Origin of the sequence: Streptomyces sp. CA-146814 (genome assembly GCF_050942385.1) — a bacterium.
In the GTDB taxonomy this organism is placed as follows: Bacteria; Actinomycetota; Actinomycetes; order Streptomycetales; family Streptomycetaceae; genus Streptomyces.
The window spans coordinates 4,632,595-4,687,976 of sequence record NZ_CP192068.1 but is presented as its reverse complement, the minus strand read 5'-3'; the positions used below and the strand labels follow the sequence as shown (position 1 = coordinate 4,687,976).

The window sequence follows — 55,382 nt, the reverse complement described above, 5'->3', positions numbered from 1 at the left end:
TCCTCCTCGGTGTTGTCCGCGCCCTCCACGTAGATGGCGTCCGCCGGACACGCCCAGGCGCACAGCTCGCAGCCGACGCACTTCTCCAGGCCGTCCGGGTGGCGGTTGAGCTGGTGGCGGCCGTGGAAGCGGGGCGCCGTCACCTTCGGCGTCTCGGGATACTGCTCGGTCAGCCGCTTCTTGAACATGGCCTTGAAGGTCACGCCGAAGCCGGCCACGGGGTTCTGGAACTTCTCCCCCGCCGCTCCCGATTCGCCCGAGGACCCAGCGGATCCCGATGAGCCCGTGAGCTCTGGTTTCTCAGACACCGCCGGCCTCCTTTCCGTCACTCGCGTTTCCGTCACTCTGAGTATCGGGCCCACCACTGACAACGAGCTCCCGCTCGCGCCTCGGTACGCGCCTGGGCACCGGCGGCAGGGTCTGTCCGGGCAGCGGTGGCACCGGGAATCCGCCCGCCATCGGGTCGAACGCGGGCTCCGGTCCGGCCTCCGCCTCCTGGGCCCTGACCCGGCGGTCCCGGAACATGTCCACGACCAGCGAGATCAGCAGGATGGCGAGCACCGCCCCGCCGACGTACAGCACGATCCGGGAGAAGTCGTAGCCCTCGTTCCGCAGCGCGCGGACGGTGGCGACGAGCATCAGCCAGCCGACCGAGACCGGGATCAGGACCTTCCAGCCGAGCTTCATCAGCTGGTCGTAGCGGACGCGTGGCAGCGTGCCGCGCAGCCAGATGAAGAAGAAGATCAGCGCCTGGAGCTTCAGGAAGAACCAGAGCATCGGCCACCAGCCGTGGTTCGCCCCCTCCCAGAACGCGGAGATCGGGTACGGGGCCCGCCAGCCGCCGAGGAACAGCGTCACCGCGATCATCGACACGGTCACCATGTGGATGTACTCGGCGAGCATGAACATCGCGAACTTGATGGAGCTGTACTCGGTGTTGAAGCCGCCGACCAGGTCGCCCTCGGACTCCGGCATGTCGAACGGGGCCCGGCTGGCCTCGCCGACCATCGTCACCATGTAGATGAGGAAGGACATCGGCAGCAGGATGATGTACCACCGGTCGCCCTGCGCCTCCACGATCGTCGAGGTCGACATCGACCCGGAGTAGAGGAAGACCGAGGCGAACGCGGCGCCCATGGCGATCTCGTACGAAATCATCTGGGCGCACGAGCGGATCCCGCCGAGCAGCGGGTACGTCGAGCCCGAGGACCAGCCGCCGAGAACGAATCCGTACACGCCGACCGCGCCGACCGCGAGGATGTAGAGCGCGGCGATCGGCAGGTCGGTGAGCTGCATCGTCGTACGGGTGCCGAAGATCGAGACCTCGTTGCCCGCCGGACCGAACGGGATGACCGCGACCGCCATGAAGGCGGGGATCGCCGCGAGGATCGGCGCGAGGACGTAGACCGCCTTGTCCGCCCGCTTGACGATGACGTCTTCCTTCAGCATCAGCTTGACGCCGTCGGCGAGCGACTGGAGCAGCCCCCAGGGGCCGTGCCGGTTGGGGCCGATGCGCAGCTGCATCCAGGCGACGACCTTGCGCTCCCACACGATGGAGAAGAGCACGATCAGCATCAGGAACGCGAAGCAGAAGACCGCCTTGACCAGCACCAGCCACCAGGGGTCGGTGCCGAACATCGAGAGGTCCTCGGCGGCGATGACGGCACCCTGGGGTGCCGTGGTGAGTGCGGTGAGGCCCATCACGCTCGTACCTCCGACGGTTCTACGGGAGCGCCCGGTACGGCGGCGGGGCCGATTCGGACCAGGCCACCGGGGTTGGCGCCGGTGTCGGCGGGGATGCCGCGTCCCACCGAGTTCAGCGGCACCCAGACCACGCGGTCCGGCATGTCGGTGACCTGGAGCGGGAGTTCGACGGTGCCGGAGGGGCCGGTGACGGCGAGCAGGTCGCCGTCCTTGACGCCGGTCTCGGCAGCGGTGGTGGCGGAGAGCCGGGCGAGCGCCGCGTGCCGGGTTCCGGCGAGCGCGGTGTCGCCCTCCTGGAGCCGGCCGAGGTCGAGCAGCATGCGGTGGCCCGCGAGGACCGCCTCGCCGTCGCCGGGCCGGGGCAGCGGCTGCGCCGGTTCGCGCGGGTCGTCCGCGTGGCCGCCCTCCCAGCCGCCGAGCCGGTCCAGCTCGCGGCGAGCGGCGGTCAGGTCCGGCAGCGCGAAGTGCACGTCCATGGCGTCGGCCAACATGTGCAGGACACGGGAGTCGACCGGCGAGAGCGTACGGGGCATCTGCTCCGGCTTCAGCGCCGCCTGGAACATCCGGACCCGGCCCTCCCAGTTGAGGAAGGTGCCGGACTTCTCCGCGACGGCGGCGACCGGGAAGACCACATCGGCCCGGGCGGTCACCTCGCTCGGCCGCAGCTCCAGCGAGACCAGGAACCCGACCTCGTCCAGGGCCGTCAGCGCCCGCGCCGGGTCCGGCAGGTCCTCCACGCCGACGCCTGCGACGAGCAGCGCGCCCAGCTCACCGGTGGCCGCGGCCTCGATGATCTGGCCGGTGTCGCGGCCGTGGCGGGTGGGCAGTTCGGCGACGCGCCAGACGGCGGCCACCTCGTCCCGGGCCCGCGGGTCGGTGGCCGGGCGGCCGCCGGGGAGCAGGGTGGGGAGCGCGCCCGTCTCCACCGCGCCCCGGTCGCCCGCCCGGCGCGGAATCCACACCAGGCGTGCGCCGGTCGCGGTGGCGGTACGAATAGCAGCGGAAAGCGCGCCGGGCACACCCGCGAGCCGCTCGCCGACGATGATCAGGGAGTGCTCACCGCGCAACGCCTCGGCGGCGGCCGCCCCTTCGGCCTCCAGGCCGACCCCGCCCGCGAGCGCGTCCAGCCACTCGGTCTCGGTGCCGGGGGCGGCGGGCAGCAGCGTGCCGCCCGCCTTCACCAGGCCGCGCGTGGCGTGCGAGGCGAGGGCGAAGGTCTTCTGGCCGCTCTTGCGGTGGGCCTTGCGGAGCCTCAGGAAGACGCCGGGGGCCTCCTCCTCGGACTCGAACCCGACAAGCAGGACCGCGGGGGCCTTCTCCAGCGCGGTGTACGTGACCCCCTCGCCGTCCAGGTCCCGGCCGCGTCCGGCGACGCGGGCGGCCAGGAAGTCGGCCTCCTCGGCGCTGTGGACCCGGGAGCGGAAGTCGATGTCGTTGGTGTCGAGGGCGACCCGGGCGAACTTGCTGTACGCGTAGGAGTCCTCGACTGTCAGCCGGCCGCCGGTCAGGACGCCGGTACGGCCCCGGGCGGCGAGGAGTCCGGCCGCCGCGACCTCCAGCGCCTCGGGCCAGCTCGCCGGCTCCAGGACACCGTCGGCGTTGCGGACCAGCGGGGTGGTGAGGCGGTCGCGCTGCTGGGCGTAGCGGAAGCCGAACCTCCCCTTGTCGCAGATCCACTCCTCGTTGACCTCGGGCTCGTTGGCCGCGAGGCGCCGCATGACCTTGCCGCGCCGGTGGTCGGTGCGCATCCCGCAGCCGCCGGAGCACTGCTCGCACACCGAGGGGGTGGAGACCAGGTCGAAGGGGCGGGAGCGGAAGCGGTACGCCGCCGAGGTCAGCGCGCCGACCGGGCAGATCTGGATGGTGTTGCCGGAGAAGTACGACTCGAAGGGGTCGCCCTCGCCGGTGCCGACCTGCTGGAGGGCGCCGCGCTCGATCAGCTCGATCATCGGGTCGCCCGCCACCTGGTTGGAGAACCGGGTGCAGCGCGCGCAGAGCACGCACCGCTCACGGTCCAGCAGCACCTGGGTGGAGATCGGGACGGGCTTCTCGAAGGTCCGCTTCTTCCCGTCGAACCGGGAGTCGGCGTCGCCGTGCGACATCGCCTGGTTCTGCAGCGGACACTCGCCGCCCTTGTCGCAGACCGGGCAGTCCAGCGGGTGGTTGATCAGCAGCAGCTCCATCACGCCCTTCTGCGCCTTCTCGGCGACAGGAGAGGTGATCTGCGACTTGACGACCATGCCGTCGGTGCAGGTGATGGTGCAGGAGGCCATCGGCTTGCGCTGGCCCTCCACCTCGACGATGCACTGCCGGCAGGCGCCGGCCGGGTCGAGGAGCGGATGGTCGCAGAAGCGCGGGATCTCGATGCCGAGGAGTTCGGCGGCCCGGATGACCAGGGTCCCCTTGGGGACGCTGATCTCGATGCCGTCGATGGTCAGCGTGACCAGGTCCTCGGGCGGGATGGCCGCCTCGCCGCCCCCGGAGGGCGCACTCGTGGTGACTGTCATGCGTTCACCCCCCGGTGAGCGTTCTTGCCGTCGGTGTTCTTGTCGTCGGCCCAGGCCGTGGATTTCGCCGAGTCGAAGGGGCAGCCCTTGCCGGTGATGTGCTGCTCGTACTCCTCGCGGAAGTACTTGAGCGAGGAGAAGATCGGTGAGGCGGCGCCGTCGCCGAGCGCGCAGAACGACTTGCCGTTGATGTTGTCGGCGATGTCGTTGAGCTTGTCCAGGTCGGCCATCTGGCCCTTGCCCGCCTCGATGTCGCGGAGCAACTGGACCAGCCAGTACGTCCCTTCGCGGCACGGCGTGCACTTGCCGCAGGACTCGTGGGCGTAGAACTCGGTCCAGCGGGTGACGGCCCGCACCACGCAGGTCGTCTCGTCGAAGCACTGGAGCGCCTTGGTGCCGAGCATGGACCCGGCGGCGCCGACACCTTCGTAGTCGAGGGGTACGTCGAGGTGCTCGTCGGTGAACATCGGGGTGGAGGAGCCGCCCGGGGTCCAGAACTTGAGGCGGTGACCGGCCCGCATCCCGCCGCTCATGTCGAGGAGCTGGCGGAGCGTGATGCCGAGCGGGGCCTCGTACTGGCCGGGGCTGGTGACGTGGCCGCTGAGCGAGTAGAGCGTGAAGCCCGGGGACTTCTCGCTGCCCATCGACTTGAACCAGTCCTTGCCCCGGTTCAGGATCGCGGGAACCGAGGCGATGGACTCGACGTTGTTCACCACAGTGGGGCAGGCGTACAGACCGGCGACCGCGGGGAAAGGAGGTCGCAGCCGGGGCTGGCCACGCCGTCCTTCGAGAGAGTCGAGCAGCGCGGTTTCCTCACCACAGATGTACGCGCCGGCACCTGCGTGCACCGTGAGTTCCAGATCGAGCCCTGAGTCCAGGATGTTCGTCCCCAGATAGCCCGCCTCGTACGCCTCTCGTACGGCCTCGTGCAGTCGTCGCAGCACGGGGACGACCTCACCGCGCAGGTAGATGAATGCGTGCGACGAACGGATCGCGTAACAGGCGATCACGATGCCCTCGATGAGGCTATGCGGGTTCGCGAAGAGGAGCGGGATGTCCTTACAGGTCCCCGGCTCCGATTCGTCGGCGTTGACAACTAGATAGTGCGGTTTCCCATCGCCCTGCGGGATGAACTGCCACTTCATCCCGGTGGGGAAGCCGGCGCCGCCGCGTCCGCGCAGACCGGAGTCCTTGACGTACGCGATGAGGTCGTCGGGGTCCATGGCGAGGGCCTTGCGCAGTCCCTCGTACCCCTCGTGGCGGCGGTAGGTCTCCAGGGTCCAGGACTCGGGCTGGTCCCAGAAGGAGGAGAGGACGGGGGCGAGCAGCTTCTCGGGGCTCGTCCCGTTGTGGTCGATCTCGGCGGCCAAGGTCATCACTCCCCCTCCTCGGCTGCGGGCCCGGCCGGGAACTCCGGGTCGGAGGCCGAGGTCTGCTGCGGTGCGTCGTGCGAGCTGAGGCGCTCGGTGGGCGACGGATCGTGGACCTGTGCGTCGTGCGGCTGCGCGTCGTGCGACGGTGCGTCCTCGCGCTGCCCGCCTCCCGGCTGTCCGTCGCGCGGGGCGACGACCCGGGCCTTCGGCAGCGCCTCGCCCTTGGCAAGCTTGAGCCCGATGAGGGAGGCGGGGCCGGCGCCGCCGGTGGCCTCGACGGCACCGGGGCGCTCGTCGGGGAAGCCGGCCAGGATGCGGGCGGTCTCCTTGTAGGAGCAGAGCGGGGCGCCCCGGGTGGGCTCGACGGTCCGCCCGGCGATCAGGTCGTCGACGAGCTGCGTGGCGCTCTCGGGCGTCTGGTTGTCGAAGAACTCCCAGTTCACCATCACGACGGGCGCGAAGTCGCAGGCCGCGTTGCACTCGATGTGTTCGAGGGTGACCTTGCCGTCCTCGGTCGTCTCGTTGTTACCGACGCCGAGGTGCTCCTTGAGCGTGTCGAAGATGGCGTCGCCTCCCATGACCGCGCACAGGGTGTTGGTGCAGACCCCTACCTGGTAATCACCACTGGGCTTGCGGCGGTACATGGAGTAGAAGGTGGCGACGGCCGTGACCTCGGCGGTGGTGAGGCCGAGGGTCTCGGCGCAGAAGGCCATCCCCGTACGGGAGACGTATCCCTCCTCGGACTGGACGAGGTGGAGCAGCGGCAGCAGTGCGGAGCGGCTTCCCGGGTAGCGGGCGATCACCTCCTTCGCGTCCGCGTCGAGCCGGGCGCGCACGTCGGCCGGGTAGGCGGGGGCGGGGAGCTGCGGCATCCCCAGACTGACCTCTTGGTTTGCGGTCACCGGTCGACGCCTCCCATCACGGGGTCGATGGACGCGACGGCGACGATCACGTCGGCGACCTGGCCGCCCTCGCACATCGCCGCCATGGCTTGCAGATTGGTGAAGGACGGGTCGCGGAAGTGGACCCGGTAGGGGCGGGTTCCGCCGTCGGAGACGACGTGCACGCCGAGTTCGCCCTTGGGGGACTCGACGGCGGTGTACGTCTGCCCGGCGGGGACCCGGAAGCCTTCGGTCACCAGCTTGAAGTGGTGGATGAGGGCTTCCATGGAGGTGCCCATGATGTTCCTGATGTGGTCGAGCGAGTTGCCGAGTCCGTCCGGACCGAGGGCGAGCTGGGCGGGCCAGGCGATCTTCTTGTCCGCGACCATGACCGGGCCCGGCTCCAGGCGCTCCAGGCACTGCTCGATGATCCGGAGCGACTCGCGCATCTCGTCCATGCGGATCAGGAAGCGTCCGTAGGAGTCGCAGGTGTCGGTGGTCGGCACCTCGAAGTCGTAGGTCTCGTAGCCGCAGTAGGGGTCGCTCTTGCGCAGGTCGTGCGGAAGCCCGGCGGAGCGCAGGACCGGGCCGGTGGCGCCGAGCGCCATGCAGCCGGTGAGGTCGAGGTAGCCGACGTCCTTCATGCGGGCCTTGAAGATGGGGTTGCCGGTGGCGAGCTTGTCGTACTCCGGCAGGTTCTTCTTCATGGTCCTGATGAACTCGCGCAGTGCGTCGACCGCGCCCGGGGGCAGGTCCTGGGCGAGGCCGCCGGGGCGGACGAACGCGTGGTTCATCCGGAGGCCGGTGATCAGCTCGAAGAGGTCGAGGACCAGTTCGCGGTCGCGGAAGCCGTAGATCATGATCGTGGTCGCGCCCAGCTCCATACCGCCGGTGGCGATGCAGACCAGGTGCGAGGAGATCCGGTTGAGCTCCATCAGGAGCACGCGCAGGACCGTGGCCCGGTCGGGGATCTGGTCCTCGATGCCGAGGAGCTTCTCGACGCCCAGGCAGTACGCCGTCTCGTTGAAGAACGGCGTCAGGTAGTCCATGCGCGTGACGAACGTGGTGCCCTGGGTCCAGCTGCGGAATTCGAGGTTCTTCTCGATGCCGGTGTGGAGGTAGCCGATGCCGCAGCGGGCTTCGGTGACGGTCTCGCCGTCGATCTCCAGGATCAGCCGCAGCACGCCGTGCGTGGACGGGTGCTGGGGGCCCATGTTGACGATGATGCGTTCGTCGTCGGACTTGGCGGCGGATTCGACGACCTCGTCCCAGTCGCCGCCGGTGACCGTATATACGGTCCCTTCGGTCGTGGCACGGGGTGTCGCATGGGGAGTGGTCATCAGGAGTACGACCTCCGCTGGTCCGGAGCCGGGATCTGGGCGCCCTTGTACTCGACGGCGATGCCGCCGAGCGGGTAGTCCTTGCGCTGCGGGAAGCCCTGCCAGTCGTCCGGCATCATGATCCGGGTCAGGGCAGGGTGCCCGTCGAAGACGATGCCGAAGAAGTCGTACGCCTCGCGCTCGTGCCAGTCGTTGGTCGGGTAGACCTCGACGAGGGACGGGATGTGCGGGTCGCTGTCCGGGGCGGAGACCTCCAGTCGGATGATCCGGCCGTGGGTGAGGGACCGCAGGTGGTAGACGGCGTGCAGCTCGCGGCCCTTGTCCCCGAGGAAGTGGACGCCGCTGACGCCCGTACAGAGCTCGAAGCGCAGGGCGGCATCGTCGCGCAGGGTGCGGGCGACCTGGACCAGGTGCTCGCGGGCGATGTGGAAGGTCAGCTCGTCGCGGTCGACGACGGTGCGCTCGATGGCGTTCCCGGGGAGCAGGTCCTGCTCCTCCAGGGCACCTTCGAGCTCGTCGGCCACCTCGTCGAACCACCCGCCGTACGGCCGGGAGGAGGCTCCCGGCAGGGTGATCGTGCGGATGAGGCCGCCGTAACCGGAGGTGTCGCCGCCGTTGTTGGCGCCGAACATCCCCCTGCGTACGCGGATGACCTCGCCGCCGGTGTCGCGCGGGGCGGGTACGGAGTTGCCGTTCTGCCCCTCGCCGTGGGTGTCGTCGCTCACCGCAGGAGCCCCTTCATCTCGATCAGGGGCAGCGCCTTGAGGGCCGCTTCCTCCGCCTCACGGGCGGCTTCCTCGGCGTTGACCCCGAGCTTGCCGTCCTGGATCTTCTGGTGGAGCTTGAGGATGGCGTCCAGCAGCATTTCCGGACGCGGCGGGCATCCCGGGAGATAGATGTCGACCGGGACGATGTGATCAACACCCTGCACAATGGCGTAATTGTTGAACATTCCACCTGATGATGCGCAAACCCCCATGGAGATGACCCACTTGGGGTTCGGCATCTGGTCGTAGACCTGCCGCAGGACGGGCGCCATCTTCTGGCTCACCCGCCCCGCGACGATCATCAGGTCCGCCTGGCGCGGCGATCCGCGGAAGACCTCCATCCCGAACCGGGCCAGGTCGTAGCGGCCCGCACCGGTCGTCATCATCTCGATGGCGCAGCAGGCGAGGCCGAACGTGGCCGGGAAGACGGAGGACTTCCGCACCCAGCCGGCGGCCTGTTCGACCGTGGTCAGTACAAAGCCGCTAGGCAGCTTCTCTTCGAGTCCCATGTGTGCCCCTCAGCCCCTCAGTCCCATTCCAGGCCGCCGCGACGCCAGACATACGCATAGGCGACGAAGACGGTGAGCACGAAGAGCAGCATCTCCACGAGCCCGAAGATCCCCAGGGCGTCGAAGGAGACCGCCCAGGGATAGAGGAAGATGATCTCGATGTCGAAGACGATGAAAAGCATCGCCGTCAGGTAGTACTTGATGGGGAAGCGGCCGCCTCCGGCCGGTGTCGGCGTGGGTTCGATACCGCACTCGTACGCTTCGAGCTTTGCCCGGTTGTACCGCTTGGGGCCGATAAGCGTGGCCATGACCACGGAGAAGATCGCAAACCCTGCCCCGAGGGCGCCGAGCACGAGGATGGGCGCGTAGGCATTCACGCTCCTCGCTCCTTCCAGTCGTCCTTGACCGTTGGACCGCATCGGGCAACCGGCTCGCCACCTCACCAAGATCGTGCACATGTGAGGCAGTTCACAAGCCCGACTGCCCCGCATCCTATGCCCGTCGCCCTGTGATCTGCGACACGGGGTACGTCACCGTCTTTGTGATCTCCACCACCTGACGAAGGATCATGAAGTCGTATGAGCGGTGATCTTCGTACGCGAAGCGCCGAAGTGATCACGAGACGTGACATTCCCTGGTGTTACCGCTGGTCAAAGGCGTGCACCGCTATCAATGGACAGCCACTACAAGCAAATTGGCGATGGATGACGGTGGAGTGATAAGAGCACCGCGTGCCACCCGTCGTCGCCACCCCTCACCCCGACGAGGGGTGGCGGGGACCGAAGAGGACATGTGCACGCATTCACGAACTTCCGGATCACGAGCGCGCGGAGCCCGCCCGGACCCCCTGAAGGGGTCGAAGGAGCGGCCACCGTCGGAGCGGAGCGGACCCGGCCGCGCGCGCGAGGGTTGCCTGCCGCCGAGATCGCCACGCTGTGACCTGCGCCACATGGGCAACCGCTCAGGAAAACCGGGCTTGGCCATCGGTGTGAACGGATGGTAAGCGGCGGGCAATTCGGGCGTATTACCGAAAGACTGAGATCACGACCCTGATCACCCGTGCCCGTTTTGCCCGTTACGGCGTCAATAAAGGCGTACGGAAAGCGGATTCACAGATTCCGAACGTAACTGTGTCGCAACACACGTTTCTTGATGGGACCCCTACAGCCCTGATAGCGCTAGTACCCATGTCCCACACCGCTCACATACCCAGCCACCGGAAGCCCCGCCAGCGCGCCTCGAAGTCGGCGCTGCGAGCCGGAGTTGCCGGTGGCGTCCTCAGCACCATCGCGGTCGCGGGTGCCGCGGGTCCGGCCCAGGCCGAACCGGTGACCCAGACGATCGAGATGCCCACCATCACCGCCGGGCTCTCCACGGCCGTCGCCGCTTCCGCTCAGGCCACGCAGCAGGTCGCCCTCGACCTGGAGGCGCAGGCCCAGGAAGACGCCGCGGCCGAGAGCGCCGCGAAGAAGGCCAAGAAGGCCAAGGCCGAGGCCGTCCGCGAGGCCGAGGCCAAGAAGAAGGCCGAAGCCGCCGCCAAGGCCCGGGCCGAGGCGGAGGCCGAGGAGCGCGCCGAGCGCGCCTCCCGTACGGCCGAGCGCACGACGCTCAGCGCCCCCTCCAGCTCCTCCACGGGCGACTCGGCCTCCGCGTCCGACTCCTCGCCGGCCCCGTCCTCCTCGTCAAACGCCACGGGCTCCGCCGGCGCGATCGTCGCGTTCGCCAAGGCGCAGGTCGGCGACGCGTACATCGGCGGCGGCACCGGCCCCAACGCGTGGGACTGCTCGGGCCTGGTCCAGGCCGCGTACCGCTCGGTGGGCATCGACCTCCCGCGCGTCTCGCAGGACCAGTCGACCGCCGGCACCCAGGTCTCGCTGGACAACCTCCAGCCCGGCGACATCCTGTACTGGGGCGGCGCGGGCAGCGCGTACCACGTGGCGATCTACGTGGGCGGCGGCGAGTTCGTCGGCGCGCAGAACTCCAGCACCGGCACGGTGCAGCGCTCCATGGACTACGACCGGCCGTCCGGCGCGGTCCGCGTTCTCTGATTCACAAGCGGTCCGGGTACACCGGATCGCGCACGGCTGAGGGCCGCCGCTCCCCCGCTCGGGAGCGGCGGCCCTCAGCCGTCGTCAGGGTGCGGTCAGTCCGGCAGCCGGTCCAGCAGCCAGGTGCACAGCTCATCGGTGATGGTCGTATGCCCGGTGGTCGCGGACGAGCAGAGGAAGTCGTCCAGCTCGCTCTCGTCCGGTGCCAGTTCGTCGATGTTCATGTACAGGTCCTCGGGCCGGTCGAGGTCCCGGACCGAGACCGCGCTGACGGTCGGGACGAAGCAGACGTCCGCGTGGCACAGGTCCACCGTCGCGCCGGCCTTCTCCAGCGCGGAGGCGAGGATCTCGTACGAGCCGAGCGTGCCGCCCGGGGCGCCGTCGAGCGCCGGGAACCCGCTCGTCGTGACTGTCTTCTCGACCGCCGGGAGGAGCCGCTTCGGCTCCGCGACCACGACGTCGTGCCCCTCGGCCTGGGTCAGCAGCTTCGTACCCGGGTAGACCCGGTCGCCGGTGGAGGCCAGCGCGGTCTGGCCGGGCGGCATGTTCGGCCCCTGCCCGTCGCCCCGGCCGTTGGCCACGCCCAGCAGGCGGGGGATCCGCGGCCGGTCGCCGGCCTCGCGCAGCGCCGCCAGGAACTTCTCGCGCTCCGGAGCCACCCCGATGGAGCCGTCCTCGCTGTTGCAGTGGCGCCACAGCATCTGCCGGACGGCGGTGCTGTTCATCTGCTTCGCGAAGTCGTTGGGGACCGGGATGAAGTGCGCGAACGACTGGAGCCCGATCGGGATGACGGCGCCCCGGTGTGGGCTGTCGTAGGAGAAGTAGACCGCGGTCCGGTGGTCCAGCCGGTCGCTCTCCATCTTCGCCAGCGCGTAGCGGGTGACGATGCCGCCCATGCTGAAGCCGCCGACCATCAGACGCGTGTTGCCCAGCCGGGAGGCGATGGCGCGATGGATCGCGGCGGTCGCGGTCTGCGCGTTGTCCAGGATCGAGGCGCTGCGCTCCTCGTATCCGATCAGGACCACATCGCGGCCCCGCTCCTTCAGCCGGCTGATGAGCCGGAAGCCGGCCTCCAGCCCCGATAGAGCGCGTCCAGGTCGCTCCGGCCGAGGTTGAAGCCGTCCGCCATGAGCACCGGCCGTACGAGGCCCCGGTTGCCGCTCCCGTAGACCCGGGCGAAGCCGCCCGGCAGCACCCACTCCTCGTCGGCGGCCGGGACGGTGATCCCGCCGACCGCCGCGGCCTGGGGCGAACCCGCAAGCGTGAACGCGCCGATCGCCTGCTCCGCGCTCTCGCTCTGCTGTCCTGACACTGTGTCGCTCCTCCGCCCGCGCACAGGCCGCAGCGGCCCGACGGACACGGGCTCGGAGACTGCGGAGGAGTGCGAAGACCCGCACATCATGGCGGCGCCGTAGGCGGCCATATGCGCTTACATCCTGCCAAGTCACCCTCTCGGGTGGAAAGGCACGCCGGTACGTTTGACCTGCGGTGGGGCGGGGTTGGCCGGTCTCTTTCGGTACGTGTCCGGCTCGCCGCGCCCGGCCCTCCACGGGCCGAGGCGCCCGGTGTCGGGGGGGTCAGCGGCGGCGCTGGCGACGGTTGGTGCGCTCCGGCTCGCGCGCGGAAGTGGTGGGCGCGGGCAGCGCGTCGTACGAGGCGTCCAGCTCGTCGTCGTCCTCGTCCGGGGAGGTCAGGCCGGCGGCGAACTGCGGTTCCAGGAAGAGGCCGTGGTGCTGGAGCGGCGCGGTCTTCTCGGCGGCCGGTTCCGGGCGTGAGGACTTCCGGGGCAGGGATGCGGTGGTCATGGCTGTCTGTCCTTGGGGTCGAGCAGCGCTGTATCGGCTTGTTCCGTACCCCGCTGGCCTGCGTTCGATGTGAGCGCGCGTCATGAGGATGCGTACGCACCGCGGGTCGCCGCCGATGCGAGGGCGGGCACCAGCCGGTCCGGGACTGCCGATGACCGGGGGTGGCGCGCAAATCATCGCACACGATCACGTGGAGGGCCGAGGATTAAGCCGGGGCCCGCGCCCGGCGGCAGCCGCACCCGGGCACGGCTCAGAGCACCACGCGGAAGTGTGTGGTCAGCCGCCGGTCCTCGCCCAGGACGTGGAACGCGAGGCCCGGCGGCTGGTCGCGGTCGGCCGGCTGGTCCCCCTCCCACGGCATGCGCAGCGTCCACGTCACGGCGGGCCCGACGATGAGCGGGCGGCCGGCGAAGGTGGAGGCGGCCGCCGTGTGGGCGTGGCCGGTGAGGACGGCGACGACCTGAGGGTGGGCGTCCAGGAGGGCGGCGAGGTGCTCCGGCGCCTCCAGCCGGTGGGCGTCGGGCAGCGGGTGGTGGAGTGCGACGGGCGGCTGGTGGAAGGCGATCAGCGCGGGAACGCCGTCCGGGAGCGCGCCGAGCGTGGTGTCGATCCAGCCGAGCGTCTCGGTGTCGAGGCGGCCCTCGTCGCGGCCGGGGACGGTGGAGTCGCACATCAGGATCGCGGCTCCGGCGATGTGGTGGACCCGGTTGACGGGCGCGGTGTCCGGGGCCTCGCGGAGGAAGGCCTTGCGATAGGCGGGACGCGCGTCGTGGTTGCCGGGGCAGGTCAGTACGGGGAAGGGCGCGGCCAGGATGCGGGCCGCCTCCTCGTACTCGGCCACCGCCGCGTGGTCGGCGATGTCCCCGGTGACCAGCAGCGCGTCGACCGGGCGGGGCAGGGCCCGCAGGTACTCCATGGTGCGGGCGGCCCTGCGGGTCGCGCGTTCACTGCCGTCCAGGTGGAGATCGCTGATCTGAGCGAGCAACATGTCCGACCATCCCCGTCTAACGTTAATTTTTTGTTTTCCCATTAGGACTCTAGAGTGGGGGACGGACAGAGTTCAAGAACAGGGCGGCGAAGGAGGGACCGGACCGGTGACACAGCGGCCCGTCATGGAACTGGTGAGCTCCATCCGCCACGACGGAGACGGCGGCGTCGTCGACGACCTGAAGACGGTTCAGGGGGCGACGCGGTGGCTCCAGCAGCAGCCCGCCGGGAGCCTTGCCCCTCGGGAGCTCGTCGTGGACGAGGAGCTGCGGGAGGCGATCGTCGGCGTACGGCAGTCCGTCCGGGCCCTGTTCGCGCGCGCGGTCAGCCCCGCCCGGCCCAGCCCGGCCGACGCCCACCGCCTGATGCCCGCCGCCGAGGCCCTGGCCCACCTCAACGCGGCCGCCGCCCGTGAGCTCGTCGCCCCGCAGCTGGAGTGGCCCGCCGAAGGGCCCCCGGTGGCCCGGCTGTTGTCGGCCGAGGACGACCCGCGCGTACGGCTGGTCGCGGCGCTGGCGCGCGATGCCGTCGACTTCCTGGGCGGACCGGAGCGCGAACAGCTGCGGGCCTGCCACGCGCCGCGCTGCGTGCGGTACTTCATCAGGAGCCACGGCCGCCAGGAGTGGTGCAAGCCGTCCTGCGGCAACCGCGCCCGGGTGGCCCGCCACTACGAACGTACGCGGGGGACGGCGACGGGTGAGGGGTGAGGGGTCCGGCGGGCGGTGAGGTGGGGGCGGTTGAACGGTGGGGACGTCACCCCCGGAGAGCCGGACACCTGAGACCTCAATCCCGCCGGGTGTAGGACCACAGGTGGTCCACCTCGACGAACCCGGCCGACTCGTACAGCCGGTTGGCCGCCGTCCGGTCGCGTTCGCCGCCCGGCGGCTCGTCGTCGTCCACGTACAGGACCACCTGCGTGGCGCCGAGTCCACCGAGCGCGTCGAGGGCGGAGCCCAGCAGGGCGCGGCCGGTGCCGCGCCCCCGGGCCTCCTCGTCGACCTCGATCCACCACAGGACGCCGACCCCCTGCACCGGCCGGCCGATCACCGCCTCGGCCACGCTCCGCCCGTCCCGTACGACCTCCAGCCGCTGCGAGGCCCCCCGGTCCCGTGCGGGGCCCACCCGTACGCCCTCGGCGCGGGGCAGACCAGGGCGGGGCAGGTCGGCGCGCATATAGCGCCAGAGGCGCTCACCGGCGTAGCCGGCGCGCTCCAACGCCGCGTGGGTCACGGGGCGTCGGCCGATCGGCAGGCCTTCGAGGCCCTGGGTGAGCGCGGTGGCGAACGGGAACGCGTCGACCGACTCCGCCGACGACAGGGCCGCCGCGGCATGGGCGAGCAGGGCCTCCGCCACCACCGGGTCCTCGCGGCAGTGCAGCCACGGGATCAGCCCGGCCCCGTCCTTCGTACGCCGTGCACAGGCGACGGCCCCGACGATCGCACCGCCGGAGCCGACCGCCACCTGAACGTCCGGCGGCTCGTACGCACCCCACCAGGGGGCGTCCGCCTCGGTACACCCTCTCGACGCCTCCGCGAACAACTCGGGCGTGGCGCCAGGCTGGCCGGGGAGCCTGTCCCCGTCGAGCAGCGCCAGGACCGCCGGGAGGTCGGCGGGGGCGTAGGGGCGGAGTGTGGGGTGCGAAGGAGATGACACGGGTCCCACCATCGTCACCGCTCCCCTCCTCTGTCCAGAACGGGCCGTGTCCGGCGTTGGGAATGCGCCGATCTCCACCTCTGCTGCGGAAGCCCCCGGCCGGCCGGATCAGCCGCCACCGTCCCCCCACGCGGTGCCGCGCCCGTGTCCGACGGCTCGGCGCCGTCGGACAGCAGGTGGATCACCTGCTCGACCCGCTTCCGCAGCCGCGCGGCGTCATGGTGTTCGGCGACGATCGCCCGCAGGTCCCTGAGGTCGGCAGCGATCCGGCCCGCCAGCCGGAGAAGATCACACCGTCGCTGCCGGTCCGGGACCGTAAGCATCTCGCCGAGGAGGGCGAATTCCGTGCCGCGTCCACCGCCCCCGTCATTCAGCTTCCGCTCGCTCCCACCCTCCCCGTTCTCCGGGGCAGAGTTCTCCGGGGCAGATTCTTCCGCGCTTCTTTCCTTCTGCACCTTGAGCCAGAGATCGACCAAGATTCCGCCAGCACACAGAACCTCGTCGCTGCGCTGCGCAAATTCCTGGCTCGGCCACCTCTCGGCCTTCTCGACCTTCGAAACCGTGGACCCGCTGTGCATCACGCAAAGACCGAGTTCCGCCTGCGACATGCCGCACTGTCTTCTCAGTCGGCGCAGCTCGGCACCGAACTGGTGCCGAGCCGATACGTACGGAGTCAGCTCTCGTAATGGTCGCCCCATATCGATGTCCCCCAACCACACACATGGATCAGGCCGGCACATGCACCTGATTCACAGGACAGGTCCCGATCAAGGTAACTCAGAGGACCGCAGCCACTCTTGAGACGTGGGTCACATCCATCTCGGATGAGTAATCATCGGCCAGCACATCATGTACGCCGAGAGCAATATTCCAGCGACCCGATACGGCCCCCTGAACACGGCCCGAGACGGGTGGTGACAGATGCCCGACCGCCTCCCCCACCGCTTTACCCGCCATCGTGCAACGGTGTCGGCCACCGGAGGCCCGCGCACGGTCGGCCTGAATTCGCCGCTCACCACAGCACCCGGACCTGGCCCTGTCCGCAAACTGTCCGAATGGCCGCACCCCGGACACCATTTCCTCGTGATAAAGGGCAGCCGCCCCGCGTATCGTACAGATCTTTCGTCCAATTCCCTCTGTTGCCCCAAGCACGATCGGCGGGATCTCATGGATACCGAAGCGAGCGGCAATTACTCGTGCCGCTCCTCTTCCTGTCCAAGGGGATTACCTCTCCCCATTCTCGTCCGACCGAAGGGGAAAGCAATGTCGAAGAAGAGCAAGCCGGGCGACGGTATCCGCGGCAAGGGCGTGCGCGGCCGCTTCATCGCGGAAGTCGAGTCCACCGAGAGCACCGGCCCCATCCGCGCCACTCTCGCCAGCCTTTCCGAGACGCTGGACCGCGGCGCCCGCAAGTAGCAAGAGGAAGGTGACAGCATGCCGCCCGAGCGGATATCCCGGAGCAGGCTGGCCTTGTGGTTGACCTGGCCGGCGATCAGAGGGGAATTCGGTCCCATCCACCCTTTCGAGGGTGGGCCGCCCATGGCCGTGGAAGCCCCATGGCCCGCAGGTGACCCTCGCGTCCGCGATCTGCGGGCGGATTTCCTCGCTTCTCTGCGGCGTGCTGTCGGCGACAGCGAGGGGGTCGCGGTCGCCACCTCCGGTGGCCTCGACTCCCTCGCCGTCCTGTCCAACACCGTGCTCGAACAAGGGGATCAGCGCAGAGTCACGGCGGTCGCGATAGAGATGACCGACGACCGCGGGCAGTCCAACATCCCCTATGTCCGCCGGCTGCTCGAAGGCCTCGGCCCACGGTGCGACCTGCGGATCGTCCCTTTCTCGCAGCGGCCGGCCGGGGCTCCGGAGTGGCACCCTGAGGGCCCCCGCCTGGACGCGCTTCCCGAGGCGAACCGGCTCCTGGTCGAAGTCGCCCACGAAGCGGGGGCGACCGTGCTCCTCACCGGCGACGGGGCCGACGAACTCCTGGGCAGCGGACAGTACTTGACCTCGGCCGTCCTGCGGAGCCGCGGGCCCCGCGCCCTGGGCGCCTACTGGCGCGACCACCGGGGTGAACACCACCGTACGGCCAAGCTGGAAGCGGTCGGCCTGCTGGCCGGGCTCGTCGGCCGACGACGGCGCGCTATGACCTACCTCGCGTGCTCATGGCCGGAGTTGTGCCGCAACCCCCCGCACGACTTCCTCGCCGCGCCGTACCGCGACATCGCCGACAGCTGGACGAACAGCTGGATCCGTTCCCTGGTGGAGCTGCACGAGCAGCACCACACCTCGCTGGCCGCCATGGAGGCCTGGAGCGATCTCTACCCGCACCAGCGGCTGCGCACCGCCGGTCTGATGCGCAACGAGGACCCGTTCCTGGACCGGGAGTTCTCCGAGCGTGCGAAACGGCTGCCCCTGCACCGCCGCTACGACCCGAGCCACCCCCACGCGTACTGGCGGATGAAGTCCCAGGTGATCAGGTTGATGCCGCCCGGCACACTGGCCGTCCTGCCCACCGCCAAACAGATCTTCAGCCGGGCGATCGTCGACCGGGTCGATCCGGCCGAGCTGGAGGCCAAGACCTTGCTGGACCACGGGATACTCAGCCACAGCGCCCTTCGTGGGGGCCTGGACCCGATGGTCGCCACCCGTATCGTCGAGGTCGAGCAGTGGCTGTCCACGGCCGTCGAACGCGGGTACGACCTCGTCGACTGAGCTGCCCGTCCCCTGGCGCACACGGACACGGGGTACCGAATCGCGCGGGGCGTACGGAAACGCGCGGCCTGTGCCGCATTCCATCGGATCAGGACCGTTGCGGAGCTATGGACGAAGAACTGAAGGCCGGCCGCGTCACCTTCCGGCAGCTGTGGACGTGGACGCGGGGCAGCCGTCGCATGCTGCTCGTCGCCCTCCTCTGCGCCCTCGCCGGAGCCGGGCTCGGGCTGGCCCAGCCGCTGATCGTCAACCGGACCATCGAGGCGGCAACGGACGGCCGCTCCGTGGTCGGGCTGCTGTGCCTCCTCGCCGCCCTCTTCTCCGGGCAGGCCCTGCTCCAGGCCTGGTCCACGTACCGGCTGGACCGGGCCGGCGAGGGCATCGTCCGGCGTCTGCGGCAGGCGCTGATCGACCAGCTGCTGCGGCTGCGCATGGCGGTGTACGACCGGCAGCGGGTCGGCGACCTCATCTCCCGTACGACGACGGACACCACGCTCCTGCGCGACGTCCTGGCGACGGACGTCGCGAACGCGGTCGTGAACAGCATCGTCGTCGCCGGTGGGGTCACCATGATGGTCTGGCTGGACCCCCTGCTCGCCGCCGTGGTCATGGCGGTCACCCTGGGCTCGGGACTGGTCGTGGCCGTGGTCCTCAAGGGGATCCGCCGGGAGACGGTCGCGGCGCAGGATGCCACCGGGGCACTCGCCGCCGACCTGGAGCGCGTGCTCAGCGCCATCAGAACCGTACGCGTCAACCGCGCGGAGTCGCGGGAGTCCGCCGCCCTCGCGGAGCGGAACGGCGCGGTCCACACGCACAACGTGCGGGCCGCCCGCCTCTCCGCCGTGGTGTCGCCGGCCATCGACCTCGCCGTACAGGGTTCGCTGATCGTGGTCATCGTGGTGGGCCTGTCCCGGGTCTCCTCGGGGGCCATGACCGTGGGCGAACTGGTGGCGTTCCTGCTGTACGTGAACTACCTGGCCGCGCCGATGTCCGGCCTGTTCGACATCGCTCCGGCGCTTCAGACGGGGCTCGCGGCACTGGAGCGGACCCAGGAAGTGCTGGAGCTGCCGGTCGAGACCGAGCACGAGAGCCGTACGACGGTGGCTCCGGCGGTCCCTGTGGCCTCGGTGGCCACAGCAGCCCCCACGGCCCCAGCGGCCTCCGGCTCGGGCCTCGTGCTGCGGGATCTGCGGTTCCGCTACACCGATCGGGAGATCCTGCGAGGCACCTCGTTCCGTGTGCCGCGCAACAGCTGCACGGCGGTGGCGGGGGCGTCAGGAGCGGGCAAGAGCACCCTGTTCAGCCTTCTCGGGCGGTTCTACGAGCCGGACGGCGGCAGCATCACCTTCGACGGACGTGACGTCCACACCGGGCACTCCATCGCCGAGTGGCGGGCCCGCATCGGCCTGGTCGAACAGCACTCGCCGCTGATGTACGGCACGCTGCGGGACAACATCACCTACGCGGCACCGGACGCCGAGGAGCCGTGGCTCCGCCAGGTCGTGGAGATGGCGGGCCTGACGGCTCTGGTCAGCCGGCTGCCGTCCGGTCTGGACACCGAGGTCGGCGAGCACGGTTCGTCGTTGTCCGGCGGCGAACAACAGCGCGTGGCGATCGCCCGCGCGCTGCTGGCCCGCCCGGAGATCCTCCTGCTGGACGAGCCGACCTCGCACCTCGACGCCGCCAACGAACACCTGCTGGCGCGGACGCTGCACCGCGTCTCCGCCGAGTGCACGCTCCTGGTGATCGCCCACCGCCTGTCCACGATCCGGTCCGCGGACCAGGTGGTCGTCCTCGGTGCCGGACAGGTCCTCGCCTCCGGCAGCTACGACGACGTACGCGACCACCTGCCCCTGCACCAGGTGAACGCCTGACCGGGAGCCGGCCGAAGGTCTGAGGGCCTCAAGCCTTCAGACCCTCAGACCCTCAGACCTCAAGCCCTCAGACCTCAGGCCTTCGGCGCCACCTTCGACAGCCCGTTGATGATGCGGTCCATCGCGTCGCCGCCCTGCGGGTCGGTGAGGTTGGCCAGCATCTTGAGCGTGAACTTCATCAGCAGCGGGTGGGTCAGGCCGCGCTGCGTGGCGACCTTCATGACCTTCGGGTTGCCGATCAGCTTCACGAAGGCGCGGCCCATCGTGTAGTAGCCGCCGTAGGTCTCCTTGAGCACCTTCGGGTAGTTGTTCAGGGCCAGTTCGCGCTGGGCCGGGGTGGCGCGGGCGTGGGCCTGGACGATGACGTCGGCCGCGATCTGGCCCGACTCCATGGCGTACGCGATGCCTTCGCCGTTGAACGGGTTGACCATGCCGCCCGCGTCGCCGACGAGGAGGAGGCCCTTGGTGTAGTGCGGCTGGCGGTTGAAGGCCATCGGGAGGGCGGCGCCCCGGATCGGGATCGTCATGTTCTCCGGGGTGTAGCCCCACTCCTCGGGCATCGACGCGCACCAGGCCTTGAGCACCTCGCGCCAGTCCAGCTCCTTGAAGGCGGAGGAGGAGTTGAGGATGCCGAGGCCCACGTTGGAGGTGCCGTCGCCCATGCCGAAGATCCAGCCGTAGCCGGGCAGCAGCCGGTCCTCGGCGCCGCGGCGGTCCCACAGCTCCAGCCAGGACTCCAGGTAGTCGTCGTCGTGGCGGGGCGAGGTGAAGTACGTGCGGACGGCGACGCCCATCGGGCGGTCCTCGCGGCGGTGCAGGCCCATCGCGAGGGAGAGGCGCGTGGAGTTGCCGTCGGCGGCGACGACGAGCGGGGCGTGGAAGGTGATCGGGGTCTTCTCCTCGCCGACCTTCGCCTCGACGCCGGTGATGCGGCCGGTGCGCTCGTCGCGGATCGGGGCGCCGACGTTGCAGCGCTCGTACAGCCGGGCGCCGGCCTTCTGCGCCTGCCGGGCCAGCTGCTCGTCGAAGTCGTCGCGCTTGCGGACCAGTCCGTAGTCCGGGTAGGAGGCGAGTTCCGGCCAGTCCAGCTGGAGCCGTACGCCGCCGCCGATGATGCGCAGGCCCTTGTTGCGCAGCCAGCCGGCCTCCTCGGAGATGTCGATCCCCATGGAGACGAGCTGTTTCGTGGCGCGCGGCGTGAGGCCGTCGCCGCACACCTTCTCGCGCGGGAACGCCGTCTTTTCCAGCAGCAGGACGTCGAGTCCGGCCTTGGCGAGGTAGTACGCGGTCGTCGAGCCGGCTGGGCCCGCTCCGACGACGATGACGTCCGCGCTGTGCTCGGAGAGGGGCTCGGTCACGGTCGGATCTCCCGAAGACTCGAATTCGCGTGCCGCGCGGCACATGTCCCGTGCAGTCTATGGGGGCCTGCTGAACAACCCTCCGAAGGGCTCCCTCATGTCGATAGCACCTGTTCCGCCGCCCACCGCTCCGACTCCGTCCCCGGCTCCGGCCCCCGCCGTACGCCTGCGCGTCCCGACCGACGAGGACGCGCTGATCTGGCACCGGGTCTTCGACGACCCGGAGGTGATGGAGTTCTTCGGCGGCCGGAGAGCGGACTTCTCCGTGTACGAGGAGCTCACCGCCCGTCAGCGCCGCCACGACGCGGAGCTCGGCTACTGCCTGTGGACCGTCACCGACGAGGACGGCGCCGTGCTCGGCTTCACCGGGGCGCAGCCGTGGCCGCACGCCCACTACGGGCCGGTCGGCGCCATAGAGATCGGCTGGCGGCTGGCGCGTACGGCCTGGGGGCGCGGTTACGCCACCGCCGCCGCCCGCACCACGCTGGAGCGGCTGCGGGCGGCCGGGGTGCCGGACGTGGTCGCGATGATCGACTCCCGTAACGCCCGGTCCGTCGCGGTGGCGGAACGGCTCGGGATGCGGCTCGCGGAGACCTTCACCACCCCGCGCCCCGGGCAGGAGGCGCACTGCTACCGGCTGGAGCTCTGAGGCCCCGTACAGCTGAGACCTCGTACGGGTGAGGACCCGTACGGCTGAGGCCTCGTACGGAGGTCAGGCGCGGGTGGCCCGGTGCAGGGCCACCACGCCGCCGGTGAGGTTGCGCCACGCCACCTTCGACCAGCCCGCCTTCTGAAGGAGTGCGGCGAGGCCGGGCTGGTCGGGCCAGGCGCGGATGGACTCGGCGAGATAGACGTACGCGTCCGGGTTGGAGGAGACCGCCCGGGCCGTGGGCGGCAGCGCGCGCATCAGGTACTCGGTGTAGACCGTGCGGAACGGGGCCCAGGTCGGCTGCGAGAACTCGCAGATCACGACCCGGCCGCCCGGCTTCGTCACCCGGTACAGCTCGCGCAGCGCGGTCTCGGTGTCGTGGATGTTGCGCAGCCCGAAGGAGATCGTGACGGTGTCGAAGACCTCGTCCTTGAACGGCAGCTTCATCCCGTCACCGGCCGTGAACGGCATCCACGGGTGGCGGCGCTTGCCGACCTCCAGCATGCCGAGCGAGAAGTCGCACGGTACGACGTAGGCGCCGACCTGCGCGAAGGGCTGCGAGGAGGTCGCGGTGCCGGCCGCCAGGTCGAGGATCTTCTGCGCCGGGCGGGCGTCGACCGCCGCCGCGACCGCCTTGCGCCACTGCCGGGCCTGGCCCAGCGAGATCACGTCGTTGGTCAGGTCGTAGTTGGCCGCCACACCGTCGAACATCGAGGCGACTTCGTGCGGCTGCTTGTCCAGGGAGGCTCGGGTCACCTCTCCATTCAAGCAGCCGCGCCTCCGGGATCAGTGGGGGCGGTCCCCCGCGATCGCGACCCGCTCGGCGACCCGGCGGTGCGGGGCGTAGTCGTTGACGGCGTAGTGCTGGGTGGCCCGGTTGTCCCAGAACGCGACATCGCCCGCCCGCCAGCGGTACCGCACCTGGAACTCCGGCGCGTGCGCCTGCTGGAAGAGCAGCCGCAGCAGCCGGTCGCTCTCCTCCTGCGCGAACCCCACGATCCGGGTGGTGAAGGACGCGTTCACGAAGATCGTCCGGCGGCCGGTCACCGGATGGCGCCGCACCACCGGGTGCTCGACCGGCGGGAACCGGTCCTGGTGCGGAGCCAGCCGCTCCGGCGGGGAGAAGCGCGAGAACCCGGGGATGAAGTCGTGCACCGCCCGCGCCCCCTCGATGCGCTCCTTCACCTCCTCGGGCAGGTTGTCGTACGCGGCTGCCATGTCGGCCCACATCGTGTCCCCGCCCACCGGCGGCACCTCGCGCAGCTGGAGGACCGCGCCGAGCGCCGGGCGCTCGCGGAAGGTGACGTCGGCGTGCCAGACGTTCTCGAAGGTGGGGACCGTGGAGCGGTCGAGCCGGGCCACCTCCGGGTCGTCACCGGTCGCGAGCAGCGGGTTGGTCTCCAGCTCGCCCCAGTGCCCGGCGAAGGCGCGCTGCTGCCCCGAGGTGAGGTGCTGCTCCCGGAAGAACAGCACCTTCCACTCCAGCAGCGCCCGGTCCAGCTCTCCCCTCAGCTCGGGGCCGAGCGGCCGGGACAGGTCGACGCCGTGGATCTCCGCGCCGATGACCGGGCCGCGCGGCACCAGCTCGAAGAGCTCGTACGGCCGGTCCGTCCAGCCCTCCGGCACGCGGCGCAGCACGCGCGGGCCCTCGTAGAGGCCGTCGGCGGGAATGCGGTGGTCGCGGAGGGCGGGGGGTGTGGTGGTGGTCATGGTTCCTCCTGGAGGTGCGGTACGTCGGTACGGAGGTGCGGTACGTCGGTACGTCAGCGGGCCGCGTCGCGTACCGCCGTACCGATCTCGGCGCGCAGCGCGGCGTACTCCGGCAGCCCGCGCAGCTCGTCGGGGCCCGTGCCGGTGCGCGGCAGGCCGATCGGGATGTCCAGCGCGACCCGGCCCGGCCGGGCGCTGAGCACGACCGTGCGGGTGCCGAGGAAGACCGCCTCGTCCACGCTGTGGGTGACGAAGACGGACGTGGTCCCGGTCTCGGCGGAGACCGTGCGCAGGTCCTCCTGGAGCCGCTCCCGGGTCAGCGCGTCGAGCGCGGCGAACGGTTCGTCGAGCAGCAGCAGCCGCTTGCCGCCCGCCAGCGCGCGGGCGATGGCCACCCGCTGCTGCTGGCCGCCGGAGATCTGCCAGATGCGGCGGCCGGCGGTGTCCGCGAGGCCCACGCGCTCCAGCAAATCGGCGGTGCGCTCAGCTCGTTCGGCCCGGGGCACGCCCGCGTACTTCAGCGCCAGGCCGACGTTGTCGCCGACCGTGCGCCACGGGAAGAGGCGGGGCTGCTGGAAGACGATGCCCGCCTGGTTGCCGGGCTCGGGGCGCTCGCCGAACACCTCGACCTCGCCGGAGGAGGCCCGCTCGAAGCCCGCGATGAGGCGGAGGAGGGTGCTCTTGCCGCAGCCGGAGGGGCCGACGAGGACCAGGAACTCCCCGGCCGGGATCTCCAGGGAGACCGGCCCGAGAGCCGTCACGCTGTCCGTGCCCCGGCTGCCGCCGTAGCTGTGCTCGACGCCGCGTACGGAGACGACGGACCTGGTCGTACGTCGCTCGGGTGCGGGAGCCTGGTCCGTGTCAGGGAGAGACGGCATCGGTGAGCCCTTCCACGTGGATGGACTTCCGCAGCTTCTCCAGGTCGGGCGCCGCGTCGATCTGCTTCTGGTCGACCAGGAACTGCGCCGCGCTGTGCAGGTTGTCCGCGAGACCGCCGACCTTGCCCGGGGTTCCGAGCCACTTGGCGTCGGCCTGTTCGGCCGGCTTGAGGAAGATGCCCTGCTGGAGCTGGGCGCCGGCCTCGGCCGGGCTGATGCCGAGCTGCTTGCCGACGGCGGCGGAGGCCGCGTCGGGGTCGTCGTGGATCAGGTCGAGCGCCTGGGCCTGTGCCGTGCGCCAGGCGGGCAGTACGTCGGGGTGGGCCTTGAGGAAGCTGGTGGAGGCGACGCCGAGGTCGAGGGTCGGCTTGCCGGCGGCGGCCAGCTCACGGCTGGAGACCAGCACCTTGCCGGTCTTCTTCAGCTCCTCCAGCGTCGGCAGCCAGACGTACGTGGCGTCGATGTCGCCGCGCGTCCAGGCGGCCAGGATGTCCTGCGGCTCCAGGTCGAGCAGCTGCACCTTCGACGCGTCCACCCCGGCCTGGTCGAGCGCGGCGAGCAGGCTGTAGTGCGAGGTGGAGCTGAACGGGGTGGCGACCTTCTTGCCCTCCAGGTCCTTCACGGAGGAGACCTTGGAGCCGTTCCGGGCGACGAGCGCCTCGTTCTCCCCGGCCACGTCGAGTACCCAGGTGACCTCGTACGGGATGTTCAGCGGCTCGGAGAGACCCCGGGCGACCGGGCTGGAGCCGATGGCCGCGAGGTCCACGGAACCGGCCACGAAGGCGGTGTTGATGCTGGCGCCCGAGTCGAACTTCGTCCACTTGATGTCGTAGCCCGGCAGCGCCTTCTCCAGCCAGCCCTTCTCCTTGACGATCAGGTCGCCGCTGGGAAAGGCCTGGTAGGCGATGCGTATGGTCTTGCCGCCGTCCTTGCCCCCGTCGCCGGAACCGCCCTCACCGCAGGCCGTCACCACCAGCAGGGCTCCGAGAGCGGCGGCGATCGAGGAGAGGCGGAGCCAACCGCGTGTTCCGGCCATGTGTGTTTCCTTCGTACGGGAGGGGATGAGGGGGAAGGGAGAGCGGGTGGGCTTACGCATGGCGTCGCCACGGGGCGAGCCGGTCCGACAGCACCCGTAGCCCGGCGTCGATGAGCAGGCCGGAGACGCCGATGGCGAAGAGGCCGAGGACGACCGTGTCCGACTGGTTGTAGCGCTGGGCGTCCCGGATCAGGCCGCCGATGCCCGGCAGCCCGTTGACCGTCTCGGCGGCGACCACCGAGGAGTACGCGATGCCGCAGGCGAGGCGGACGCCGACGAGGATCTCGGGCAGCGCGGAGGGCAGCACGACCGACGTGACGACCTGCCCGCGCCTGGCCCCGATCGCCCGGGCCGCCTCGACCAGGGCGGTCGGCGCGGACGCCACGGCGGAGGCGGTGGCCACGGCGACCGGCGGCATCGCGGCGATGGCGAGCAGCCAGAGCTTGGGCGCCTCGTCGATGCCGAACCAGATGATCAGCAGGCTGAAGTAGGCAAGCGGCGGCAGGGTGCGCAGGAACGCCACGGCGGGCTCCAGCACCACCCGTACCCACGGCAGCGTCCCCATCAGCACACCGACGACGAGCCCCGCGACCACCCCCGCACCGGCCCCGATGAAGATGCGGCGCAGGCTGATGCCGAGGTGCTCGATCAGGGTGTGGCCCTGGTAGCCGCGCACGCCGTCGTGCGTACCGGAGGTCTCCAGCAGCGCACGCCACACGGCGGCCGGCGAGGGGACCAGCACCGGCGACCAGAGCTGGAGTACGATCACCAGCTGCCAGAGCGCGAGGAGCGCGGCGAGGGCGACGAGGCGGAGCCCGACGCGGCGCAGGCGCGCACCGCGCTCCGGCCGCCGGCGTCCGGCGGGCGCTGGGTCGGGGACGGGGGCGGGGGCGTCGGCGGCCCGTTTCCGTACGGAAGTGGGCGTGGTCATGGAGGGCTCCGGGGACAAGGGCAGGGCAGACCAACGGGCTTGGCGACAAGCCGGGCGCGGGTGACCGCCGGGAGGCAAGGAGAGTGGGCCCGCCGAAAGGCCGGCCGACGGGTGTGCACACAGAAAAAGAGCGAGCGCGAGAACGTCAGCGCGTCACGATGTCAACGTGTCAGGGCATCACTGAGGATGCCGCGAGCAGGGCTTCAACAGCAGGAAGCGCTGGACACACGGCAGAGATCGATGTGGAGGCACTCCACCAGAAAACGATCGACTGTCACGGCAGTTGTTCTAGCACAGGCGCTCCGCGCTCCACCAGGTTCGTACCGCGGAGTGAGACGTTCCGTCCCGCCGGTCGGGCTCGCGAAGCGGTCTCGAACCGGTCGCGAATCGGTCGCGAATCGGTCGCGAATCGGTGGTGATTCGCCTTCAACCTTTTCCGCGCGCGCGAACTCTATAAGGGGTGAGCGAGGAGAAGGAGGGCGGATGCCGGCAGGGGCGGAGGCCAGAGAGGTGGCGGGCGTCAACCTCCGCGTCACACCGCTCACACCGCTCACACCGCTCACACCGCTCGCGCCGCTCGGCGAACTCCCGCCCAGGGCCAGGGCGATGGCCGTCCCCCGGTACGCGGCGGCGGGCTCGGAGGCACGGGCTCGCGGTGGCGGGCGCCTTCGTCGCGGTGACCGCCGTGACGCTCGGGCCGGCCCTGCTGGGACCCTTGGTGCGGCAGACACCCGACACCGAACCCGCCGCCCCTCCTCCCGGCCCACGCCGGGGCCCTCGCCCACGCCGGAGCCCTTACCCACTCCGGCCCCCTCGCTCGCCCGGCCCGCGCCGGACCTCTCCCCCGACTCCCCCGACCCGACGGAGCCCGTAACCGGCATGCCGATACCCGCCTCCCCGCCCACGCCGGCCGGCCCTCACCGGCCCACGCCTCCGGCCACGCCCTGGCCCACCTCGCCCGACGCTCCTCCGGCCACGCCCGAACCGGCCCGCGACACCGAGACGTTCCGGCTGCGCGTCCTGCCGGGAGACCGGAACGGGTCGGGCGGCCCGGGGCGCGTACCGGGGAGCCGGTCCGCGAGCAGGTCGCTCTCCCGCTCCCGTGAGCGGCGAAGACGCCGGAACCGGCGCCGGACGGCGGGCCTGGCCGTGTTCCTCCTGGCGGCCGTGGCCCTGGTGGCCGTCCTCGTCGACCGGCCCTGGCGGAACGGGGGCCCGTCCGTCACCGCCGACGCGGGCACGGAGACGGGCGCCGACAACGCCGAGACCCCGATCGCCCCGCTGCCGCCGCCACCGACCGCCGCCCCGAAGCCGAAGTCCACTCCCACGCCCACCACTTCAGCCGGGCACGACCTCCCGGTCCGGCCCTCCGACGTGCCCGCCTCCGGCCCCGGCACGTTCACCGTCGCCCGTGCGGGCGTCACGAAGTCCGGCCAGGGCGAGCCCTACCGGGTCGAGGTGGAGGACGGCATCGGCGTCGACCCCGACCGGGCCGCCGAGGAGATCGCGGCAATCCTGGCCCACCCGCGCGGCTGGAGCCACGGCGGCGAGCGCTCGTTCCGCCAAGTCACGGACAGGTCGGCCGGGTTGGTGGTCAAGATAGGCACCGCTGCCACCACGGACCGGCTCTGCGGTGCGTACGGGCTGAAGACCCGCGGCGAGGTGAACTGCCGGGGCGGCGAGCAGGTGATGGTCAACCTCAAGCGCTGGCAGCTCGGTTCACCGCAGTTCGACGGGCCCGTCGCCGAGTACCGGGCCCTGATCATCAACCACGAGGTCGGCCACTGGCTGGGCCGCGGCCATGAGACCTGCCCGGGGAAGGGACGGCCCGCGCCCGCGATGATGCAGCAGATCGACGGGCTGAAGGGGTGCGTGGCCAACGCCTGGCCGTACGACGCCAAGGGGCGCTATCTGGGCGGGCCGAAGGTTCCGTAGGCCGCTGCGGAGTCGGCTCAGCGGGCGCGGTGCACGAGCCGCCCCGCGAGCACCGTCGCCACGCAGTGCCGGGCCCCGCCCGCGCGCAGCGCCGCCTCGTCGGCCACGTCGAAGACGGCGAGGTCCGCGCGGCCGCCCACGGTCAGCGGGCCATGGGCGGTGGCGGCCAGGTCACCGCCCGAAACCGCGAAAGGATCCAGGTCCGGCGGGCCCGCGGCGTTTCCGGGCGCCTGGACCTGGACCAGCCCCGACCGGGCGAGCGCCGTCCGCAGCGCCGGGTCCTCCGCCCCGAACGGCCCCACCACCTGCGTGGTCCCGTGCCGCAGCATCCGCTGGAGCCCGCGCCGTACGCTGCCCGCCCGCCGGGCCGCGTCCACCGTCGCCGCGAGCCGCTCGAACTCCTCGCCCCACAGCGGCAGTTCACCCAGCTCGTCGGCCTCGCGCGGGTCCGGGTGGTAGCAGCGGGTGAGCAGCTCGCGGGCCCGGTCCTGGCGGAGTCCGGGCGTGAGGAGACCGGGCCAGCGGCGGACCCGGGCCGCCGGGTGCGCGGCGACGACCTCCTCGTACGGACCGATGGCGGCGATCCGGTCGCCGTCCACGACCACCGCGCCGCCACCGGCACCCTCCCCAACGGCCGCCGCGCCGACCGGAAGGACCAGCGGCGCGGCGTGAATCGTCAGCATGAATACGTCAGTTGGCGTTGAGGAGCTTCAGCTCCGGGTGGGCCGTGCCGCCCGCGATCGCGGTGGAGGAGATGTGCGAGACCACGCGCTCGTCGACCGGGTCGTTCGCCGGGTCGTCGTGCACGACGAGGTGCTCGTACGTGGTGGCGCGCTGCGCCGGGACCCGGTCCGCCTTGCGGATCAGGTCGATGATCTCCAGCCGGTTGGACCGGTGCTTGGCGCCGGCCGAGGAGACCACGTTCTCCTCCAGCATGATCGAGCCGAGGTCGTCCGCGCCGTAGTGCAGCGACAGCTGGCCGACCTCCTTGCCGGTGGTCAGCCAGGAGCCCTGGATGTGGGCCACGTTGTCGAGGAAGAGCCGGGCGATGGAGATCATCCGCAGGTACTCGAAGAGCGTGGCCTGCGTGCGACCCTTCAGCTTGTTGTTCTCCGGCTGATAGGTGTACGGGATGAAGGCGCGGAAGCCGCCCGTACGGTCCTGGACGTCCCGGATCATCCGCAGGTGCTCGATCCGCTCGGCGTTGGTCTCGCCGGTGCCCATCAGCATGGTGGAGGTGGACTCGACGCCGACGCCGTGCGCGATCTCCATGATCTCCAGCCACCGCTCACCGGACTCCTTGAGCGGCGCGATGGCGGTACGCGGCCGGGCCGGCAGCAGCTCGGCGCCCGCGCCCGCGAAGGAGTCGAGACCGGCGGCGTGGATCCGGCTGATGGCCTCCTCGGCGGAGACCTTCGAGATCCGGGCCATGTGCTCGATCTCGGAGGCGCCGAGGGAGTGGATCACCAGCTGCGGGAACGCCTTCTTGATCGCGGAGAAGTGCTCCTCGTAGTACTCGACGCCGAAGTCCGGGTGGTGGCCGCCCTGGAACATGATCTGCGTCCCGCCGAGCTCGACGGTCTCCGCGCAGCGGCGCAGGATGTCCTCGATGTCCCGGGTCCAGCCCTTGGCCTTGTCCTTCGGCGGCGCGTAGAAGGCGCAGAACTTGCAGGCCGTCACACACACGTTGGTGTAGTTGATGTTGCGCTCGATGATGTACGTCGCGATGTGCTCCGTACCGGCGTAACGGCGACGGCGTACGGCGTCGGCGGCCGCCCCCAGCGCGTGCAGCGGCGCCGAGCGGTAGAGGTCGAGCGCCTCCTCCGGAGTGATCCGACCGCCCTCGGCGGCTCGGTCGAGGACGGGCTGGAGATCGGCCTTCTCGGTCACCGGGCTGTCACCTTTCGGCGGTTTTTTGAGGATCCTCGGACCGATCCAGCGTACGCCAGCCCCGTGCGCCGTCAGCCGCCGGACCGGGTGAGGTCGCCGTACGGGAGGCCCGCGCCGCGCTCCTCGGAGCGGTAGCCGAGCGTTCCGTCGGCGGCGAGGCGGAAGACCAGGTCGGCCTCGGTGGTGGTGCACAGGCCCGGGGTGCTGGGGCGGTCCGGGTCGGTGCGCTCGCGGACCTTGAGCTCGCGCGCGGTGCCGGAGGTGAGGGTGCCGACGCTGTTGCAGGTGACGGTGATGCCGAGCTGGGAGATCGTGGTGGACATCCGGACGACCTGGGTGCCCTTCCCGCCCTCGGTGAAGACCGCGGTGAGCGTGCCGTGCGGCTGGCCGCTCGTCTGCTCGGTGAGCGGGCCCTCCCAGGTGCCGACGAACGCCTCCGGCACCTCGCTCACGGCGGGCTCCTCCTCATCGGCGGGGCCGGAGGTGGCCGGGGCCGGGTCCTGGGAGGCCGTGGCGGGGGCGGACGGCGACGGGGTGCCGGCCGCGGTGTCGCTTCCCTTCCGCCCGTCCGCGTCGCCGCCCGGGAAGAAGCCGTCGAGCAGGCCCGAGCCGAGAGCGACGACCACGAACGAGCCGGCCACGGCCAGCGCCACGGTGCAGCTCACCCGGCGGCTCCGGCGCGCGCCGGAGCCTGCGCCGGTGCCGGTACCTCCGCCCGTGCCTGCGCCCGTGCTCGTCCGTGCGTCGGCGCTGACGGTGACGGAGAACCTGGGGTCATGCGGCCGCTGCCCGGGAAGCCCGACGCTGGGCGGCACGCCGGGCGGGGGCGGGGTGTCGGGTGCGTGGACGAGCGGCGGACCGAAGACCCCCAGGAGGCCGGATCCTGTGGAGCTGTCGGGGCCGGTACGGGGATCGGCGCCGGATCCCGTACGCGAGTCGGAGCCCGATCCCGTACGCGGGTCGGAGCCCGATCCTGTACGAGGGTCGGCGCCGGATCCCGTACGCGGGTCGGAGCCCGATCCCGTACGGGAATCGCGTCCCGGGCCCTCGTGCTGGTCCGCGCCCGGCCCTCCGCCGAACCCCGCCCCCAGCGACGCGCTGCTGAACGGCACCGGGCCCGAGCCCGTCGGCGCGTCCTGCGGTTCCAGGTCCAGCAGCGCCACCGCCGACCGGCTGACCTCGCCCACCAGCCGGCCCGGCAGCCACCCCGCCGCCACCATCGCCGCCGCCCCGTCCGGAGCCAGCGTGCGGGCGAGGTCGGCCGGGGCGGGCCGCGCGTCCGGGTCCTTGGACAGGCACCCGGCGACCACCTCGCGCAGCTCGCCCTCCAGGTCGCCCAGCTCCGGCTCCTCGTGGACCACCTTGTAGAGGAGCACGGCGGAGGAGTCGCCGGAGAAGGGGGCCGCGCCGGTCGCCGCGTACGCCAGGACCGCGCCCAGCGAGAAGACGTCCGCCGCACCGGAGACGTCCCGGCCGCGGATCTGCTCGGGCGCCATGTAGCCGGGTGAGCCGACGGAGACACCGGTGGAGGTGAGCGAGACCGTGGCGCCGAGGGCCCGGGCGATGCCGAAGTCGATGAGGCGGGGGCCGTCCAGGGCGAGCAGCACGTTGGAGGGCTTCACATCGCGGTGGACGATGCCCTGGCCGTGGACGACGTGGAGGGCTTCGGCGAGACCGGCGCCCAGGGTGCGGACCGCGTGCTCGGGCAGCGGCCCGTGCTCGGTGATCGCCTGGGAGAGCGGCGGCCCGGCGACGTAACCGGTGGCGACCCACGGCACCGGAGCGTCCGGGTCCGCGTCCAGGACCGGCGCGGTCCACTGCGCGCCGATGCGCCGCGCGGACTCCACCTCACGCCGGAACCGGGCGCGGAACTGCTCGTCGAGCGCGAAGTGCGGGTGGACCACCTTGACCGCGACCGTGCGGCCGCCGGCGCTGCGCCCGAGGTAGACCCGGCCCATGCCGCCCGCCCCGAGCCTGCCGAGCAGCCGGTAGGCACCGATGGTGTGCGGTTCGCCCGCTTCCAGCGGCTGCATATGCGCTCCCCCTGAGAACCGTGTGGCTGGGAGTCCTGCGGTCGGTCCGGACTCGGACCGAAGCCTAGGGGGCGCCACCGGCGCGGTCACCGGGAAACGGCCGGACCATTCCCCCTTCTCCGGGCAGGAGGGGATGATTTCGCCCCGGGGAAAGGCGCGAATGCGTTGTTCGGCAGACCCTCCCCCAATTCCCCTGCCCCGGAACCGGAAAGGGAATTCGCCCATTCAGCCGCCGAGCAGCTCCACGCGTACATCCGCCGGGTACCCGGTGTCCGCGCCGGTCCGGCGGGCGAACTCGCGGACGCCGGCCAGCTGGTCCGGCCCGAAGCGGAAGTCCAGGGTCGTGAAGTACCGCTCCAGCACCTCCGCGTCGAAGGCCTCCCAGCGGGCCGCCTGCTCCGCGACCTTGGCGACCTCCTCCAGCGAGAGGTCCCGGGAGGCGAGGAACGCCTCGTGCACCTTGGCGGCCGTCTCGGGGTGCGCGGCCAGGAAGTCCTTGCGGGCCGCCCAGACGGCGAAGACGAACGGCAGCCCCGTCCACTCCTTCCACATCTGGCCCAGGTCGTGGACCTGGAGCCCGAGGCGCGGCGCGTCGTGCAGGTTGGCGCGCAGGGCCGCGTCGCCGATCAGGACGGCCGCGTCCGCCTCCTGCATCATCAGCCCGAGGTCGGGCGGGCAGGTGTAGTAGTCGGGCCGAACCCCGTAGCGCTCGGCGAGCAGCAGCTGCGCCAGGCGTACGGAGGTGCGCGAGGTGGAGCCGAGCGCGACCCGGGCCCGGTCGAGCTGCTCCAGCGGGAGCTGCGAGACGATCACGCAGGACATGACCGGCCCGTCGCAGCCGACCGCGATGTCCGGGAAGGCCACCAGGTCGTCGGCGTTGCGCAGGTACTCCACGAGGGTGACCGGCCCGATGTCCAGGTCACCCCGGACCAGCTGCTCGCTGAGCCGCTCCGGGGTGTCCTTCGAGAGCTCCAAATCGAGCAGGGTTCCCGTACGCGCCAGGCCCCAGTAGAGCGGCAGGCAGTTCAGGAACTGGATGTGGCCGACGCGGGGCCGGCTGCGACGGTCGTCGCCTTCGCGGGGGGAGACGGTTGAATTGTCCACATCGCGAGGCTAGACCCGCATCCGGCCACGAGCACCACCGGGGCCCGCGCAGCCCCCTTTTCACACGCCTCTCGCCGTCGCCCGGCGGGTCGATCAAACCTTCGGGTGAAGTGATCTTTCCCTCTACCGCTCCCCGGAGACCGCGTGCTAGGCTCGCCCGCAAGTTGCAGTTTGGTTTCCCTTGCAGTACAGAGCCTGCGGAGCATGTAACCCGCAGGCTTTTGTAGTTTTCAGACTTGTTTGCAGGTTCTGGAGCAGGGCAACCCTTTGGCCCAAGGAGGGCTTATGGCTACCGGAACCGTCAAGTGGTTCAACGCTGAAAAGGGCTTCGGCTTCATCGCCCAGGACGGCGGCGGCCCGGATGTCTTCGTTCACTACTCCGCGATCAACGCGTCCGGGTTCCGCTCCCTCGAGGAGAACCAGGTCGTGAACTTCGACGTCACTCAGGGACCCAAGGGTCCGCAGGCTGAGAACGTCACCCCGGCCTAGTTGCCCGGGTCGGCCGATCGCGGCCGCACATAGCAGTACCCAAGGAGCCCCGCTCCCCCGTCTCGGCGGAGGAACGGGGCTCCTGCCTGTTTCCGGGCCGCGCGGACCGTACGCCTTGACCTTCACCCCGTGTGAAGGCGTGCAGTGGGAGCCATCATGTTCACCATCGGAGACTTCGCCCGGTACGGGCGGGTGTCGCGGCGGATGCTGCGCCACTACGACGCCATCGGGCTGCTGCGCCCGGACCGTACCGACCCCGCCACCGGCTACCGCTTCTACGGAGCCGCCCAGCTCGCCCGCCTCAACCGGATCATCGCGCTGAAGGACCTCGGCTTCACGCTCCAGCAGGTGCGGGCCGTCCTGGACGAGCAGGTGGACCCGGAGGAGCTGCGCGGGATGCTGCGGCTGCGCCGGGCGGAGCTGGCGGAGGCGGTGGCGGCCGCGACCGCGCGGCTGGCCCAGGTCGAGGTGAGGCTCCGGTCGATCGAGAGCGAGGGGCACATGCCTGCTGATGACGTCGTGTTCAAGACCGTTCCGGCGGTCCGGGTGGCCGAGCTGACCGGGACGGCGGCCGGCTATGAGCCGCAGGACATCGGGCCGGTGATCGGGCCGCTGTACGAGGAGCTCTTCCCGCTCCTGGAGGGCGCCGGCGTCCGGCCGACCGGTCCCGGGATCGCCTGGTACGAGGACGCCCCGCACGGCTCTGCCGACGGCGGCGGCGCGATCGTCGTGCACGCGGGGGTGACGGTGTCGGCGCCGGTGGGTCCGGTCGCCGGTACCGGCGTACGGGTCGTGGAGCTGCCCGCGTTCGAGGCGGCGACGATCGTGCACCGGGGCGCGATGGACGACGTACTGCCGACCGCGCAGACCCTGGCCCGCTGGCTGGACGCCCATGGCTACCGCTCCACGGGGTACGCCCGCGAGGTCACCCTGGAGTGCCCGCCGGAGCGGAGCGGGTGGGTGACGGAGCTGCAGGAGCCGGTGGCGAAGGGCTGACGCCCGTCGGCACGTCGGCCCGTCGGTACAGGGAGGGGCACCCCTCCCCGTACACACGTGCCCTCTACGCCCCCGCCCAGAGCCCGTCCTCCGTCAGCCCCAGCAGCTCGATCGCGTTGCCGCGCACGATCCGGTCCACGACGTCCGGCGCCAGGTGGCCCATCTGCGCCTCGCCGACCTCGCGGGACTTGGGCCAGGTGGAGTCGGAGTGCGGGTAGTCCGTCTCGTACAGGACGTTCCCCACGCCGATCGCGTCCAGGTTCTTCAGGCCGAAGGCGTCGTCGAAGAAGCAGCCGTAGACGTGCTCCGCGAACAGTTCGGACGGCGGGCGGTGGACCTTGTCGGCGACGCCGCCCCAGGCGCGGTTCTCCTCCCAGACGACGTCGGCGCGTTCCAGGATGTACGGGATCCAGCCGATCTGGCCCTCCGCGTACATGATCTTCAACCCCGGGAAGCGCTCGAACTTGCCGCTCATCAGCCAGTCGACCATCGAGAAGCAGCAGTTGGCGAAGGTGATGGTGGAGCCGACGGCGGGCGGGGCATCGGCGGAGGTGGACGGCATCTTCGACGAGGAGCCGATGTGCATGGCGATGACGGTCCCGGTCTCGTCGCAGGCGGCGAGAAACGGATCCCACTCGTCCGTATGTATGGACGGAAGTCCGAGATGAGGAGGTATCTCGGAGAACGCCACCGCGCGCACGCCCCGCGCCGCGTTGCGCCGGACCTCGGCGGCGGCCAGCTCCGCGTCCCAGAGCGGGACGAGGGTGAGCGGGATGAGGCGGCCGTGCGCCTCGGGGCCGCACCACTCCTCCACCATCCAGTCGTTGTACGCGCGCACTCCGAGCAGCCCCAGCTCGCGGTCGTTCGCCTCGGTGAACGTCTGGCCGCAGAAGCGCGGGAAGGTCGGGAAGCAGAGCGCGGACTGGACGTGGTTGACGTCCATGTCGGCGAGGCGCTCCGGGACCGAGAAGGAGCCGGGACGCATCTGCTCGTAGGTGATGATCTCCAGCTTGATCTCGTCCCTGGCGTAGCCGACGGCGGTGTCCAGGCGGGTGAGCGGCCGGTGCAGGTCCTCGTAGACCCACCAGTCGCCCACCGGCCCGTCGTCGCCCTTCGCGCCCATCACGGGCGCGAACTTTCCGCCCATGAAGGTCATTTCCTTCAGCGGTGCGCGGACGATGCGCGGGCCGGAGTCCGCGTACTTGGACGGGAGCCGGTCCCGCCAGACATGAGCGGGCTCCACCGTGTGGTCGTCCACCGAGATGATCTTCGGGAAGGTCTCCATGCGTTCCACGGTAGCGCCGATCTGACGAACCGTCAGCTAGCGTGCACGGAAGCATGCACTGAAGCGTGCGCGGAAGCGTGCACGGATGGGACGCGGCCACGGTTCCCGAATCGTTGTCGAGGGCTTGTGCAGAGCGTCACCCACTGCTGACGCGCCCGCCCGCGACAAGGCAGACTGTTGAGCGCGATACCAGCGGTACCGAGCAATCCGGATGTACACCGCACGTCGACGGACTCGCGGGCGGACCGACGCGCAGGCGGACGACCGGGCACGAACGGGCGGGGCATCCGGAGACGGGCACCACCGGCAGGCCCCGCTGACGAGGCCGGGCCGGCAGGCGAGCAGGACAGGGGGCATCAATGGACCGTGACCACGGGCCACGCGTGCGCGTACCGGAGCAGCGCGCTCCGGAGGAACCGGGGGCCGCCGACTCCCTCAGGTTCACCGTCCTGGGTCCCGTACGGGCATGGCGCGGCGCCGAGGCGCTCCCTTCCGGCTCACCGCAGCAGCGCGCGCTGCTCGCCGCCCTGCTCCTGCGCGAGGGCCGGACGGCCACGGCGGGCGAGCTGATCGACGCGTTCTGGGGCGAGGACCCGCCCTCGCAGGCGAAGGCCACGATCCGTACGTACGCCTCACGGCTCCGCAAGATCCTGGGCCAGGAGACCCTGGTGAGCGAGTCCGGCGGGTACGCGCTCCGGACCGGGCGCGGGGCGCTCGACCTCACGCTGGCGCAGGATCTGGCGGTCGAGGCCGAGAAGGCGCGCGCCGGCGGGAACCGGCTCCAGGCGCGCACGCTGATCAACAAGGTGCTGGGCCTGTGGGACGGCGAGGCGCTGGCGTCCGTGCCGGGGCCGTACGCGGAGAACCAGCGCACCCGGCTGGAGGAGTGGCGCCTCCAGCTCACCGAGGCGCGGCTCGACCTGGACCTGGAGGTGGGCAGCCACGCGGAGGCCGTCTCCGAGCTGACCGCGCTCACCGCCGCCCACCCGCTGCGGGAGCGCCTGCGCGAGCTGCTGATGGTGGCGCTGTACCGCAGCGGCCGGCAGGCGGAGGCGCTGGCGGTGTACGCGGACACCCGCCGGCTCCTCGCCGAGGAGCTGGGTGTCGACCCGCGCCCCGAACTGGCCCAGCTCCAGCAGCGGATCCTGCGGGCCGACGAGGAGCTGGCCCGTCCGGCGGACGAACCGGCGCCGGCGCCCGCGCCGTTGAAGCCCGCGCAACTTCCGGCGACCGTGCCGGACTTCACCGGCCGGGACTCCTTCGTACGGGATCTGGGCGAGCAGCTCGCCACCGCCGAGGGGTCGGTGATGGCGGTCTCCGCGCTGGCCGGGATCGGCGGCGTCGGCAAGACGACGCTCGCCGTCCATGTGGCGCACCAGGCCCGCCCGCACTTCCCGGACGGACAGCTCTACGTCGACCTCCAGGGCGCGGGCGCGCGGGCGGCGGAGCCGGAGACGGTGCTCGGCTCGTTCCTGCGGGCGCTCGGCACGGCGGACTCGGCGATCCCGGACACGCTGGACGAGCGGGCCGCGCTCTTCCGCTCGACGCTGGACGGCCGCCGGGTCCTCGTCCTCCTGGACAACGCCCACGACGCCGCCCAGATCCGCCCGCTGCTGCCCGGGACGCCGGGGTGCGCGGCCCTGGTGACGAGCCGGGTGCGGATGGTCGACCTGGCCGGGGCGCATCTGGTGGACCTGGATGTGATGTCGCCGGACGAGGCGCTCCAGCTCTTCACCCGGATCGTCGGCGCGGAGCGGGTCGGCGCGGAGCGGGAGGCGGCGCTCGACGTGGTGGCCGCGTGCGGGTTCCTGCCGCTGGCCATCCGCATCGCCGCCTCGCGGCTGGCCGCCCGCCGCACCTGGACGGTCTCCGTCCTCGCCGCCAAGCTGGCGGACGAGCGCCGCCGGCTGGACGAGCTCCAGGCGGGCGACCTCGCGGTGAAGGCCACCTTCGAACTCGGCTACGGCCAGCTGGAGCCGGCCCAGGCCCGCGCCTTCCGCCTGCTCGGCCTCGCCGACGGCCCCGACATCTCGCTGGCCGCCGCGGCCGCGCTGCTCAACCTGGAGCCGCACACGGCGGAGGACCTGCTGGAGGCGCTGGTCGACACCTCGCTCCTGGAGTCGGCCGCACCGGGCCGCTACCGCTACCACGACCTCGTACGCCTCTACGCGCGTGCGTGCGCCGAGCGCGACGAACAGCCGCCGGTGGAGCGCGAGTCGGCGCTCTCGCGGCTGCTGGACTTCTACCTGGCCACGGCGGCGGGGGTGTACGCGCTGGAGCGGCCGGGCGAGCGGGTCCTGGACCACTTCACCCGGACCGAGTACCCGGGCTTGGTGTTCCCTCTCCGGGAGACCGCTCTCGACTGGCTGTTCACCGAGTCGAGCGGACTCCTGGCCTGCGCCCGCCAGTCGGCCGCCATCGGGATGCCCAAGCGCGCCTCGGACCTCCTCATGGCCGTGGTCGACCTCGGGGAGTCCGGTGCGAACTCGCATCAGTTCGCCACCGCCGCCAAGGCCGTGAGCGATGCGGCCTGCGCCGCCGGTGAGGCGCAGGCCGAGGCCAGGGCCCGTACGATGCTGTCGCACGTGCACAGCGTCTCGGGGCGGTTCGCCGAGGCCGACGAGGAGGCCAGCCGGGCCCTCGCCCTGGGGCAGCTGGCCGACGACGCGGTCTCGCTGGGCCAGGCCCCCAATCAGCGGGGCATCATCGCCCTGTACGAGAACCGGCACGATGACGCCGAGGCCCATCTGACCCAGGCCATGGCCGCGTTCCGCGCCGACGGGAACAAGCCCGGAGAAGCGGCCGCCCTGTGCAACCTCTCCCGGGTGCACCTGGCCACCGGCCGGACCACCAGTGCCGTGCACCTCGCTCAGCAGGGCGTCGCCATCTACGAGGGTGACGCCACCGACCTGGCTCTGCGGCTGGCCAACGGGAAGTACGCGCTCGGGCTGGCGCTCATCGGCAGCGAGCAGATGTCCCGGGCCCGCGACGCCCTCCTGGAGGCGCTGCAGATCTTCCGGGAGAGCCGGCAGCAGCTCTGGCACGGGATGACCCTCTTCCGGCTGGCGGAGCTCCACCTCGCCGAGCAGGACGGGGCTCAGGCCGCGGCCCACGCCGAACAGGCACTGGCCGTACTCCGCGGCATCGGCGGGGACTGGCGCCGCGCCAACGTCCTGGCCGTGCTCGGCCGCAGCCTGACGGCCATAGGGCAGACGGATCGGGCGCAGGTCTGCTGGGGCGAAGCTCTGGCGATCTTCGACGAGTTGCGATCGCCCGAGGCGGCCTCGGTACGCGCCCTGCTGAACCCGGCGGGTGTGAACTGAGGCCGCGGGCCACGTTCATCATTCGTTTATCGCCGACCGACAGTCTCTGACTCATCGATCCGTCGCGTCGGGGGGCAGACGGATCGGCTTGCGGCCTCACCACTAGGGTGAACGGCCCTGGAGGGCCTGCCCGGCAGTCCACGGGGGAACAGCCGGGCAGGCCCCGCCCGATCATCACGTCACCAATTTCAGGAGTTGACTGACATGGCCGCCAACAAGGACAACCTCAAGCCCAACGGGGACGCGCACGCCACGGGCGAGGACATCACCACGCAGGACGCACACGCCACGACCAAGCCGGTGACGAAGCTCGGCGACGCCCACGCGACCGGCGGGCCGCTGGGCAAGCTGGGCGACGCCCACGCCACGGGCGAGCCGGTCAAGTAGACCTTCACCACGGGTCCGGGGGGACACGGGGGACGTACGGGGGTACGTACGGGGGAGCGGCCACGGTGGCGTGGAGGGGGAGCCGTCGCGGCCGTCGTACGCAGAGGGGCCCGAGCCTGGGGATGGGCTCGGGCCCCTCGGGCATGTGCGGGGTGGGCGCGGCTACAGGGCTCGGACCTGCACCCGGGGCGCGCACAGTTTGGTCAGGTCGTCGGCGTCGGAGGTGAAGACGACGGCGGGGCCCCGCTGCCGGTTCGCGATCGCGGCAAGGATCGCGCCCATGGCGTACTTGTGGCCGTGCAGGCCCGTCTCCCGCAGAAGCAGAATCGCCTCCTCCGCGATCCCCTTGGTGACGGGTTCGACGACCACACCGGACATCGCCCAGTCCCACACCGGGCGCCGGATCTTGCTGTGACAGGCCTCGACCAGGGTCGTCGAGCTGGTCACCACACGGATACCCGCCCCGTGGGCGTCCTTGAGGCGGCTCTTCATGTCCGCCGTGCCGAGGGCCGCCCGTGAGAGGGCCTCGCAGTCCAGTACGTACGAGATCTCCGGCATCAGGCAGCCGCCGCGTTCCGGCGCTCGGCCCCGGCCGGTGCCCGGTCGGCCGCCTGGTCCGCGAACCACTGCTCGATCTCACGCCGCTCGGCCTCGGCGGCGGCCAGGTCCGCGTCGGTGACAGGGCCGTACTCGCCCTCCAGGCGCTCCACCAGCTCCCCCAGCCGGTCATGCTCACGCTGGCGCTCCACGGCCCGCGTGACATACGCGCTGAAGGCGCCCGGGCCGACCTCCGCCCGGATCTCCTCCGCCAGCTCCTCCGGCAGGGTGACCGTGTATTTCTTGGTTGCCATACTTACGACCATACTGCCGCGTCGCGGCGACGGCCCCCGCCCGTTCACCCCATCCGGTGAAGCCGAACGAACATCCCACAGCCCCTATCCCCTCCCCCGCAGCTCCCCCTTCACCACCTTGCCGCTCGCGTTGCGCGGGAGTTCCGGGACGAACTCCACCGCCCTCGGCACCTTGAAGTTCGCCATCTCGCGGCGGGACCAGGCGATCAGGTCGTCCGCCGTCACCGTGGCGCCCCGGCGGCGGACCGCGTACGCCTTGCCGACCTCGCCGAGGCGTGGGTCGGGGACGCCGACGACCGCCACGTCGGCGATGTCCGGGTGGAGGCCGAGGAGCTGTTCGATCTCGGCCGGGTAGGCGTTGAAGCCGCCCACGATGAACATGTCCTTGATCCGGTCCGTGATCCGCAGGTTGCCCGTCTGGTCCAGGACGCCGACGTCGCCGGTGCGGAGCCAGCCGTCCGGGGTGATGGTGGCGGCCGTGGTGTCGGGGTCCTCGAAGTAGCCGGTCATCACGTTGAAGCCCCGGACCTGGATCTCGCCGGGCTCTCCGGGGCCGGCCAGGACGCGGACCTCGGTGCCGGGGATCGCGCGGCCGGACGTGGTGGCCACGGTCTCCGCCGGATCGCCCCGGCGGCACATGGTGACGATGCCGCTCGCCTCGGAGAGGCCGTACGCCGTGAGGACCGTGGGGACGTGGAGTTCGGTGCGCAGGCGTTCCACCAGGCGGAGCGGGACGACCGCCGCACCCGTGACCACCAGGCGCAGGGCGGTCAGGTCGTGGGCGTCACGGGCCGGGTGGTCCAGGAGGGACTGGTGGAGCGTGGGCGGGCCGGGCAGGACGGAGATGCGTTCCGCCGCGATGTTCGCCAGCACCGTGTCCACGCTGAACACCGGCTGCGGGACCATCGTGGCCCCGCGCATCAGGCAGGCGATGATCCCCGCCTTGTAGCCGAAGGTGTGGAAGAACGGGTTGACGATGAGATAGCGGTCGCCTTCGCGCAGGCCCGCCAGCTCGCTCCAGATCGCGTACGCGCGCAGCGTCTGCGCATGCGTGATCACCGCACCCTTCGGGGCGCCCGTGGTGCCCGAGGTGTAGATGATGTCGGAGGGGTCCGAGGGGCGGAGGGCGTCGGCCCGTTCCCGTACGGCCTCGGCCGGTACGTCCTCGCCCGCCGCCAGGAACTCCGGCCAGCTCGTGTAGTCCTCCGGGGCCGCGTCCGCCAGCACCACCACCCGCTCCAGGTCCGGCAGCTTCACCTCGGCCCGGCGCAGGGACGCCACGTACGAGGTGCCCAGGAACGTGCCGGTGACGAAGAGCAGCCTGGCCCGGCTGCGGCGCACGATGTGCGCCGCCTCCGTGCCCTTGAACCGGGTGTTCAGCGGGACCAGCACCGCGCCCGCGCTCACCGCGCCGAGCGCGGAGACGATCCAGTCCAGCGTGTTCGGCGCCCAGATCGCGACCCGGTCGCCCGGCTCCACCCCGGCGGCCATGCACGCGGCGGCGGCGCGCTCCACCCGGGCGCCGAGTCCGGCGTACGTGAGGCGGGTGCGGCCTTCGACCACCGCTTCCGCCGATCCGTACCGCCGCGCCGCCTCCCGTACCAGCCCCGGAATGGAGTCCCACTCCTCGTCGCCCCACTCCTCGTCCCCTCGCATCACGCGCCCGCCTTCCTGCCGCCGCCGCACTAGCTGACTATCCGTCAGATTAGCGGTAGCCTCTGCCGCTGTCAGCAGGCGCGGGAGTGCGGGAGGTTGGCGGATGGCGACGCTCAAGGACGCGACAGCGATAGCCGGGATCGGGCAGACGGCCTTCGCGAAACGGCTCCCGGAGTCCGAGAAGACGCTCGCCTGCCGGGCGATCCTGGCGGCCCTCGACGACGCGGGCATCGCGCCGTCGGAGGTCGACGGCTTCGCCTCGTACACGATGGAGGAGACCGACGAGGTGGAGGTCGCCAAGGCGATCGGCGCCGGGGACGTCACCTTCTTCAGCAAGGTGGGGTACGGGGGCGGTGGCTCCTGTGCCACCCTCGGCCACCTCGCCGCCGCCGTCGCCACCGGGCAGGCGACCGTCGGTGTCGCCTGGCGGTCGCGGAAGCGCGGGTCGGGCCCCCGCCCCTGGAAGAACACCGCCGTGCAGCTGCCGACCCCCGCCCAGTGGACCCGGCCCTACGGACTCCTCCGCCCCGCCGACGAGATCGGCATGCTGGCCCGGCGCTACATGCACGAGTACGGAGCCACCCGCGACCACCTCTTCAACGTGGCCCTCGCCTGCCGCAACCGGGCCAACCAGAATCCTGCCGCGATCATGTACGAGCGTCCGCTGACCCGCGAGATGTACATGACCTCCCGGTGGATCAGTGAACCCCTCTGTCTCTTCGACAACTGCCTGGAGACGGACGGGGCGTTGGCGTGTGTCATCGTCTCCGCCGAGCGCGCCCGCGATTGCCGGCAGAAGCCGGTCTATCTGCACTCGGTCGCCCAGGGGCTGCCTGCCCAGCACCACGGAATGGTCAACTACTGGAACGACGACCCGCTCACCGGACCCGCCTGGACAGCGGCCCGACAGCTGTGGAAACAGGCCGACTTCGGGCCGGACGACGTCGATGTGGCCCAGATCTACGACGCGTTCACCCCGCTCGTCCCGCTCTCCCTGGAGGGCTACGGCTTCTGCGGGCGCGGCGAGGGCGGGGCGTTCACGGAGGGCGGTGCGCTGGAGAGCGGCGGGCGGCTGCCGGTCAATACCGGCGGCGGTGGGCTGAGCGAGGCGTACATCCACGGGTTCAACCTCATCACCGAGGGCGTCAAGCAGCTGCGCGGGACGTCCACCGCCCAGGTGCCGGATGCCTCGACCTGCCTGGTCACGGCGGGCGAGGGCGTACCGACATCGGCCGTACTGCTGAGGAGCTGAGGACATGGCCGTGAACGATTCGCTGTTGCTTCCCGTCGTCGACGAGGACGGTGCGCCCTTCTGGGAGTACGCCGCCCGGAGCGAGCTGCGCGTCCAGGCCTGCGCCTCCCCCGCCTGCGGCGAACTCCGCTTCCCGCCCCGGCCGTGCTGCCCGCACTGCGGCTCCTTCGACAGCGAGTGGCGGCTGATGAGCGGGCGCGGCCGGCTCTGGTCGTACGTGATCCCGCACCCGCCGCTGCTCCCCGCCTACGCCGAACAGGCCCCGTACAACGCGGTGGTGGTGGAGCTGGTGGAGGCTCCGCGCATCCGGCTGGCCGGGAACGTCGTCGCGTCCGCCGAGGCGCCGCTGAACTCGGTGGACCCGGCGCGGCTGCGGATCGGCGCGCCGGTACGGGCGGTCTTCTGCCCGGCGGGGCCAAGTGGCGGGCCCACGCTGGTCCGTTGGCTGCTGGAGCGGTGAGCGGTGGCGCTGCGCATCGAGCGGGACCCGAAGCGCGGGGTCGCGCTCGTCTGCCTGGACCGGCCGGAAAAGCTCAACGCGATCGACCTGGAGACGGCCGGGGAACTCGCCGCGCTCTGGAAGGAGTTGCGGTACGACGAATCGGTACGGGCCGTGGTCCTCACCGGGTCCGGCACCCGCGCCTTCTGCACCGGGATCGACCGGCGGGTGGAGGTCCCGCAGCCTCCGTCCCCGTACGCCATCGATGATCCCCTGCTGCGGATCGGGCCCAAGGCGAACGACCTGTGGAAGCCGGTGGTCGCGGCGGTGGAGGGGATGGCGTGCGGCGGGGCGTTCTACCTGCTGGGCGAGGCGGAGTTCATCGTCGCCTCGCGCGAGGCGACCTTCTTCGACCCGCACACGACGTACGGGATGGTCTCGGCGTACGAGGCGATGGCGATGGCCCAGCGGATGCCGTTCGGCGAGGTCGCCCGGATGGCCCTGATGGGTACGGCGGAACGGGTCGGTGCCGCGCGGGCGTACGCGATCGGGCTGGTCAGCGAGGTGACGGAGCCGGGCGGTGCGGTGGCGGCGGCGCTGCGGGCGGCGGCGGTGATCGCCGGGTACCCGACCGACGCGGTGCAGGGCACGGTCCGGGCGGTGTGGTCGGCGAAGGAGGCCGCCCGGACGCAGGCGATGGCCCAGGCGCCCGCGCTGATCGCGCTGGGGAACCTGGGGCCGGAGCGGCAGGCAGAGCTGTTCGCGAGGCGGCGGGGCGGCGGGGGCGGGGGGCCGAGAGTGCGGTGAGTTCCTCCGGCGCCGGGCCCTGCGCACCTTCCCTCAGAGCAGCTGCGCCGTCACCTCGCACCGCTTGACCTCGGAGACCCGGCGCGGGCTCTCCATCCGTACGGTGAGGTTGCGGACGTCGCCGGCGTCCAGGGTCGTGGTGGTCTCGGCGGTGTCGACGATGTTCCCGCGCCCGTCGTAGAACGTCACGTCGACCTCGTACGCGTGACTGCGGCTGTCGCTGGACCGCAGCTCGACGACGGACGCGGTGACCGCCTTGCGCTTGCCCTTGCGAGGCTGGGCGCAGCGGATCACGCGGACGGCGGGGCCGTCGGTGGCGGTGGGTGTCGGGGTTCCGTAGGTGGAACCGGACGAGCCGGAGCCGGAGTTGTCGTCGTAGTCGTCGTCGCTGTAGTCGGTGTGGCGGTAACCGCTGTTGCTCTTCTTGGAGTTGGAGCAGCCGCCGCCCGAACTGCTGCTGCCCTTGCTCTTGCTGCCCTTGCCGCCGCTGGTGGACGTGGAGAATCCGGTGAGCGCGAGCACCACCACGACCAGGACCGCCGCGAGCTTGATCTGTCGCCGCATCATGGATGCAGCCCCCCTTGTGTCGTTCCTCGTGTGTTGCCGTGCGTTGCCGTGTGCCGTCGTTTCCCGTGCTGTTCGTCCGACAGCATGCCGGACGGGTCCGACACCTAGGTCATGACCCTGTCACGGTCGCGTCATGATCCGTGGGGCCGGGCATCCTCGGGGCGGCCGGCGGCGTCCGCGTGGCGAGGGTGATCGTCCCGGCGTAGCGTCGTGCGTGCGGGGGGTGTTCGCCGTACGCCGTTGGAGGCTGACGATGATCCGCACCATCCTCGGCTCACTCGTCGCCCTGGCCGGAGCGGCGTCGGCCGTGCTGAGCCCGTTCCGTGACTGGTACAGGGGCCGGACGGGGCGGGAGTACCGGGTGGAGGACCTGTTCGGAGGCATCACCGCCACGGAGTCGGGGGTGCTGGTGTCGATGCTGCTGCCGTTCCTGGGGGCGGCGGTGCTGGTGGTGCTGGGCGTGATGCTGCGGTCGCGGCTCGTCGTCGCGCTCGCGGGGCTGGTGGTGCTGGGCTTCACGGTCCTGTGGATGGTCCGCCAGGGACAGGCGGTGGGGTCGCTGACGGTGGGCGGGGACGGGGTGGGGGTGGGGGTGGTGAACGCGGCTGCGGGTGGCGTGCTGATGCTGATCGGGGCGGTGCTGATGAAGGGGCGCAGGCGGCGGGAGCGGGAGCGGGTGCCGGTGGAGCCGTATGCCGCGCCGGCGGCGGATCAGGTGGACATGTGGCCGCCCACGCAGGAGCCGGGGATGTCGACGAACACGTCGCCTTGGCCGGAGCCGGAGGTGGATCCCTACACGGGGCCTGATCCCCATGACCCCCGTACGCGGTCGTATCCGCAGGCCCCGCCGGGGCCCGGGGACCCCCGGGATCCGGTGCATCCGCCTCGGCGGCCGCCGGAGGGGTGACGGTGCCCTGTGCCGGGGGTTCCGTCCTCAAACGCCGGACGGGCTGGGATGTCCGGGGCGCCGGCCCCCGTCCGAGCCGACCGGTCACCCCGTCAACGGTTCCGTCCTCAATCGCCGGACGGGCTTGATATGTCCGCCGGTCAAAATCAAGCCCGTCCGGCGATTGAGGACGCCTCTCAAGCCCGTCCGGCGTTTGAGGACGGAACCGGGGAGCTCAGGTGCGGGCCCTGTTCCCCGTGCCGGTGCCCTTCAGCGCGTCCAGCGCGTACACGCAGCGGTCCTTGCTGCACGCGTACACCACGCCCGCCTGGGCCACGGGCGAGCCCGTGATCTCGCCGCCCGTCGCCAGCTTCCAGCGGAGCTGGCCGCCCGCCGCGTCCAGCGTGTACAGCACGTGGTCCGCCGAGCCGAAGTGGACCCGGCCGTCCGCCACGACCGGCGAGCCCACCACGTCGCCGCCCGCGGCGAAGCGCCACTTCGGGGTGCCGGTGACCGCGTCCAGGGTGTAGAGCGCGCTGCCGCTGCCCACGTGGACGTTGCCGACCGCGACGAGCACCGGTTCGAGCGAGGCGCGGGCCTCCGTGGCGATGCGCCAGCGGTCCTTGCCGGTGGTCGCGTCGAGCGCGTACACCGTGCCGAGGTAGTCCGCGAGGTAGACCCCGCCCCCGGTCACCGCCGGTCCCGGCGCGAAGGCGGGCGGTGAGAGGAAGACCGCCGGCGACTCGAAGTGCCACCGCACCCGGCCGGAGGAGACGTCCACGGCCAGCACCCGGGTGCCCGCCGCGATGTAGACGTAGCCGTCGGGCGCCGGCGTCACCCGGACCGGGACGCCGCCGCAGGAGGCCGCATCGCCGATCGGGTACGACCAGCGCTCCAGGCCCGTACGGGCGTCGAGCGCGCGGAGCCGGGCGTCCTGCCAGACGTAGACCGTGCCGTCGTGGATGACCGGCGCCGCCTCCGCCGTCTCGAAGTCGGTCTGGGCTCCGGTGATCTCCCACAGCTTGTCGCCGTTGGACGCCTCCCACCCCTGCACCCCGCCGCCCCGGGTCGCGGTCAGCACCGTGCCCCGGTCGGCCTTGAGCGCGTACACCCAGGCGTCGGTCCGGAGGCGCCACTGCTCGGCGCCGGACGCCGCGTCCAGCGCGTACAGGGACGGGCCGTCCGAGGCGTGGATGCGGCCGCCCTCGACGGCCATCGCCCACGCCACGTCCCGGGTCTTGAACTGGCGGCGTCCGTTGCCGACGTCCAGCGCGTGGATCTCGAAGGACGTCACGTACAGCAGGTCACCGGAGACGACCGGCGTCCCCCACACGTCGTTGGACATGCGGAAGCGCCACGGTCGCCACCGGTCCGGCGCGGCGGGCGAGGCGTCCGGGGCAGGTCCCGGAGCCGGTACGGGGGCGGTGGGCGCCGTGGACGGACCGGCGGCCGAGCCGTTCAGTCCCGCGGGCGGGCGGACCCAGCCCGTCGCGGCGGCCGGATGCGCGGCGGCGGGGCCCCGGACCTCTCCCAGCTTCGGCCCAGGACCGATCGGCGCCTTGGCCCCGGGCAGGTGGACGGGCCCGCTGTCGGGTGCCGGGGGCGAGGAGGAGAGCGGGGACGGCGAGCGCAGGTCGTTCCCGCCGCGCCACTCGGGTCCACGACCGGGGCCACGATCGGGGACGCGGTCCGGCGCACGCTCCGGGGCGCGTGGCGGCTGCGGAGGGCGCGGCGGAGGCGCGGAAGGCGCGGGCGGAGCGGTGCGGCCGCCGCCGCGGCGCCGTTCGATCATGGCCGTCGCCGGGGTCGGCAGCCAGGCCGACGCCGTACCGCTGTCGTCGCTGCCGGAGGCGAAGAGGTGCGGGGCGAGCTGGGCCTGGAGGTCGGCGGGGCTGGGCCGGCGGGTGGCGTCCGTCTGCATGCAGGAGTCGATGAGCGGCCGCAGGTCGTCCGGCAGTCCTTCCAGGTCGGGCCCCTCGCGCAGCAGCATGAACACCGTCTCGACCGGGTTGGCCCCGTGGTACGGGGCGTGGCCGGTGGCGGCGAAGACGAGGGTGGAGCCGAGCGAGAAGATGTCGCTGGCGCCGGTGACGCTGCGCGAGTCGCGGGCCTGCTCGGGCGACATGTACGCGGGCGTGCCGACGGCGACGTTCGTCATGGTCAGGCGGGTGTTGGAGACGCCCGACGCGATGCCGAAGTCGATGACGCGGGGGCCGTCCTCGACGACGAGCACGTTGGACGGCTTCAGGTCGCGGTGGACCAGCCCGGCGCCGTGGATGGACTGGAGGGCCTCGGCGATCCCGGCGGCCAGCCACCGTACGGCCTGGGTCGGCATCGGGCCGCACTCGTTGACGATCTCCTCGAGCGAGGGCGCGGGTACATAGGCGGTGGCCAGCCACGGCACGGCGGCCCGGGGGTCGGCGTCGACCACGGCGGCGGTGTAGAAGCCGCTGACCGCGCGGGCCGCCTCGACCTCGCGCGTGAAGCGGACCCGGAAGAGCTGGTCCTCGGCGAGCTCGGTCCGCACCGTCTTGATCGCCACCCGCCGGCCCGACGCCGAGCGGGCGAGATAGACCAGCCCCATGCCGCCGGCCCCGAGCCGTCCCAGCACCTCGAACGGGCCGATCCGTCTCGGGTCGTGCTGCGTCAGCTGCTCCATCACGTGCCTGCCACCTCCCCGTACGGACCTCAGGAACGAAGCCCGCGAATTACCCGCCCGTTACCGCCCGGTGCGATTTCCGGCCTGCGCAGCGTCTCACCGCTGGGCACCACCTGGCGGTGCGCACCCTGATTCTTCCTGGCTCGGGCGCTGGTTGCGAACCCGGGGGCGGATGTGGGTGTCTCATGTCACTTCGGCCGATTCTCGCCCACATGGGGTACGTGCGTGGAGTCTTCGCGGAGTCTTCGGGGTCAGGGAAGCAGTTCGCTCGGCTGGAGCACCGCGAAGAGCGCTCCCTGGTCGTCGTGGAGGACCGCCATCCGCCCGTACGGGATGTCGAAGGGCGGCGCGGAGACCCGGCCGCCGAGCTGTACGGCGAGTTCGGCGGCCGCGTCGCAGTCGGCGACGGTGAAGTAGGTGAGGAAGTAGCTGGGCATCTCGGCCGGGAACGCGTCCGTGATGACGCTGCGGCCGCCGACGGCGGTGTCCGGGCCGGGTTCGCTGCCTTCGGGCGACCACATCCGGAAGTCGACCAGCGCCTCGGAGTCGCCGGAGACGTCGTTGCCCGCCTCGTCCAGGTCGGTGCCGTGGAAGCCGAAGACCTTCTCGTAGAAGGCGTCCACCGTCTCCGGCTGCCGGGTGTGGACCTCGGTCCAGCAGAAGGAACCGGGCTCGTTCTGCTTCTCGAACCCTTCGCGCTCCTCCGGCTGCCAGAGCCCGAAGACCGCGCCGCCGGGGTCGGCCGCCTGCGCCACGATCCCGGCGAGGCCCGCCCGTACCGGGTCGGTGATGATCTGGCCGCCGTGTTCGCGGATGGCGGCGACGGTGGCCCGGATGTCGTCGGTGGCGAAGTAGACGCCCCAGGCCGTCGGCATCCGCCCGTCCTTCTTGGCGGCGAGCGCGGCGACGAGCCTGCCGCCGCTCAGGGCGTCCGCGAAGGGCATCCCGTCGCCCGCGCGGAAGGTCCAGCCGAAGAGGCCGCCGTAGAAGCGCTTGCCCGCTTCGAGGTCGGAGAGCTGCACGTCCGCCCAGCACGGCGCCGAGTGCGCGAATGCGGCCATGGGGCCTGGTCCTTCCGTCGCAGTTCCCTTGCGGTGCCGTCGCAGTGACGCCCGTCACAGTCAACGTAACGTCGCGGCCGGTCGGGCGCGCCCCGAACGACGACCGAAGCACCCCATAGAGAACATTTGATCGGATAGTGAAGGCGCGGTCGCCAGGTGGACGCAGGTTGTCCACCGAAGTTGTCCACAGGCTGTTGATAACACAATCGCCCGGCGGTACCGGTGCGCCCCAGGGCCTCCGGCGCAACGGCCGAAAACAGGCGCCGCACCCGCTCCGCACCCCCCGCACCCCGGCGTTCCTGCGGCGTTCCCCATTTGCAGTCGGCCGAATAGCGCTCCCATCGCCCCTCGGTAAGCTGACGGCATGACAGGACAAGTACGTACCGTCGACGGCCGCGTGGCCGGTCGACGCGGTCAGGCGACGCGGCAGAAGCTGCTCGACTGCCTCAGCGAGATGCTCAGCTCCTCGCCGTACCGGGACGTCAAAGTCATCGACGTCGCCCGGAAGGCCGGGACTTCACCCGCGACTTTCTACCAGTACTTCCCCGATGTGGAGGGCGCCGTCCTCGAAATCGCCGAGGAGGTCGCCAAGGAGGGCGCCGGACTGACCGAACTGGTCGCCGGACGCCCGTGGGTCGGCAAGGCCGGCTGGCAGACGGCCGAGGAACTCGTCGAAGGGTTCCTCGACTTCTGGCGCCGCAACGACGCGATCCTCCGCGTGATCGACCTCGGCGCGGCCGAAGGGGACAAGCGGTTCTACAAGATCCGCATGAAGATCCTGAACTCGGTCACCAACTCCCTCACCGATTCGGTGAAGGAGCTCCAGGCCAAGGGCAAGGTCGACAAGGACGTCAGCGCCGCGGCGATGGCGGGCTCGTTGGTCGCGATGCTGGCCGCGGTCGCCTCGCACCAGAAGGGGTTCACCACCTGGGGCGTGAAGCAGGCCGAACTGCGCCCGAACCTGGCGCTGTTGGTGCACCTGGGCATCACCGGCAAGAAGCCCACCAAGTAGCACACCGAGTAGCCCGTCGGTACGCCTCACCGGTACGCCTCACCCGTACGCCCTGTCGGCACGTCCCGCCGGCACGTCCTGTCTCACCGACGGCGGACCACCCCGCACTCTGCCGGTGGTCCGCCGTCGGTGTTCCCGGACACCCACGGCGGAACGGACCCGGTGAACGGCGAACTACCGCCGCTCCAGCCGGAAGAGCCGGATCTCCCGCTCCACCCGCGCCTGGTACGCCGCGTACGGCGGCCAGAACCTCAGCGCCACCCGCCACACCTCCTCCCGCTCCGCCCCTTCCAGCAGCCGCGCGCGCACCGGGATGGACCGGCCGCGCCAGCTGATGACGGCCTCGTCCGGGCGGGCCAGCAGATTCGCGGTCCAGGCCGGATGGCCGGTCCGGCCGAAATTGCTGCCGACGAGGATCCAGGTGCTCTCGGACTCCCCCTCCGGCATGCAGGCCAGCGGGGTCACCCGGAGCCGCCCGCTGCGCGCCCCCGGCACCGTCAGGACGAGCCCCGGCAGCATCCGGGCGCTGGGCAGCACCCTGCCCCGGGTGAGCCGGTGGACGGTGCGGTCCATGACGGGGACGACGTGCGGGGCGATGCGGGCGAAGGCGCGGGTCGAGGACACCTTCTGGATCAGCCGGGCGCCACGGGTGCCGGTCATCGGACGGTCACCCCGTGCGCGAAACCGTCCGGCGTGACGTCCCCGAACAGCCCGGCCCGCCCCGCCGCATGGTCACGCAGCCGGTGTACGGGCCCGAAGAGCAGCTCGTCGCCCGCCGCCCGCTTCACGTACAGATGCGCCTCGTGCTCCCAGGTGAAGCCGATACCGCCGTGCAGCTGTACGGCCTCACCGGCCACGATCCGGGCCGCCTCCAGCGCCTGGGCCAGCGCCAGCGGGCCCGCCGCCGGGTCCCGGGCGGCGTGGTACGCGGCGGAGCGGGCCGCCTCCACCCGTACGTACAGGTCGGCGAGGCGGTGTTTGACCGCCTGGAACGACCCGATCGCCCGGCCGAACTGCTCGCGCTCCTTCACGTACGCCACGGTCCGCTCCAGCGCGCCCGCCGCCGCGCCGACCGCCTCTGCGGCGAGCACGGCGGCGGCGGTCCGCCCGGTGGCGGCGAGCGCGCCGCAGACGTCCGTCCCCGCGTCCCCGCCCAGGAGTTCGGCCGGGGTGTCGCGCAGCTCGACGCGGGCGAGGGGCCGGGTCTCGTCCATCGCGGTCAGCCGGGTGCGGGTGAGCCCTTCGGCCCCGCCTGACACCTCGGCCGGGGGGCCTGACACCTCGGCCGGGGCGAGGAAGAGGAGCGTCCGGCTCCGTGGATAGCCGCCGGTGTGGGCGGCGACGAGGAGGAGCCCGGCGCTGTGCCCGTCGAGGACCCGTTCGGCCTCACCGTAGAGCCGCCAGCCGCCGTCGCCGAAGCGGGCCTGGACGCCACCGGCCCGTCCGCCGCCCGCCCAGTCGCCGGCACGGTTGTCGGCGGTGAGGCCGAGAGCGGTGGCCATCGACCCGCCGGGGACGGCGAGTGCGGCGGTGAGGGTCCCGGCGGCGATCCGGGGCAGCAGGCCGGCGCGCTGCGCCGGGGTGCCGAGGGCGGCGATCAGGGGCGCGGCGAGTACGGCGGTGGCGAGGAGCGGTGAGGGCAGCAGGGCTCGGCCGGTCTCCTCGCAGGCGAGGGCCAGCTCGGTGGCGGTGCAGCCGGCCCCGCCGTACTCCTCCGGCAGCGCGAGCCCCGGCAGCCCGAGCTCCTGGGCGAGCCGGCGCCACAGGGACGGGTCGTGGCCCTCGGCGGTGCGTACGGCGGCGCGGACCTCGCCGGGTCCGCTGTGCCGGGCGAGCAGGTCGCGCAGAGTGCGGCGGATCTCGTCCTGTTCCGCAGTGAAGGCGGCGTCCATCGTCGGGCTCCTCCCTTCAGGAACCGGAGCGGCTCCTGACCTGACGACCCGTCATGTTAGGTGCAGAGCAAGCCGATTCCCAGAGTCCCGCACACACGAGGGCGCACGGAACCCGCGCGTACGACCCGGTTGCGAGCACCCCCATCTGATGTACCGTCAGATTTATGCCTGCCTCCTCGTCCCGCCTCCCCCACAAGGTCGCCGTCGTCGGCATCGCGCTCGCGGAGTGCGGACGCGTCGACGACACCACGCCGTACGCCCTGCACGCCCAGGCGGCCCGGCGCGCGCTGGCCGATTCCGGCCTGGACCGCTCGGTGGTGGACGGCTTCGCCTCCGCCGGGCTCGGGACGCTGGCGCCGGTGGAGGTCGCGGAGTATCTGGGGCTGCGGCCGACCTGGGTCGACTCCACGGCGGTGGGCGGCGCGACCTGGGAGGTGATGGCGGCCCACGCGGCGGACGCGATCGCGGCGGGCCGGGCGAAGGCGGTGCTGCTGGTCTACGGGTCGACGGCCCGGGCCGACATCAAGGCGGGCCGGCGCACGTCGAACCTGTCGTTCGGTGCGCGCGGGCCGTTGCAGTTCGAGGTGCCGTACGGACACACGCTGATCGCCAAGTACGCGATGGCCGCCCGCCGCCACATGCACGCGTACGGCACGACGCTGGAGCAGCTCGCCGAGGTGGCGGTGACAGCCCGCGCGAACGCGGCGGCGAACCCGGAGGCGATGTTCCGGGACCCGATCACGGTGGACGATGTCCTCTCCGGCCCGATGATCGCGGACCCGTTCACCAAGCTGCACTGCTGCATCCGCAGCGACGGCGGCTGCGCGGTGCTGCTGGCGGCGGAGGAGTACGTACCGGACACGGCGAAGGCGCCGGTGTGGATCCTGGGCACCGGAGAGTCCACCTCCCACTCCACCATGTCGGAGTGGGAGGACTTCACGGTCTCCCCGGCCGCCGTCTCGGGCCGTCTGGCCTTCGAGCGGGCCGGAGTGCGCCCGGCCGACATCGACCTGGCGGAGATCTACGACGCGTTCACCTACATGACGCTGGTGACGCTGGAGGACCTGGGCTTCTGCGCGAAGGGCGAGGGCGGCGCGTTCGTGGAGAAGGGCCGCACGGGCCTGCGCGGCGAGCTGCCGGTGAACACGGACGGCGGCGGCCTCTCCGCCTGCCATCCGGGGATGCGCGGCCTGTTCCTGCTGGTGGAGGCGGTACGCCAACTGCGCGGCGAGGCCGGGACCCACCAGGTCCACAAGGCCGGAGGCCGCCTGCCGGAGCTGGCGGTGGCGTCGGGGACGGGCGGCTGGTTCTGCTCGTCGGGGACGGTGGTGCTGGGGCGGGGGTGAGCCTCACGAGCCGGGGCCCATTCAGTCCTCCGGCCCGAAGAACTCATCAGCCTCATGACGCAGCAGGGCTCCGTCCACCCGGGGCAGTCGCCCGTGCCGGGTCACCAGCTCCTCGGCGCTCAACTGCCTCCGATGACGGAGGGGACGCAGCTCCGCGACCTCGATGCCCTTGCGCGAGATCCGGAAGGACTCGCCACCTGTCACCGCGTCCATGACTTCGGCGGACCTGTTGCGAAACGCATGCTCCGTGATGCTCTTCACCCACCCAACGTAACCGCGCAATGCGCGGCTGCGGGTGCCTAGCTGGCCCCCCGCAGCCGCGAGCAGGTGGAATGACCCCATGAGCGAAGCCGCCGCACCCACCCCGCGCCCCTTCACCGACCTCCTGCACGCCCAGCGCGTCTGGGACACCGAGCTGCCGGGCTTCGACCCGGCGACCGCCCCGCCTGCGCCCCTCCCCCTCTTCCACGCCTGGTTCGCCGACGCGGCGGCCGCCGGGCAGCCCGAGCCGCACGCCATGACCCTGGCCACGGCGGACGCCGACGGCCTCCCCGACGTACGCACCCTGCTCCTCCACGGCGCCGACGAGCGCGGCTTCCACTTCGCGAGCCACGCCACCAGCGCCAAGGGCCACCAGCTCGCCGCCCGCCCGTACGCCGCGCTCGGCTTCTACTGGCCGGCTCTGGGCCGCCAGGTACGGGTCCGGGGCCCCGTCCTCCGCTGCACCCCGGCCGAGAGCCGCGCCGACCTGCACGCCCGGTCCACCGGAGCCCTCGCCGCCGCGCTGACCGGC

At 71.6% G+C, this 55,382-nt stretch carries 51 protein-coding genes and 1 pseudogene (2 of these 52 only partly in view); 18 read left to right on the top strand and 34 right to left on the bottom strand.

The features are described from left to right. The 9 genes in view from nuoI to ACQP09_RS20955 are tightly spaced (at most 26 nt apart) and all read right to left on the bottom strand, a layout consistent with a single transcriptional unit that may run on beyond the window. Window positions 1–308: the start of an NADH-quinone oxidoreductase subunit NuoI gene (gene nuoI / locus ACQP09_RS20995; protein WP_432147254.1), read on the bottom strand. 373 nt of this gene lie to the left of the window's left edge; 308 of the gene's 681 nt are visible here — the first part of the coding sequence; it begins with the start codon at window positions 306–308; the stop codon falls past the left edge of the window. Then, a complete protein-coding gene (gene nuoH / locus ACQP09_RS20990; RefSeq protein WP_433401896.1) occupies window positions 301–1,701 on the bottom strand; it encodes an NADH-quinone oxidoreductase subunit NuoH in 1,401 nt (466 codons plus the stop codon). Before nuoH ends, nuoI begins: the two co-directional genes overlap by 8 nt. Next, a complete protein-coding gene (locus tag ACQP09_RS20985) occupies window positions 1,701–4,211 on the bottom strand; it encodes an NADH-quinone oxidoreductase subunit G (RefSeq protein ID WP_433401895.1) in 2,511 nt (836 codons plus the stop codon). Before ACQP09_RS20985 ends, nuoH begins: the two co-directional genes overlap by 1 nt. Then, a complete protein-coding gene (gene nuoF / locus ACQP09_RS20980; protein ID WP_433401893.1) occupies window positions 4,208–5,590 on the bottom strand; it encodes an NADH-quinone oxidoreductase subunit NuoF in 1,383 nt (460 codons plus the stop codon). The genes ACQP09_RS20985 and nuoF overlap by 4 nt, the downstream gene beginning before the upstream one ends. Beyond that, window positions 5,587–6,456 (bottom strand): NADH-quinone oxidoreductase subunit NuoE, encoded by an 870-nt coding sequence (gene nuoE / locus ACQP09_RS20975; RefSeq protein WP_433406691.1) that lies wholly within the window; start codon window positions 6,454–6,456, stop codon window positions 5,587–5,589. Before nuoE ends, nuoF begins: the two co-directional genes overlap by 4 nt. A gap of 26 nt (window positions 6,457–6,482) precedes the next feature. Continuing rightward, window positions 6,483–7,805: an NADH-quinone oxidoreductase subunit D gene (locus ACQP09_RS20970; RefSeq protein WP_433401892.1), complete on the bottom strand. Its 1,323-nt coding sequence runs from the start codon at window positions 7,803–7,805 to the stop codon at window positions 6,483–6,485. Further along, window positions 7,805–8,530: an NADH-quinone oxidoreductase subunit C gene (locus ACQP09_RS20965; protein WP_433401890.1), complete on the bottom strand. Its 726-nt coding sequence runs from the start codon at window positions 8,528–8,530 to the stop codon at window positions 7,805–7,807. The genes ACQP09_RS20970 and ACQP09_RS20965 overlap by 1 nt, the downstream gene beginning before the upstream one ends. Then, window positions 8,527–9,081 carry a NuoB/complex I 20 kDa subunit family protein gene (locus tag ACQP09_RS20960; RefSeq protein WP_018490715.1) on the bottom strand — a complete coding sequence of 185 codons (555 nt, stop codon included), beginning with the start codon at window positions 9,079–9,081 and terminating at the stop codon, window positions 8,527–8,529. The genes ACQP09_RS20965 and ACQP09_RS20960 overlap by 4 nt, the downstream gene beginning before the upstream one ends. A 17-nt stretch (window positions 9,082–9,098) precedes the next feature. Then, window positions 9,099–9,458: an NADH-quinone oxidoreductase subunit A gene (locus ACQP09_RS20955; RefSeq protein ID WP_404064931.1), complete on the bottom strand. Its 360-nt coding sequence runs from the start codon at window positions 9,456–9,458 to the stop codon at window positions 9,099–9,101. Window positions 9,459–10,268: 810 nt separating this feature from the next. Between ACQP09_RS20955 and ACQP09_RS20950 the strand changes: the two genes are divergently transcribed. After that, a complete protein-coding gene (locus ACQP09_RS20950; RefSeq protein WP_433401887.1) occupies window positions 10,269–11,129 on the top strand; it encodes a C40 family peptidase in 861 nt (286 codons plus the stop codon). Window positions 11,130–11,224: 95 nt separating this feature from the next. Here the strand turns inward: ACQP09_RS20950 and ACQP09_RS20945 are convergent. The 3 genes and pseudogenes from ACQP09_RS20945 to ACQP09_RS20935 form a co-directional block, all read right to left on the bottom strand. Next, window positions 11,225–12,441, bottom strand: a pseudogene (locus tag ACQP09_RS20945) (esterase/lipase family protein). A gap of 265 nt (window positions 12,442–12,706) precedes the next feature. Beyond that, window positions 12,707–12,934: a hypothetical protein gene (locus ACQP09_RS20940; RefSeq protein ID WP_433401885.1), complete on the bottom strand. Its 228-nt coding sequence runs from the start codon at window positions 12,932–12,934 to the stop codon at window positions 12,707–12,709. 250 nt (window positions 12,935–13,184) lie between these two features. Continuing rightward, the gene (locus ACQP09_RS20935; RefSeq protein WP_433401884.1) at window positions 13,185–13,922 is read right to left on the bottom strand and encodes a metallophosphoesterase; all 738 of its coding nucleotides are present in this window, start codon (window positions 13,920–13,922) and stop codon (window positions 13,185–13,187) included. 124 nt (window positions 13,923–14,046) lie between these two features. On the opposite strand from ACQP09_RS20935, the gene ACQP09_RS20930 reads away from it, so the two are divergent. Then, window positions 14,047–14,628, top strand: coding sequence for a CGNR zinc finger domain-containing protein (locus ACQP09_RS20930; RefSeq protein WP_433406690.1), 582 nt, complete (start codon window positions 14,047–14,049; stop codon window positions 14,626–14,628). Window positions 14,629–14,704: 76 nt separating this feature from the next. On the opposite strand, the gene ACQP09_RS20925 is transcribed toward ACQP09_RS20930, so the two are convergent. Further along, on the bottom strand, window positions 14,705–15,574 hold the full coding sequence (locus tag ACQP09_RS20925; protein WP_433401882.1) for a GNAT family N-acetyltransferase: 870 nt from the start codon (window positions 15,572–15,574) through the stop codon (window positions 14,705–14,707). 14 nt (window positions 15,575–15,588) lie between these two features. After that, a complete protein-coding gene (locus ACQP09_RS20920) occupies window positions 15,589–16,272 on the bottom strand; it encodes a helix-turn-helix domain-containing protein (protein ID WP_433406688.1) in 684 nt (227 codons plus the stop codon). Window positions 16,273–16,837: 565 nt separating this feature from the next. Here ACQP09_RS20920 and ACQP09_RS20915 point away from each other — a divergent pair. The 3 genes from ACQP09_RS20915 (at window position 16,838) to ACQP09_RS20905 (ending at window position 20,157) form a co-directional block, all read left to right on the top strand. Next, window positions 16,838–16,990 (top strand): triculamin-like lasso peptide, encoded by a 153-nt coding sequence (locus ACQP09_RS20915; RefSeq protein WP_433401881.1) that lies wholly within the window; start codon window positions 16,838–16,840, stop codon window positions 16,988–16,990. Window positions 16,991–17,113: 123 nt separating this feature from the next. Beyond that, entirely contained in the window at window positions 17,114–18,283 is a 1,170-nt protein-coding gene (locus ACQP09_RS20910; protein WP_433401879.1) for an asparagine synthase-related protein, read from the top strand. Window positions 18,284–18,390: 107 nt separating this feature from the next. Beyond that, entirely contained in the window at window positions 18,391–20,157 is a 1,767-nt protein-coding gene (locus tag ACQP09_RS20905; RefSeq protein WP_433401877.1) for an ABC transporter ATP-binding protein, read from the top strand. Window positions 20,158–20,231: 74 nt separating this feature from the next. On the opposite strand, the gene ACQP09_RS20900 is transcribed toward ACQP09_RS20905, so the two are convergent. Continuing rightward, window positions 20,232–21,515, bottom strand: a complete 1,284-nt coding sequence (locus ACQP09_RS20900) for a geranylgeranyl reductase family protein (RefSeq protein WP_403378887.1) — start codon at window positions 21,513–21,515, stop codon at window positions 20,232–20,234. A 97-nt stretch (window positions 21,516–21,612) separates the two neighbouring features. Here ACQP09_RS20900 and ACQP09_RS20895 point away from each other — a divergent pair, with 97 nt between their 5' ends. Next, the gene (locus ACQP09_RS20895) at window positions 21,613–22,164 is read left to right on the top strand and encodes a GNAT family N-acetyltransferase (protein WP_433401875.1); all 552 of its coding nucleotides are present in this window, start codon (window positions 21,613–21,615) and stop codon (window positions 22,162–22,164) included. Window positions 22,165–22,227: 63 nt separating this feature from the next. Here the strand turns inward: ACQP09_RS20895 and ACQP09_RS20890 are convergent, their stop codons facing one another. From ACQP09_RS20890 to ACQP09_RS20870, 5 genes are read right to left on the bottom strand one after another with little or no spacing between them, the layout of a single operon-like run. Beyond that, on the bottom strand, window positions 22,228–22,920 hold the full coding sequence (locus ACQP09_RS20890; RefSeq protein ID WP_433401873.1) for a demethylmenaquinone methyltransferase: 693 nt from the start codon (window positions 22,918–22,920) through the stop codon (window positions 22,228–22,230). A 30-nt stretch (window positions 22,921–22,950) separates the two neighbouring features. Then, entirely contained in the window at window positions 22,951–23,874 is a 924-nt protein-coding gene (locus ACQP09_RS20885) for a TauD/TfdA dioxygenase family protein (protein ID WP_433401871.1), read from the bottom strand. Window positions 23,875–23,927: 53 nt separating this feature from the next. Then, window positions 23,928–24,752, bottom strand: coding sequence for an ABC transporter ATP-binding protein (locus tag ACQP09_RS20880; RefSeq protein WP_433401869.1), 825 nt, complete (start codon window positions 24,750–24,752; stop codon window positions 23,928–23,930). Further along, window positions 24,736–25,788 (bottom strand): taurine ABC transporter substrate-binding protein, encoded by a 1,053-nt coding sequence (locus ACQP09_RS20875; RefSeq protein WP_433401867.1) that lies wholly within the window; start codon window positions 25,786–25,788, stop codon window positions 24,736–24,738. The genes ACQP09_RS20880 and ACQP09_RS20875 overlap by 17 nt, the downstream gene beginning before the upstream one ends. Before the next feature lie 52 nt (window positions 25,789–25,840). Next, window positions 25,841–26,719, bottom strand: coding sequence for an ABC transporter permease (locus ACQP09_RS20870; protein WP_433401866.1), 879 nt, complete (start codon window positions 26,717–26,719; stop codon window positions 25,841–25,843). 879 nt (window positions 26,720–27,598) lie between these two features. Here ACQP09_RS20870 and ACQP09_RS20865 point away from each other — a divergent pair. Next, window positions 27,599–28,654: a DUF3152 domain-containing protein gene (locus ACQP09_RS20865; protein WP_433401864.1), complete on the top strand. Its 1,056-nt coding sequence runs from the start codon at window positions 27,599–27,601 to the stop codon at window positions 28,652–28,654. A gap of 17 nt (window positions 28,655–28,671) precedes the next feature. Here the strand turns inward: ACQP09_RS20865 and ACQP09_RS20860 are convergent, their stop codons facing one another. The 4 genes from ACQP09_RS20860 to ACQP09_RS20845 all read right to left on the bottom strand — a co-directional run bounded on the left by ACQP09_RS20860 (window position 28,672) and on the right by ACQP09_RS20845 (window position 33,681). Continuing rightward, on the bottom strand, window positions 28,672–29,337 hold the full coding sequence (locus ACQP09_RS20860) for an imidazolonepropionase-like domain-containing protein (RefSeq protein WP_433401863.1): 666 nt from the start codon (window positions 29,335–29,337) through the stop codon (window positions 28,672–28,674). 7 nt (window positions 29,338–29,344) lie between these two features. Continuing rightward, the gene (mqnC, locus tag ACQP09_RS20855; protein WP_433401861.1) at window positions 29,345–30,544 is read right to left on the bottom strand and encodes a cyclic dehypoxanthinyl futalosine synthase; all 1,200 of its coding nucleotides are present in this window, start codon (window positions 30,542–30,544) and stop codon (window positions 29,345–29,347) included. A gap of 71 nt (window positions 30,545–30,615) precedes the next feature. Beyond that, window positions 30,616–32,577, bottom strand: a complete 1,962-nt coding sequence (locus ACQP09_RS20850; RefSeq protein ID WP_433401859.1) for a protein kinase domain-containing protein — start codon at window positions 32,575–32,577, stop codon at window positions 30,616–30,618. A gap of 225 nt (window positions 32,578–32,802) precedes the next feature. After that, entirely contained in the window at window positions 32,803–33,681 is an 879-nt protein-coding gene (locus ACQP09_RS20845) for a menaquinone biosynthetic enzyme MqnA/MqnD family protein (RefSeq protein ID WP_433401857.1), read from the bottom strand. Between the two features lie 285 nt (window positions 33,682–33,966). Between ACQP09_RS20845 and ACQP09_RS20840 the strand changes: the two genes are divergently transcribed. Both ACQP09_RS20840 and ACQP09_RS20835 read left to right on the top strand, forming a co-directional pair. Next, window positions 33,967–34,170, top strand: coding sequence for a cold-shock protein (locus ACQP09_RS20840; RefSeq protein ID WP_003967102.1), 204 nt, complete (start codon window positions 33,967–33,969; stop codon window positions 34,168–34,170). A gap of 156 nt (window positions 34,171–34,326) precedes the next feature. Then, a complete protein-coding gene (locus ACQP09_RS20835; protein WP_433401855.1) occupies window positions 34,327–35,166 on the top strand; it encodes a MerR family transcriptional regulator in 840 nt (279 codons plus the stop codon). A 64-nt stretch (window positions 35,167–35,230) separates the two neighbouring features. Here the strand turns inward: ACQP09_RS20835 and ACQP09_RS20830 are convergent, their stop codons facing one another. Further along, the gene (locus ACQP09_RS20830) at window positions 35,231–36,451 is read right to left on the bottom strand and encodes an amidohydrolase family protein (RefSeq protein ID WP_433401853.1); all 1,221 of its coding nucleotides are present in this window, start codon (window positions 36,449–36,451) and stop codon (window positions 35,231–35,233) included. 359 nt (window positions 36,452–36,810) lie between these two features. On the opposite strand from ACQP09_RS20830, the gene ACQP09_RS20825 reads away from it, so the two are divergent. Both ACQP09_RS20825 and ACQP09_RS20820 read left to right on the top strand, forming a co-directional pair. Continuing rightward, on the top strand, window positions 36,811–39,774 hold the full coding sequence (locus ACQP09_RS20825) for an AfsR/SARP family transcriptional regulator (protein ID WP_433401851.1): 2,964 nt from the start codon (window positions 36,811–36,813) through the stop codon (window positions 39,772–39,774). 204 nt (window positions 39,775–39,978) lie between these two features. Next, window positions 39,979–40,161, top strand: coding sequence for a hypothetical protein (locus ACQP09_RS20820; RefSeq protein WP_433401849.1), 183 nt, complete (start codon window positions 39,979–39,981; stop codon window positions 40,159–40,161). Window positions 40,162–40,323: 162 nt separating this feature from the next. Here ACQP09_RS20820 and ACQP09_RS20815 read toward each other — a convergent pair whose 3' ends face one another. The 3 genes from ACQP09_RS20815 to ACQP09_RS20805 all read right to left on the bottom strand — a co-directional run bounded on the left by ACQP09_RS20815 (window position 40,324) and on the right by ACQP09_RS20805 (window position 42,668). Then, entirely contained in the window at window positions 40,324–40,719 is a 396-nt protein-coding gene (locus ACQP09_RS20815; RefSeq protein ID WP_433401848.1) for a hypothetical protein, read from the bottom strand. Then, window positions 40,719–41,012 carry a hypothetical protein gene (locus ACQP09_RS20810; protein ID WP_433401846.1) on the bottom strand — a complete coding sequence of 98 codons (294 nt, stop codon included), beginning with the start codon at window positions 41,010–41,012 and terminating at the stop codon, window positions 40,719–40,721. The genes ACQP09_RS20815 and ACQP09_RS20810 overlap by 1 nt, the downstream gene beginning before the upstream one ends. Window positions 41,013–41,096: 84 nt before the next feature. Further along, complete coding sequence (locus ACQP09_RS20805; protein ID WP_433406687.1) at window positions 41,097–42,668, bottom strand: FadD3 family acyl-CoA ligase; 1,572 nt, start codon at window positions 42,666–42,668, stop codon at window positions 41,097–41,099. Window positions 42,669–42,771: 103 nt separating this feature from the next. Between ACQP09_RS20805 and ACQP09_RS20800 the strand changes: the two genes are divergently transcribed. From ACQP09_RS20800 to ACQP09_RS20790, 3 genes are read left to right on the top strand one after another with little or no spacing between them, the layout of a single operon-like run. After that, complete coding sequence (locus ACQP09_RS20800; protein WP_433401844.1) at window positions 42,772–43,920, top strand: lipid-transfer protein; 1,149 nt, start codon at window positions 42,772–42,774, stop codon at window positions 43,918–43,920. Window positions 43,921–43,924: 4 nt separating this feature from the next. Then, a complete protein-coding gene (locus ACQP09_RS20795; RefSeq protein WP_433401842.1) occupies window positions 43,925–44,380 on the top strand; it encodes a Zn-ribbon domain-containing OB-fold protein in 456 nt (151 codons plus the stop codon). 3 nt (window positions 44,381–44,383) lie between these two features. After that, the gene (locus ACQP09_RS20790; RefSeq protein ID WP_433401840.1) at window positions 44,384–45,166 is read left to right on the top strand and encodes an enoyl-CoA hydratase/isomerase family protein; all 783 of its coding nucleotides are present in this window, start codon (window positions 44,384–44,386) and stop codon (window positions 45,164–45,166) included. 33 nt (window positions 45,167–45,199) lie between these two features. Here the strand turns inward: ACQP09_RS20790 and ACQP09_RS20785 are convergent, their stop codons facing one another. Beyond that, on the bottom strand, window positions 45,200–45,733 hold the full coding sequence (locus ACQP09_RS20785; protein WP_433401839.1) for a hypothetical protein: 534 nt from the start codon (window positions 45,731–45,733) through the stop codon (window positions 45,200–45,202). 253 nt (window positions 45,734–45,986) lie between these two features. Between ACQP09_RS20785 and ACQP09_RS20780 the strand changes: the two genes are divergently transcribed. Then, window positions 45,987–46,640: a hypothetical protein gene (locus ACQP09_RS20780; RefSeq protein ID WP_433401838.1), complete on the top strand. Its 654-nt coding sequence runs from the start codon at window positions 45,987–45,989 to the stop codon at window positions 46,638–46,640. 214 nt (window positions 46,641–46,854) lie between these two features. Here ACQP09_RS20780 and ACQP09_RS20775 read toward each other — a convergent pair whose 3' ends face one another. Then, window positions 46,855–49,278: a serine/threonine-protein kinase gene (locus tag ACQP09_RS20775; protein WP_433401837.1), complete on the bottom strand. Its 2,424-nt coding sequence runs from the start codon at window positions 49,276–49,278 to the stop codon at window positions 46,855–46,857. Between the two features lie 251 nt (window positions 49,279–49,529). Next, window positions 49,530–50,339, bottom strand: coding sequence for a VOC family protein (locus ACQP09_RS20770; protein ID WP_433401836.1), 810 nt, complete (start codon window positions 50,337–50,339; stop codon window positions 49,530–49,532). Between the two features lie 364 nt (window positions 50,340–50,703). On the opposite strand from ACQP09_RS20770, the gene ACQP09_RS20765 reads away from it, so the two are divergent. Continuing rightward, window positions 50,704–51,351: a TetR family transcriptional regulator gene (locus ACQP09_RS20765; protein WP_356070481.1), complete on the top strand. Its 648-nt coding sequence runs from the start codon at window positions 50,704–50,706 to the stop codon at window positions 51,349–51,351. Between the two features lie 174 nt (window positions 51,352–51,525). On the opposite strand, the gene ACQP09_RS20760 is transcribed toward ACQP09_RS20765, so the two are convergent. Both ACQP09_RS20760 and ACQP09_RS20755 read right to left on the bottom strand, forming a co-directional pair. Beyond that, window positions 51,526–52,011 (bottom strand): nitroreductase family deazaflavin-dependent oxidoreductase, encoded by a 486-nt coding sequence (locus ACQP09_RS20760; protein ID WP_433401834.1) that lies wholly within the window; start codon window positions 52,009–52,011, stop codon window positions 51,526–51,528. Next, on the bottom strand, window positions 52,008–53,243 hold the full coding sequence (locus tag ACQP09_RS20755; protein WP_433401832.1) for an acyl-CoA dehydrogenase family protein: 1,236 nt from the start codon (window positions 53,241–53,243) through the stop codon (window positions 52,008–52,010). The genes ACQP09_RS20760 and ACQP09_RS20755 overlap by 4 nt, the downstream gene beginning before the upstream one ends. A gap of 164 nt (window positions 53,244–53,407) precedes the next feature. On the opposite strand from ACQP09_RS20755, the gene ACQP09_RS20750 reads away from it, so the two are divergent. Further along, on the top strand, window positions 53,408–54,589 hold the full coding sequence (locus ACQP09_RS20750) for a thiolase C-terminal domain-containing protein (protein WP_433401830.1): 1,182 nt from the start codon (window positions 53,408–53,410) through the stop codon (window positions 54,587–54,589). Window positions 54,590–54,610: 21 nt separating this feature from the next. On the opposite strand, the gene ACQP09_RS20745 is transcribed toward ACQP09_RS20750, so the two are convergent. Next, the gene (locus ACQP09_RS20745) at window positions 54,611–54,850 is read right to left on the bottom strand and encodes a type II toxin-antitoxin system Phd/YefM family antitoxin (RefSeq protein ID WP_433401828.1); all 240 of its coding nucleotides are present in this window, start codon (window positions 54,848–54,850) and stop codon (window positions 54,611–54,613) included. Window positions 54,851–54,929: 79 nt separating this feature from the next. On the opposite strand from ACQP09_RS20745, the gene ACQP09_RS20740 reads away from it, so the two are divergent. Continuing rightward, window positions 54,930–55,382: the 5' portion of a pyridoxine/pyridoxamine 5'-phosphate oxidase gene (locus tag ACQP09_RS20740; protein ID WP_433401827.1), read on the top strand. 234 nt of this gene lie beyond the right edge of the window; the window shows 453 of its 687 coding nt (coding positions 1–453); it begins with the start codon at window positions 54,930–54,932; the stop codon falls past the right edge of the window.

What these genes read in the sequence shown, in the direction of transcription:
- ACQP09_RS20985 (WP_433401895.1), bottom strand. Translation starts at nt 4,211, where the DNA reads ATGACAGTCACCACGAGTGCGCCCTCCGGGGGCGGCGAGGCGGCCATC.
- ACQP09_RS20915 (WP_433401881.1), top strand. Translation starts at nt 16,838, where the DNA reads ATGTCGAAGAAGAGCAAGCCGGGCGACGGTATCCGCGGCAAGGGCGTG.
- ACQP09_RS20850 (WP_433401859.1), bottom strand. Translation starts at nt 32,577, where the DNA reads ATGCAGCCGCTGGAAGCGGGCGAACCGCACACCATCGGTGCCTACCGG.
- ACQP09_RS20805 (WP_433406687.1), bottom strand. Translation starts at nt 42,668, where the DNA reads ATGCGAGGGGACGAGGAGTGGGGCGACGAGGAGTGGGACTCCATTCCG.
- ACQP09_RS20935 (WP_433401884.1), bottom strand. Translation starts at nt 13,922, where the DNA reads ATGTTGCTCGCTCAGATCAGCGATCTCCACCTGGACGGCAGTGAACGC.
- ACQP09_RS20765 (WP_356070481.1), top strand. Translation starts at nt 50,704, where the DNA reads ATGACAGGACAAGTACGTACCGTCGACGGCCGCGTGGCCGGTCGACGC.
- ACQP09_RS20760 (WP_433401834.1), bottom strand. Translation starts at nt 52,011, where the DNA reads ATGACCGGCACCCGTGGCGCCCGGCTGATCCAGAAGGTGTCCTCGACC.
- ACQP09_RS20950 (WP_433401887.1), top strand. Translation starts at nt 10,269, where the DNA reads ATGTCCCACACCGCTCACATACCCAGCCACCGGAAGCCCCGCCAGCGC.
- ACQP09_RS20920 (WP_433406688.1), bottom strand. Translation starts at nt 16,272, where the DNA reads ATGGGGCGACCATTACGAGAGCTGACTCCGTACGTATCGGCTCGGCAC.
- ACQP09_RS20775 (WP_433401837.1), bottom strand. Translation starts at nt 49,278, where the DNA reads ATGGAGCAGCTGACGCAGCACGACCCGAGACGGATCGGCCCGTTCGAG.
- nuoE (WP_433406691.1), bottom strand. Translation starts at nt 6,456, where the DNA reads ATGCCGCAGCTCCCCGCCCCCGCCTACCCGGCCGACGTGCGCGCCCGG.
- ACQP09_RS20795 (WP_433401842.1), top strand. Translation starts at nt 43,925, where the DNA reads ATGGCCGTGAACGATTCGCTGTTGCTTCCCGTCGTCGACGAGGACGGT.
- ACQP09_RS20870 (WP_433401866.1), bottom strand. Translation starts at nt 26,719, where the DNA reads ATGACCACGCCCACTTCCGTACGGAAACGGGCCGCCGACGCCCCCGCC.
- ACQP09_RS20860 (WP_433401863.1), bottom strand. Translation starts at nt 29,337, where the DNA reads ATGCTGACGATTCACGCCGCGCCGCTGGTCCTTCCGGTCGGCGCGGCG.
- ACQP09_RS20940 (WP_433401885.1), bottom strand. Translation starts at nt 12,934, where the DNA reads ATGACCACCGCATCCCTGCCCCGGAAGTCCTCACGCCCGGAACCGGCC.
- ACQP09_RS20825 (WP_433401851.1), top strand. Translation starts at nt 36,811, where the DNA reads ATGGACCGTGACCACGGGCCACGCGTGCGCGTACCGGAGCAGCGCGCT.
- ACQP09_RS20780 (WP_433401838.1), top strand. Translation starts at nt 45,987, where the DNA reads ATGATCCGCACCATCCTCGGCTCACTCGTCGCCCTGGCCGGAGCGGCG.
- ACQP09_RS20815 (WP_433401848.1), bottom strand. Translation starts at nt 40,719, where the DNA reads ATGCCGGAGATCTCGTACGTACTGGACTGCGAGGCCCTCTCACGGGCG.
- ACQP09_RS20785 (WP_433401839.1), bottom strand. Translation starts at nt 45,733, where the DNA reads ATGATGCGGCGACAGATCAAGCTCGCGGCGGTCCTGGTCGTGGTGGTG.
- nuoH (WP_433401896.1), bottom strand. Translation starts at nt 1,701, where the DNA reads ATGGGCCTCACCGCACTCACCACGGCACCCCAGGGTGCCGTCATCGCC.
- ACQP09_RS20875 (WP_433401867.1), bottom strand. Translation starts at nt 25,788, where the DNA reads ATGGCCGGAACACGCGGTTGGCTCCGCCTCTCCTCGATCGCCGCCGCT.
- ACQP09_RS20885 (WP_433401871.1), bottom strand. Translation starts at nt 23,874, where the DNA reads ATGACCACCACCACACCCCCCGCCCTCCGCGACCACCGCATTCCCGCC.
- ACQP09_RS20750 (WP_433401830.1), top strand. Translation starts at nt 53,408, where the DNA reads ATGCCTGCCTCCTCGTCCCGCCTCCCCCACAAGGTCGCCGTCGTCGGC.
- ACQP09_RS20810 (WP_433401846.1), bottom strand. Translation starts at nt 41,012, where the DNA reads ATGGCAACCAAGAAATACACGGTCACCCTGCCGGAGGAGCTGGCGGAG.
- ACQP09_RS20880 (WP_433401869.1), bottom strand. Translation starts at nt 24,752, where the DNA reads ATGCCGTCTCTCCCTGACACGGACCAGGCTCCCGCACCCGAGCGACGT.
- ACQP09_RS20895 (WP_433401875.1), top strand. Translation starts at nt 21,613, where the DNA reads ATGTCGATAGCACCTGTTCCGCCGCCCACCGCTCCGACTCCGTCCCCG.
- ACQP09_RS20910 (WP_433401879.1), top strand. Translation starts at nt 17,114, where the DNA reads ATGGCCGTGGAAGCCCCATGGCCCGCAGGTGACCCTCGCGTCCGCGAT.
- ACQP09_RS20800 (WP_433401844.1), top strand. Translation starts at nt 42,772, where the DNA reads ATGGCGACGCTCAAGGACGCGACAGCGATAGCCGGGATCGGGCAGACG.
- ACQP09_RS20835 (WP_433401855.1), top strand. Translation starts at nt 34,327, where the DNA reads ATGTTCACCATCGGAGACTTCGCCCGGTACGGGCGGGTGTCGCGGCGG.
- ACQP09_RS20905 (WP_433401877.1), top strand. Translation starts at nt 18,391, where the DNA reads ATGGACGAAGAACTGAAGGCCGGCCGCGTCACCTTCCGGCAGCTGTGG.
- ACQP09_RS20755 (WP_433401832.1), bottom strand. Translation starts at nt 53,243, where the DNA reads ATGGACGCCGCCTTCACTGCGGAACAGGACGAGATCCGCCGCACTCTG.
- ACQP09_RS20970 (WP_433401892.1), bottom strand. Translation starts at nt 7,805, where the DNA reads ATGACCACTCCCCATGCGACACCCCGTGCCACGACCGAAGGGACCGTA.
- ACQP09_RS20770 (WP_433401836.1), bottom strand. Translation starts at nt 50,339, where the DNA reads ATGGCCGCATTCGCGCACTCGGCGCCGTGCTGGGCGGACGTGCAGCTC.
- ACQP09_RS20960 (WP_018490715.1), bottom strand. Translation starts at nt 9,081, where the DNA reads ATGGGACTCGAAGAGAAGCTGCCTAGCGGCTTTGTACTGACCACGGTC.
- ACQP09_RS20930 (WP_433406690.1), top strand. Translation starts at nt 14,047, where the DNA reads ATGGAACTGGTGAGCTCCATCCGCCACGACGGAGACGGCGGCGTCGTC.
- ACQP09_RS20830 (WP_433401853.1), bottom strand. Translation starts at nt 36,451, where the DNA reads ATGGAGACCTTCCCGAAGATCATCTCGGTGGACGACCACACGGTGGAG.
- ACQP09_RS20865 (WP_433401864.1), top strand. Translation starts at nt 27,599, where the DNA reads ATGCCGATACCCGCCTCCCCGCCCACGCCGGCCGGCCCTCACCGGCCC.
- ACQP09_RS20820 (WP_433401849.1), top strand. Translation starts at nt 39,979, where the DNA reads ATGGCCGCCAACAAGGACAACCTCAAGCCCAACGGGGACGCGCACGCC.
- ACQP09_RS20840 (WP_003967102.1), top strand. Translation starts at nt 33,967, where the DNA reads ATGGCTACCGGAACCGTCAAGTGGTTCAACGCTGAAAAGGGCTTCGGC.